This is a genomic window from Tissierella simiarum, assembly GCF_018917865.1.
In the GTDB taxonomy this organism is placed as follows: Bacteria; Bacillota; Clostridia; order Tissierellales; family Tissierellaceae; genus Tissierella_C; species Tissierella_C simiarum.
Map to the genome: position 1 here is coordinate 230687 of NZ_JAHLPM010000003.1, position 57671 is coordinate 288357.

At 29.0% G+C, this 57671-nt stretch carries 61 protein-coding genes, 1 other RNA gene, 1 pseudogene and 1 riboswitch (2 of these 64 running past the window's edge); of the genes and pseudogenes, 48 read left to right on the top strand and 15 right to left on the bottom strand.

The genetic code is table 11. The features are described 5' to 3' along the window. The 3 genes from KQI42_RS05285 to KQI42_RS05295 all read left to right on the top strand — a co-directional run. A protein-coding gene (locus KQI42_RS05285) for a sensor histidine kinase (RefSeq protein WP_216517478.1) crosses the window boundary here: on the top strand, nucleotides 1–891 show its 3' portion. 756 nt of this gene lie to the left of the window's left edge; the window shows 891 of its 1647 coding nt (coding positions 757–1647); its start codon lies off the left edge, out of view; the stop codon is at nucleotides 889–891. Then, a complete protein-coding gene (locus KQI42_RS05290; RefSeq protein WP_216517480.1) occupies nucleotides 888–1655 on the top strand; it encodes a LytR/AlgR family response regulator transcription factor in 768 nt (255 codons plus the stop codon). Before KQI42_RS05285 ends, KQI42_RS05290 begins: the two co-directional genes overlap by 4 nt. 123 nt (nucleotides 1656–1778) lie before the next feature. Then, complete coding sequence (locus KQI42_RS05295) at nucleotides 1779–3194, top strand: carbon starvation CstA family protein (RefSeq protein ID WP_216517482.1); 1416 nt, start codon at nucleotides 1779–1781, stop codon at nucleotides 3192–3194. A 35-nt stretch (nucleotides 3195–3229) separates the two neighbouring features. Here KQI42_RS05295 and KQI42_RS05300 read toward each other — a convergent pair whose 3' ends face one another. Beyond that, nucleotides 3230–3793, bottom strand: coding sequence for a glycerol-3-phosphate responsive antiterminator (locus KQI42_RS05300; protein WP_216517484.1), 564 nt, complete (start codon nucleotides 3791–3793; stop codon nucleotides 3230–3232). Nucleotides 3794–3956: 163 nt separating this feature from the next. Here KQI42_RS05300 and KQI42_RS05305 point away from each other — a divergent pair, with 163 nt between their 5' ends. Continuing rightward, complete coding sequence (locus KQI42_RS05305) at nucleotides 3957–4298, top strand: DUF6054 family protein (RefSeq protein ID WP_216517486.1); 342 nt, start codon at nucleotides 3957–3959, stop codon at nucleotides 4296–4298. A 98-nt stretch (nucleotides 4299–4396) separates the two neighbouring features. Further along, complete coding sequence (locus KQI42_RS05310; RefSeq protein ID WP_216517488.1) at nucleotides 4397–5005, top strand: histidine phosphatase family protein; 609 nt, start codon at nucleotides 4397–4399, stop codon at nucleotides 5003–5005. On the opposite strand, the gene KQI42_RS05315 is transcribed toward KQI42_RS05310, so the two are convergent. Further along, nucleotides 4993–5241 carry a GIY-YIG nuclease family protein gene (locus tag KQI42_RS05315; RefSeq protein ID WP_216517490.1) on the bottom strand — a complete coding sequence of 83 codons (249 nt, stop codon included), beginning with the start codon at nucleotides 5239–5241 and terminating at the stop codon, nucleotides 4993–4995. The genes KQI42_RS05310 and KQI42_RS05315 overlap by 13 nt on opposite strands. A 62-nt stretch (nucleotides 5242–5303) precedes the next feature. Here KQI42_RS05315 and KQI42_RS05320 point away from each other — a divergent pair, with 62 nt between their 5' ends. Beyond that, on the top strand, nucleotides 5304–5519 hold the full coding sequence (locus KQI42_RS05320; RefSeq protein WP_216517492.1) for a DUF6199 family natural product biosynthesis protein: 216 nt from the start codon (nucleotides 5304–5306) through the stop codon (nucleotides 5517–5519). Nucleotides 5520–5534: 15 nt separating this feature from the next. Further along, nucleotides 5535–6083 (top strand): GNAT family N-acetyltransferase, encoded by a 549-nt coding sequence (locus tag KQI42_RS05325; RefSeq protein WP_216517494.1) that lies wholly within the window; start codon nucleotides 5535–5537, stop codon nucleotides 6081–6083. An 8-nt stretch (nucleotides 6084–6091) separates the two neighbouring features. Here the strand turns inward: KQI42_RS05325 and KQI42_RS05330 are convergent, their stop codons facing one another. Continuing rightward, nucleotides 6092–6709, bottom strand: coding sequence for a regulatory protein RecX (locus KQI42_RS05330; RefSeq protein WP_216517496.1), 618 nt, complete (start codon nucleotides 6707–6709; stop codon nucleotides 6092–6094). 343 nt (nucleotides 6710–7052) lie between these two features. Between KQI42_RS05330 and KQI42_RS05335 the strand changes: the two genes are divergently transcribed. The 7 genes from KQI42_RS05335 (at nucleotide 7053) to lpdA (ending at nucleotide 15360) form a co-directional block, all read left to right on the top strand. Further along, a complete protein-coding gene (locus KQI42_RS05335) occupies nucleotides 7053–9029 on the top strand; it encodes a sigma-54-dependent Fis family transcriptional regulator (RefSeq protein ID WP_216517498.1) in 1977 nt (658 codons plus the stop codon). Nucleotides 9030–9248: 219 nt separating this feature from the next. Beyond that, a complete protein-coding gene (locus KQI42_RS05340) occupies nucleotides 9249–9608 on the top strand; it encodes a Lin0512 family protein (RefSeq protein WP_216517501.1) in 360 nt (119 codons plus the stop codon). An 18-nt stretch (nucleotides 9609–9626) separates the two neighbouring features. Continuing rightward, the gene (pdhA, locus tag KQI42_RS05345) at nucleotides 9627–10613 is read left to right on the top strand and encodes a pyruvate dehydrogenase (acetyl-transferring) E1 component subunit alpha (protein WP_343231647.1); all 987 of its coding nucleotides are present in this window, start codon (nucleotides 9627–9629) and stop codon (nucleotides 10611–10613) included. Next, a complete protein-coding gene (locus KQI42_RS05350; protein WP_216517503.1) occupies nucleotides 10610–11578 on the top strand; it encodes an alpha-ketoacid dehydrogenase subunit beta in 969 nt (322 codons plus the stop codon). The genes pdhA and KQI42_RS05350 overlap by 4 nt, the downstream gene beginning before the upstream one ends. A 44-nt stretch (nucleotides 11579–11622) precedes the next feature. Further along, on the top strand, nucleotides 11623–12606 hold the full coding sequence (locus KQI42_RS05355; protein ID WP_216517505.1) for an ATP-NAD kinase family protein: 984 nt from the start codon (nucleotides 11623–11625) through the stop codon (nucleotides 12604–12606). Nucleotides 12607–12627: 21 nt separating this feature from the next. After that, a complete protein-coding gene (locus KQI42_RS05360; protein ID WP_216517507.1) occupies nucleotides 12628–13953 on the top strand; it encodes a dihydrolipoamide acetyltransferase family protein in 1326 nt (441 codons plus the stop codon). A gap of 12 nt (nucleotides 13954–13965) precedes the next feature. Continuing rightward, entirely contained in the window at nucleotides 13966–15360 is a 1395-nt protein-coding gene (gene lpdA, locus KQI42_RS05365) for a dihydrolipoyl dehydrogenase (protein ID WP_216517509.1), read from the top strand. Between the two features lie 141 nt (nucleotides 15361–15501). On the opposite strand, the gene KQI42_RS05370 is transcribed toward lpdA, so the two are convergent. Together KQI42_RS05370 and KQI42_RS05375 are read right to left on the bottom strand one after the other, a co-directional pair. After that, on the bottom strand, nucleotides 15502–16479 hold the full coding sequence (locus KQI42_RS05370) for an alpha/beta hydrolase (protein ID WP_216517511.1): 978 nt from the start codon (nucleotides 16477–16479) through the stop codon (nucleotides 15502–15504). A gap of 15 nt (nucleotides 16480–16494) precedes the next feature. Beyond that, nucleotides 16495–17502, bottom strand: a complete 1008-nt coding sequence (locus tag KQI42_RS05375; protein ID WP_216517513.1) for an alpha/beta fold hydrolase — start codon at nucleotides 17500–17502, stop codon at nucleotides 16495–16497. 276 nt (nucleotides 17503–17778) lie between these two features. Further along, nucleotides 17779–17953, top strand: a riboswitch (cobalamin riboswitch). A gap of 176 nt (nucleotides 17954–18129) precedes the next feature. On the opposite strand from KQI42_RS05375, the gene KQI42_RS05380 reads away from it, so the two are divergent. The 13 genes from KQI42_RS05380 to cbiD are packed head-to-tail and all read left to right on the top strand — an operon-like array spanning nucleotide 18130 to nucleotide 29315. After that, nucleotides 18130–18861 (top strand): energy-coupling factor ABC transporter permease, encoded by a 732-nt coding sequence (locus KQI42_RS05380; protein WP_216517515.1) that lies wholly within the window; start codon nucleotides 18130–18132, stop codon nucleotides 18859–18861. After that, nucleotides 18845–19138 carry an energy-coupling factor ABC transporter substrate-binding protein gene (locus tag KQI42_RS05385; protein WP_216517518.1) on the top strand — a complete coding sequence of 98 codons (294 nt, stop codon included), beginning with the start codon at nucleotides 18845–18847 and terminating at the stop codon, nucleotides 19136–19138. Before KQI42_RS05380 ends, KQI42_RS05385 begins: the two co-directional genes overlap by 17 nt. Before the next feature lie 19 nt (nucleotides 19139–19157). Beyond that, on the top strand, nucleotides 19158–19805 hold the full coding sequence (gene cbiQ / locus KQI42_RS05390) for a cobalt ECF transporter T component CbiQ (RefSeq protein ID WP_281420315.1): 648 nt from the start codon (nucleotides 19158–19160) through the stop codon (nucleotides 19803–19805). Then, complete coding sequence (locus KQI42_RS05395; protein ID WP_216517522.1) at nucleotides 19806–20600, top strand: energy-coupling factor ABC transporter ATP-binding protein; 795 nt, start codon at nucleotides 19806–19808, stop codon at nucleotides 20598–20600. Between the two features lie 19 nt (nucleotides 20601–20619). Beyond that, the gene (locus KQI42_RS05400; RefSeq protein ID WP_216517524.1) at nucleotides 20620–21399 is read left to right on the top strand and encodes a sirohydrochlorin cobaltochelatase; all 780 of its coding nucleotides are present in this window, start codon (nucleotides 20620–20622) and stop codon (nucleotides 21397–21399) included. A 12-nt stretch (nucleotides 21400–21411) separates the two neighbouring features. Then, nucleotides 21412–22425 (top strand): ABC transporter substrate-binding protein, encoded by a 1014-nt coding sequence (locus KQI42_RS05405; protein ID WP_216517526.1) that lies wholly within the window; start codon nucleotides 21412–21414, stop codon nucleotides 22423–22425. Between the two features lie 10 nt (nucleotides 22426–22435). Next, nucleotides 22436–23440, top strand: a complete 1005-nt coding sequence (locus tag KQI42_RS05410; RefSeq protein WP_216517528.1) for a FecCD family ABC transporter permease — start codon at nucleotides 22436–22438, stop codon at nucleotides 23438–23440. A gap of 21 nt (nucleotides 23441–23461) precedes the next feature. Continuing rightward, nucleotides 23462–24304, top strand: a complete 843-nt coding sequence (locus KQI42_RS05415) for a cobyric acid synthase (protein ID WP_216517530.1) — start codon at nucleotides 23462–23464, stop codon at nucleotides 24302–24304. Then, nucleotides 24297–25235 (top strand): adenosylcobinamide-phosphate synthase CbiB, encoded by a 939-nt coding sequence (gene cbiB, locus KQI42_RS05420; RefSeq protein WP_216517532.1) that lies wholly within the window; start codon nucleotides 24297–24299, stop codon nucleotides 25233–25235. Before KQI42_RS05415 ends, cbiB begins: the two co-directional genes overlap by 8 nt. 15 nt (nucleotides 25236–25250) lie before the next feature. Next, nucleotides 25251–26300, top strand: a complete 1050-nt coding sequence (locus KQI42_RS05425) for a pyridoxal phosphate-dependent aminotransferase (RefSeq protein ID WP_216517534.1) — start codon at nucleotides 25251–25253, stop codon at nucleotides 26298–26300. Nucleotide 26301: 1 nt separating this feature from the next. Next, complete coding sequence (locus KQI42_RS05430) at nucleotides 26302–27615, top strand: cobyrinic acid a,c-diamide synthase CobB (RefSeq protein WP_216517536.1); 1314 nt, start codon at nucleotides 26302–26304, stop codon at nucleotides 27613–27615. Between the two features lie 6 nt (nucleotides 27616–27621). After that, nucleotides 27622–28242: a precorrin-8X methylmutase gene (locus KQI42_RS05435; RefSeq protein WP_216517538.1), complete on the top strand. Its 621-nt coding sequence runs from the start codon at nucleotides 27622–27624 to the stop codon at nucleotides 28240–28242. Continuing rightward, nucleotides 28239–29315 carry a cobalt-precorrin-5B (C(1))-methyltransferase CbiD gene (gene cbiD, locus KQI42_RS05440; RefSeq protein ID WP_216517540.1) on the top strand — a complete coding sequence of 359 codons (1077 nt, stop codon included), beginning with the start codon at nucleotides 28239–28241 and terminating at the stop codon, nucleotides 29313–29315. Before KQI42_RS05435 ends, cbiD begins: the two co-directional genes overlap by 4 nt. On the opposite strand, the gene KQI42_RS21245 is transcribed toward cbiD, so the two are convergent. Beyond that, a complete protein-coding gene (locus KQI42_RS21245; RefSeq protein ID WP_281420309.1) occupies nucleotides 29302–29430 on the bottom strand; it encodes a hypothetical protein in 129 nt (42 codons plus the stop codon). The two genes, cbiD and KQI42_RS21245, sit on opposite strands and share 14 nt — an antisense overlap. Here KQI42_RS21245 and cbiE point away from each other — a divergent pair. The 8 genes and pseudogenes from cbiE to KQI42_RS05480 all read left to right on the top strand — a co-directional run. Beyond that, nucleotides 29372–29911, top strand: a pseudogene (cbiE, locus tag KQI42_RS05445) (precorrin-6y C5,15-methyltransferase (decarboxylating) subunit CbiE); the annotation flags it as partial. The gene KQI42_RS21245 and the pseudogene cbiE overlap by 59 nt on opposite strands. Further along, complete coding sequence (gene cbiT / locus KQI42_RS05450) at nucleotides 29892–30440, top strand: precorrin-6Y C5,15-methyltransferase (decarboxylating) subunit CbiT (RefSeq protein WP_216517543.1); 549 nt, start codon at nucleotides 29892–29894, stop codon at nucleotides 30438–30440. The pseudogene cbiE and the gene cbiT, both read left to right, overlap by 20 nt. Continuing rightward, entirely contained in the window at nucleotides 30437–31099 is a 663-nt protein-coding gene (gene cobI, locus KQI42_RS05455) for a precorrin-2 C(20)-methyltransferase (RefSeq protein ID WP_216517545.1), read from the top strand. Before cbiT ends, cobI begins: the two co-directional genes overlap by 4 nt. Continuing rightward, entirely contained in the window at nucleotides 31092–31847 is a 756-nt protein-coding gene (gene cobM / locus KQI42_RS05460; RefSeq protein WP_216517547.1) for a precorrin-4 C(11)-methyltransferase, read from the top strand. The genes cobI and cobM overlap by 8 nt, the downstream gene beginning before the upstream one ends. Then, nucleotides 31844–32869 (top strand): cobalt-precorrin 5A hydrolase, encoded by a 1026-nt coding sequence (gene cbiG, locus KQI42_RS05465; protein ID WP_216517549.1) that lies wholly within the window; start codon nucleotides 31844–31846, stop codon nucleotides 32867–32869. The genes cobM and cbiG overlap by 4 nt, the downstream gene beginning before the upstream one ends. Beyond that, complete coding sequence (gene cobJ / locus KQI42_RS05470; RefSeq protein WP_216517552.1) at nucleotides 32862–33584, top strand: precorrin-3B C(17)-methyltransferase; 723 nt, start codon at nucleotides 32862–32864, stop codon at nucleotides 33582–33584. The genes cbiG and cobJ overlap by 8 nt, the downstream gene beginning before the upstream one ends. Then, nucleotides 33581–34312, top strand: coding sequence for a precorrin-6A reductase (gene cobK / locus KQI42_RS05475; RefSeq protein ID WP_216517554.1), 732 nt, complete (start codon nucleotides 33581–33583; stop codon nucleotides 34310–34312). The genes cobJ and cobK overlap by 4 nt, the downstream gene beginning before the upstream one ends. Before the next feature lie 15 nt (nucleotides 34313–34327). Beyond that, nucleotides 34328–34579 carry a cysteine-rich small domain-containing protein gene (locus tag KQI42_RS05480; RefSeq protein WP_216517556.1) on the top strand — a complete coding sequence of 84 codons (252 nt, stop codon included), beginning with the start codon at nucleotides 34328–34330 and terminating at the stop codon, nucleotides 34577–34579. Nucleotides 34580–34591: 12 nt separating this feature from the next. On the opposite strand, the gene KQI42_RS05485 is transcribed toward KQI42_RS05480, so the two are convergent. Beyond that, complete coding sequence (locus KQI42_RS05485) at nucleotides 34592–34987, bottom strand: PspC domain-containing protein (protein WP_216517558.1); 396 nt, start codon at nucleotides 34985–34987, stop codon at nucleotides 34592–34594. Between the two features lie 141 nt (nucleotides 34988–35128). Here KQI42_RS05485 and KQI42_RS05490 point away from each other — a divergent pair, with 141 nt between their 5' ends. From KQI42_RS05490 to pepF, 4 genes are all read left to right on the top strand, one after another. Further along, a complete protein-coding gene (locus KQI42_RS05490; RefSeq protein WP_216517560.1) occupies nucleotides 35129–35560 on the top strand; it encodes an FHA domain-containing protein in 432 nt (143 codons plus the stop codon). Between the two features lie 9 nt (nucleotides 35561–35569). Beyond that, nucleotides 35570–36817 carry an FtsW/RodA/SpoVE family cell cycle protein gene (locus KQI42_RS05495; RefSeq protein WP_216517562.1) on the top strand — a complete coding sequence of 416 codons (1248 nt, stop codon included), beginning with the start codon at nucleotides 35570–35572 and terminating at the stop codon, nucleotides 36815–36817. Further along, entirely contained in the window at nucleotides 36801–38207 is a 1407-nt protein-coding gene (locus KQI42_RS05500) for a peptidoglycan D,D-transpeptidase FtsI family protein (RefSeq protein WP_216517564.1), read from the top strand. The genes KQI42_RS05495 and KQI42_RS05500 overlap by 17 nt, the downstream gene beginning before the upstream one ends. A 347-nt stretch (nucleotides 38208–38554) precedes the next feature. Beyond that, nucleotides 38555–40345 carry an oligoendopeptidase F gene (gene pepF / locus KQI42_RS05505; protein ID WP_216517566.1) on the top strand — a complete coding sequence of 597 codons (1791 nt, stop codon included), beginning with the start codon at nucleotides 38555–38557 and terminating at the stop codon, nucleotides 40343–40345. A gap of 65 nt (nucleotides 40346–40410) precedes the next feature. Here the strand turns inward: pepF and KQI42_RS05510 are convergent, their stop codons facing one another. The 3 genes from KQI42_RS05510 to KQI42_RS05520 form a co-directional block, all read right to left on the bottom strand. Next, a complete protein-coding gene (locus tag KQI42_RS05510; RefSeq protein WP_216517568.1) occupies nucleotides 40411–42066 on the bottom strand; it encodes an ABC transporter transmembrane domain-containing protein in 1656 nt (551 codons plus the stop codon). Nucleotides 42067–42153: 87 nt separating this feature from the next. Then, entirely contained in the window at nucleotides 42154–43455 is a 1302-nt protein-coding gene (locus KQI42_RS05515) for a radical SAM/SPASM domain-containing protein (protein WP_216517570.1), read from the bottom strand. Nucleotides 43456–43530: 75 nt separating this feature from the next. Beyond that, a complete protein-coding gene (locus KQI42_RS05520) occupies nucleotides 43531–43731 on the bottom strand; it encodes a hypothetical protein (RefSeq protein WP_216517572.1) in 201 nt (66 codons plus the stop codon). A gap of 324 nt (nucleotides 43732–44055) precedes the next feature. On the opposite strand from KQI42_RS05520, the gene KQI42_RS21250 reads away from it, so the two are divergent. Together KQI42_RS21250 and KQI42_RS05530 are read left to right on the top strand one after the other, a co-directional pair. Next, the gene (locus tag KQI42_RS21250; RefSeq protein WP_216517574.1) at nucleotides 44056–45615 is read left to right on the top strand and encodes a S41 family peptidase; all 1560 of its coding nucleotides are present in this window, start codon (nucleotides 44056–44058) and stop codon (nucleotides 45613–45615) included. Nucleotides 45616–45678: 63 nt separating this feature from the next. Beyond that, entirely contained in the window at nucleotides 45679–46995 is a 1317-nt protein-coding gene (locus KQI42_RS05530) for a tetratricopeptide repeat protein (protein ID WP_343231650.1), read from the top strand. Nucleotides 46996–47048: 53 nt separating this feature from the next. Here KQI42_RS05530 and KQI42_RS05535 read toward each other — a convergent pair whose 3' ends face one another. Next, nucleotides 47049–47861, bottom strand: coding sequence for an NAD(+)/NADH kinase (locus tag KQI42_RS05535; protein ID WP_216517578.1), 813 nt, complete (start codon nucleotides 47859–47861; stop codon nucleotides 47049–47051). Between the two features lie 103 nt (nucleotides 47862–47964). On the opposite strand from KQI42_RS05535, the gene KQI42_RS05540 reads away from it, so the two are divergent. After that, nucleotides 47965–48867, top strand: coding sequence for an RluA family pseudouridine synthase (locus KQI42_RS05540; protein WP_216517580.1), 903 nt, complete (start codon nucleotides 47965–47967; stop codon nucleotides 48865–48867). 20 nt (nucleotides 48868–48887) lie between these two features. Here the strand turns inward: KQI42_RS05540 and KQI42_RS05545 are convergent, their stop codons facing one another. Further along, on the bottom strand, nucleotides 48888–49499 hold the full coding sequence (locus KQI42_RS05545; RefSeq protein ID WP_216517582.1) for a hypothetical protein: 612 nt from the start codon (nucleotides 49497–49499) through the stop codon (nucleotides 48888–48890). A 134-nt stretch (nucleotides 49500–49633) separates the two neighbouring features. Between KQI42_RS05545 and KQI42_RS05550 the strand changes: the two genes are divergently transcribed. The 4 genes from KQI42_RS05550 (at nucleotide 49634) to KQI42_RS05565 (ending at nucleotide 52499) form a co-directional block, all read left to right on the top strand. Next, nucleotides 49634–49918: a hypothetical protein gene (locus KQI42_RS05550; protein WP_216517584.1), complete on the top strand. Its 285-nt coding sequence runs from the start codon at nucleotides 49634–49636 to the stop codon at nucleotides 49916–49918. Nucleotides 49919–50157: 239 nt separating this feature from the next. Then, nucleotides 50158–51915, top strand: a complete 1758-nt coding sequence (locus KQI42_RS05555) for an ATP-dependent metallopeptidase FtsH/Yme1/Tma family protein (RefSeq protein ID WP_216517586.1) — start codon at nucleotides 50158–50160, stop codon at nucleotides 51913–51915. Between the two features lie 78 nt (nucleotides 51916–51993). Beyond that, nucleotides 51994–52170: non-coding RNA, 6S RNA (ssrS, locus tag KQI42_RS05560), on the top strand. Nucleotides 52171–52256: 86 nt separating this feature from the next. After that, nucleotides 52257–52499 carry a hypothetical protein gene (locus KQI42_RS05565; RefSeq protein WP_216517588.1) on the top strand — a complete coding sequence of 81 codons (243 nt, stop codon included), beginning with the start codon at nucleotides 52257–52259 and terminating at the stop codon, nucleotides 52497–52499. On the opposite strand, the gene KQI42_RS05570 is transcribed toward KQI42_RS05565, so the two are convergent. From KQI42_RS05570 to KQI42_RS05580, 3 genes are all read right to left on the bottom strand, one after another. Next, nucleotides 52496–53296: a histidinol-phosphatase HisJ family protein gene (locus tag KQI42_RS05570; protein ID WP_216517590.1), complete on the bottom strand. Its 801-nt coding sequence runs from the start codon at nucleotides 53294–53296 to the stop codon at nucleotides 52496–52498. The two genes, KQI42_RS05565 and KQI42_RS05570, sit on opposite strands and share 4 nt — an antisense overlap. A 68-nt stretch (nucleotides 53297–53364) precedes the next feature. Next, nucleotides 53365–55383: an ABC transporter ATP-binding protein gene (locus tag KQI42_RS05575; protein ID WP_216517592.1), complete on the bottom strand. Its 2019-nt coding sequence runs from the start codon at nucleotides 55381–55383 to the stop codon at nucleotides 53365–53367. Nucleotides 55384–55398: 15 nt separating this feature from the next. Then, nucleotides 55399–57150 carry an ABC transporter ATP-binding protein gene (locus KQI42_RS05580; RefSeq protein WP_216517594.1) on the bottom strand — a complete coding sequence of 584 codons (1752 nt, stop codon included), beginning with the start codon at nucleotides 57148–57150 and terminating at the stop codon, nucleotides 55399–55401. Nucleotides 57151–57365: 215 nt separating this feature from the next. Here KQI42_RS05580 and KQI42_RS05585 point away from each other — a divergent pair, with 215 nt between their 5' ends. Both KQI42_RS05585 and KQI42_RS05590 read left to right on the top strand, forming a co-directional pair. Further along, nucleotides 57366–57554 (top strand): hypothetical protein, encoded by a 189-nt coding sequence (locus tag KQI42_RS05585; RefSeq protein ID WP_216517595.1) that lies wholly within the window; start codon nucleotides 57366–57368, stop codon nucleotides 57552–57554. A 114-nt stretch (nucleotides 57555–57668) separates the two neighbouring features. Beyond that, on the top strand, nucleotides 57669–57671 hold the 5' portion of the coding sequence (locus KQI42_RS05590; protein ID WP_216517597.1) for a YtxH domain-containing protein. 405 nt of this gene lie beyond the right edge of the window; only the first 3 of its 408 coding nucleotides appear in the window; it begins with the start codon at nucleotides 57669–57671; its stop codon lies off the right edge, out of view.

Sequence of the window (57671 nt, forward strand, 5' to 3'; positions counted from 1 at the left end):
ACTAAAGATGTATTGAAAAAAGGTAAATATAAGATAGCTAATACTAAAGAAGAAATTAACTGTGAAAATAATAATTGTAAATTAGAATCTGCTATAATAGTACCTTTAAAGGAAAAAAATAAGATTATTGGATGCTTGAAGCTTTATAAGGATGGTGAAAATTCTATTACTAAAGTTGATGTGGAGTTGGCTTTAGGATTAGCCTTATTATTTTCTACTCAAATTGAACTTAGCAAATTAGACTATCAATCTGAGTTATTGGCTAAAGCAGAATTAAAGGCATTACAAGCACAAATTAATCCTCATTTTTTATTTAATGCCATTAATACCATTGTTTCTTTAATAAGGACTCAGCCAGATAATGCAAGAAGGTTATTAATTCACCTAGGCAATTATTTTAGAAAAAACTTACAACAAAATACTGAAGAGGTTAATATCCATAAAGAAATAGAGCATATAAATTCTTATGTAGAAATAGAGAAAGCAAGATTTGGTGATAATCTTAGGATAATTTATGATATACCAGAGGATGTAGACTGCTTGTTGCCTCCACTTTTATTACAACCTATAGTAGAAAATGCAATAAAACATGGTGTATTGGAAAAAATTGAAGGTGGCACTGTAGAAATATTAGCTATTGATAGTGATAATGAAACAAAGATAATGGTAAAAGATGACGGTGTAGGAATGAGCAAAGAATTAATAGAATCCTTATTGTTAGGTAAAATAGAATCAGATAGTATTGGATTAATTAATGTTAACAATCGTTTAAAGAATAAATATGGGGAAAAATACGGATTGGATATTGAAAGTGAAAAGGACAAAGGAACTACAGTTACGATTAGGATTCCTAAGAAAACAAAGAGGGGTCAGAGGAGGAACGTTGCATGATTAAATGTGTAGTTGTAGATGATGAGGTCCCTGCTAGGGAGGAACTTAAATTTCTATTGGAAGAAATAAAAGATATTAATGTAATTGGAGAAGCAAGTCATGGTTTAGAAGCATTAGAGTTAAATAGAAAGACAAAGCCAGATATAGTTTTTTTAGACATACAAATGCCTAAGATGAGTGGAATAGAAGTAGCTAAAAATATGATAGAAGGGGAAGAATCACCTTTAATCATATTTGTTACTGCTTTTGAAGAATATGCAATAAAAGCCTTTGAAGTTAATGCAATTGATTATATATTGAAACCTATATCAAAGGAAAGATTAGAAAAGAGTGTTATTAAGGCAAAAAATAGATTGAAAAATAAGAAAACTGATTATAATTTGAAGTTAGAAAAACTTATTGAAGGATTAAGTATGAAGCCAACAAAACCTATAAATAGAATATCTGTTTACCATAATGGCCGTTTAATTCCCTTGGATTCTACAGAAATAATATATGCTACATTAGAAGATAAGATTACTGTTATATATAGTGAAAGAGGAAAGTTTGAAACAAATTGTACCTTAAATGAATTAGAAAAGAAAGTTGACTCACCTTCATTTTTTAGAAGTCATAAAAGCTATTTAATCAATCTAGATTTAATTGAAGTTATAGAGCCCTGGTTTAATTCAACTTTTGTTATAAAATTAAAAGGATCTTCAGAAAAAATTCCTGTTAGCCGAGGGCAATCTAGAGAATTCAGAAATATAATGAATATAGACTAACGCAGTTCATCCTTAATTTTTGCACTTTATACTGAAATTAATACAGTTAAGTAAAAAAACCTTCTTTAAAATTTTTCACATAATATAATTATATTGATGAAAAACTTTAAGGGGGGTTTTAAAATGCTATTATTTATTTTAGGTATTGTCATATTAGTAGTAGGGTATTTTGTCTATGGAAAAATCGTAGATAAATTATTTGGCGTAGATGAATCAATGGAAACACCAGCTACAAGATTAGAAGATGGTATAGACTTTGTGCCGATGAGTTGGCCAAGAATTTTCTTAATTCAATTATTAAATATTGCTGGATTGGGACCAATATATGGAGCTATTCAAGGAGCTTTGTTTGGACCTGCAGCTTTTCTATGGATTGCACTAGGTAGTGTTTTTGCTGGAGGAGTCCATGATTATTTTTCAGGTATGTTATCCTTAAGACATGATGGAAAAAGCATATCAGAAATTACTGGAATTTACTTAGGTGAAGGTGCTAGAAAAGTAATGAGAGTATTTTCAGTTATATTACTTATTTTAGTAGGAACAGTATTTATGACTGGACCAGCAGACTTAATGGCTAGCATTAAATTGTTTGGACTTGGAAATGCAAACGTTTGGCTAGCAATTGTATTGGCATATTATTTTTTAGCAACTATTTTACCAGTGGACAAGGTTATTGGAAAAATATATCCACTATTTGGAATAGCTTTACTTACAATGGCCTTAGGAATTGGTAGTGTTATACTTATTAAAGGGTATCAATTACCAGCGTTTACAATGAAAAGTTTACATCCAGCAGGATTACCTTTATGGGCTTTCTTGTTTACAACTATAGCTTGTGGTGCAATTAGTGGATTCCATGCAACTCAATCACCAATGATGGCAAGATGTATGACTAATGAAAAGTATGGTAGAAGAATATTCTATGGATCTATGATAGCAGAAGGTATTATTGCTATGATTTGGGCAGCTGCTGGTATGGTATTTTATAATGGAATTCCAGGACTTTCAGAAGCTTTAGGAAATGGTGGACCAGGAGCAGTTGTAAATACTATTTCCAATACTTTGTTAGGACCTATTGGCGGACTATTAGCAATGTTAGGAGTTATTGCTTGTCCTATAACGTCAGGAGATACAGCTTTTAGAAGTGCAAGACTTACTATAGCAGATGCTATTGATTATGATCAAGAACCTATTAAGAAAAGATTGGCTTTAGCTTTACCTTTATTCCTTATTGGATTTGGTTTAACCAGAATTGATTTCAATATTATTTGGAGATACTTTGCATGGGCAAATCAAACTTTAGCAATGATAGTTCTATGGACAGCGGGAGCTTATTTAGCTAAGAATAAAAAAGTACACTGGTTAGCAACTTTACCAGCTACATTTATGACAGCAGTAAGCTGTACTTATATACTACAAGCTCCAGAAGGATTCCGATTATCTACATCTATTGCCTATCCAGTAGGAGTAATAGTAGCAGTTGCCGCTTTAGCTTGGTTCATAGTTAAATCAAGTCAAAAATCAGTTGAAAGAGCCTAATATATAAATATCCCTAGACCATTGGTCTAGGGATATTACATATACCATACATCTTCATTACTAGTAGATATGGCAACTGCTCCAGCATTTAAGCTTTGCATAACATCTTCTTTATCCATGATGAGTCCACCAGTTATTACAGGTATGTTGGTTTCTAAATGAATCTTTTTAACAATTTTAGGCATAATACCAGGTAATATTTCAACAGCATGAGGGCGAGTAGATTTTAAAGAATTTATCCCCCTATCTAAAGAAAGAGAATCTAAAAGAAAGAATCTTTGTATAGTAAAAGCCCCAAGGTCCTTACTAAGTTTGACTAAATTACTCTTAGTAGTTATTATTCCATCAGGATACATATTTTTTATAATATATTCTAATCCCCAAGTATCTTTGGAAAAACCATCTATTAAATCAATATGTACATATAGGCCTTTATCTTTAGCCCTAACTCTACTAGAGATCTCTTTTAAATTAAATATATTACCCGTTAATAAGAATATATTTTCACAAGGAGACTCTAAAGCCATATCCAACTTATCTAAGTCATTAACAGCTGCAATAATAGGATTAACTTCAATCTTATCAAAAAAATAACCCATAATATCACCCCAAAGGTATTAAAATAGTTGTATTATAATAATTATATATTACTTTAATGTGAATTGTAAAGGAAGGAACTAAATAAGAATATTATTTGATATAATCAGGTATAAGAAATAATAGTAGTTATTAAAGATAAAATCAACTAAAAGGGGGAAGACCATGGATAGCAGTAGAATATGGGTTAAGGGAAAAAATGTGGGGAGAAATGTGGATAGAATCATAGATCGTATAAATAGTGATATGGATAGTTATAGAGTAGATGTATCATCTGAAACGGTAGTACTTTTTAGTGAGAAATATTATTTTCGAAACAATTCAAATCTTTTATCATGTATTATTCTGAATATGGAAAGTGAGGAAGTATGTAGAATAGACATTGTTTCTGGTGGTGGAGGAAGTGGTATTGCCGGTTCTGATTGGGGAGCTGAAAGTAGTAGAATTAAAGATATCGAAGAGATTATAAAAAAGTTTAGTTTAACTTATGGATGGGAAGTAATATAATAGGAATTAGAATAATAAAAAATAATGGTTCTTACAAAAGAAAAGTATAAAAACACTAAGGAACGATAAGGATAAATAATGATTTGGAGGAATATTTGATGAACATCTATTTAACAAGACATGGACAAACTGAATGGAATACTCAAGGAAGGTTACAAGGATGGCAGAATTCTCCTTTAACTGAAAAAGGTAGAAAAGATGCAAAATTATTAGGAGAAAGATTATCCAAGATTCCATTAGATATTATATATTCAAGCTCTAGTCAAAGAGCCTTAGATACTGCTAAAATAATAAAGGGCAATAGAAATATAGAAACAATCATAGATGATAATTTAAGAGAGATAAATATGGGACCATGGGAAGGGAGAATATTAGAAGAAATCGAAAAAGAAAATCCTGTTGAATATTTTAACTATTGGAATGCACCTCATTTATATGTTCCATTAAAAGGTGGAGAATATTTTGAAGACGTTCAGAAGAGAAGTGTAGCAGTTATAGATAAAATAATAAAAGAAGGAAAGTATAAAAATGTTTTAGTTGTAACCCATGGTATTACTTTAAAAAACATATTAAATTATTATGATAATAAAGCTATGGAAAATCTATGGGATACACCATTTATTCAAGGTACAAGTTTAAGTAAAATAGAAGTAAGGGATGAAGGAATACATGTTCCATTTTTTGGGGACACTTCTCATTTAGAATAATTTTTAATTAACTCTAATTTTTCTTTTCTTGTTAACTTTTTTATGGCATATTCTCGTTTTTGAGCATCTATTTTGTTATCAAAGGTTTCAAAATATACTAATTTAACGGGTAATCTAGCCCTCGTATATTTTGAAGCCTTACCTAGATTATGTGTTTCTAGTCTCTTTTCTAAGTCTACAGTCCAACCAGTGTATAAAGTATTATCATTGCAGAGCATCATATATACATAGCACATATAAATCACCTATATCTATAATAACATAAAAATATATTAATTATATAAGGGAGTGTGTTTATATGACAAGTTTTTTAATCTTCTTAATTATATTAGTTGGTGGACTAATCATATCGGTTATCAACATGATAAATCCTTATTTGTTTTGGAAGAAGATAGGGTTCTGGAAGGATGCTGAAAAGCCATCAAATTTGGCTTTTACTTTGCTTAGATTAGGTGGTATAATAACCACAATAATAGTGATATATTTAATGGTTAGACTATTTTCAGGAAGATAATAAGGAGGGGGTTATTTGGGGATATTAATAGGAGACAGAATAATATTAAGAGAATATAGAGAAGATGATTTGCCCTATATGAGAAAGTGGGTTAATGATCCAAATATTATTAAGAATCTCAGTAATATATTTTTATATCCACATACATTAAATGAAACAGAAAATTTTTTAAATGCCATATTGGAAGGCACAAGCAATATTAAAGGATTTGTTATTGCCCATAAGGATACAGAAGAATATATTGGTCAAATAGATTTAGTAAAAGTTGATTGGATTAATAGAATTGGAACTTTAGGAATAGTAATCGGTAATCAAGAAAAATTAGGTAAAGGATATGGAACAGAAGCTATAAAACTCTTACAAGATTTTGCTTTTAATAGATTAAACCTTCACAAGCTAGAATTAGAGGTCAGAGATTATAACGAGAGAGCCATAAGATGCTATAAAAAGTGTGGTTTTAAAGAAGAGGGAAGAATTAGAGAAAATCATTTTATAAATGGGAAATATACAGATACACTATGTATGGGAATTTTGAAAAGAGAATATGAAACGTTAAAAGACTAGACTTAAGTTTAGTCTTTTAATATCTCCTTTAATACCTTAGATATAATATCATAGGAATATCCTTTTCTTTGAAGGAATCCTCCAAGTTTTCTATAAATACTATTTTTATCTTGTCCTTTATAAGATGGAAATTTTTTCATAGCCAATTCTAAAGCTCTTTCGTATTCTTCATCTTTATCTATTTCTAATACTTCTTCAATAATATCTTGAGAAATTCCTTTAGAAATTAAATCATATTTTATTCTATTAGGTCCATACTTATTTAGATTTATCTTATCCTTTATAAAACTTTCAGCAAAAGCTTTATCATTTAAATATCCTTGTTTTATAGAATAATCTATAGCTTGGCTTATGTATTCTTCTTCAAAACCTTTTTGTCTAAGTCTTTCAAATATTTCTTTTTTAGACCTTTGTCTATAAGATAAAAGAGAGAGGGCGTAGTTAATAACTCTATTTAATTCTTCTCCTTTAATTACGTTCTCTATAAAGTTTTCATCTACTTCCATGTCTAAACTTAAACCATATTTATATCTTATTTCTTCAGAGATACCAAAAGCAAACTTATTATCTATAAAAATATTTACTCTATCTTTATTTTTCTGAGGTTCTATATTAGTTATTTTCATTGTGACTCCTTTTATTATATTTATTTATGAAATTTAATGTAAGTTAAGAATTGTTTTAAATTTAAATCAGATAGTTTATATTCATATTATATTTTATCATAAAAGATAGGTTTTTTAATGTAAAGTTAAAATTTATACTACGTAAAAGAAGTGGAATAAAAATGGTTTTAATAAAAATATATTGTGTATTAAAAAAGATTTTACTATATAAAGATAAACAAAAAAATTATATAAAGAACATTTGTTATAGATTAGGAAATTATAGACTATCTTGACGAACAAAAAAAAGAATGAGAAAATGAAATTGAAATTGGAGAATACTAGATTGGGGAGGAAAAGATTTATGAGTGCTAGCCTAGAATCAAAATTGAAATCTTGGAATAAATTTGTTTATGAAGGAATTTTGGATTCATCAGTATCACATGATGTAGAAGAATCATGGAAAAGATGTAGAAAGTTGAATGTTAATCATTTAGAAGGTACTGGAAAGCAAATTCGACCCCAGCTATTAGAAGAAATCATGGAAAAAAACAAGGTACTTTTAGAAATTGCTAGACCTATAATGAAGAATTTACTTAATATTGTTTTAGAATCTCATTTTACTTTGGTTCTTACAGATCGAGATGGTCATATTTTAGAAGCAATAGGAGATGATGTGGTAAGAGATAGAGCTAACAATATTCGCTTTATTCCAGGTTCTATATGGACAGAAGAGGCAGTAGGCACGAATGCCATAGGAACTTGTCTTGCTGTAGATAAGCCTATACAAATCGTTGGTGCAGAACATTATTGCGTTTCTCATCATCTATGGACTTGTTCAGCTGCTGCTATACATGATGTAGATGGAGAGATAATAGGATGTATAAACATGTCTGGAAATTGTAATGAAGAGCATTCTCATACTCTTGGAATTGTAGTAGCTGCTGCCTTTAGTATAGAAAAACAAATTGAATTACTTCACTCTTATGAACTTGTAGAATCTATGTTTGAAAGTATATCTGATGGAATTATTGTTGTAGATAGAGATTTCAATATAAAAAAAATGAATCAAGGAGCACTTTCTATACTAGGAATCAATAAAGAAGAGGCTGAATGGTTAGATTTTCATAGTCTTTTTCAAGAATTAAATTTAGATACAATGGAAGAATACACTAAGAAGAAAAAAGGAGTTTATTTTACCGATTTTAATCTATATTTTCAAAATAGAAGGATACCCTGCTCTGCTAACATAGTTCCAATTATCTTGAATAATGAAATAACAGGGTTTTCTCTTGTGTTTAAAGAGATAAAATATTTACATAAAACGGTTAATAAAGTTACTGGAAATGTAGCAACTTATACTTTTGATAGTATTTTCACTAAAGATAAAAAAATGCTAGAACTAATAAAATTTGGGAAAAGAATGGCAAACTATAAAGGATGTATCTTAATTGAAGGTAAAAGTGGAACCGGGAAAGAATTGTTTGCTCATGCTATCCATAATCAAAGTAAAAGGTCAAAGGAACCTTTCGTTGCAGTTAATTGTGCTTCTTTACCTAGAGACTTAATTGAGAGTGAATTATTTGGATATGAAAAAGGGACATTTACAGGAGCACTAAAAGAAGGGAAACCAGGTAAATTTGAGTTGGCTAATGGAGGTACCATATTTTTAGACGAGATTGGAGAGCTACCTTTAGAACTTCAAGCTAAATTGCTTCGTGTTGTAGAAAATTTAAAAGTTATGCGAATTGGAGGTAACTACGAAAAACCTTTAGATATTAGAATTATCGCTGCTACAAATAGAAATTTACAAGAAGAAGTTCAGAAAAAGAATTTTAGAGAAGATTTATATTTTAGATTAAATGTATTTAAAATACACATTCCTCCTTTAAGGGAACGACCTGATGATATATTAATGTGTGCTGAAGCATTTTTAAATCGTTTAAATCAAGAACATCCTCAACACAGAAAAAGATATAGTGAAGAATTTATTCAAAAATTAAAAACTTATAATTGGCCAGGAAATGTAAGAGAGTTACAAAATTCTATAGAAAGAGCATACTATTTATCAGACGAGGAGATAATTAAACCTAAATATCTTTTGAATTTAAATGAGAATTTGGCTATAGAAGAAATAGATAAAGAGATAGATAGTGTAGAAATGGTTTCTATAGATAGTGCCATAAAACATAATATAGAATTAATGTTAAAAAGCTGTAATGGAAATGTATCAGAAGCAGCATTAAGATTGAATATGAGCAGAGCATCTTTATATCGAAGAATAAAAAAACATGATATTGAATTAGATTATATTAGAAAAAGTATCATAAAGATACAGTAATGTATCACAAATGAAACTGAGTCTCAAATATGATACAAATTATCTCAATTTTGAGAAAAATTTTAGAAAGGAAGTCCTTTAAAAATAGAGGATTTCCTTTTTTTATATTATATAGCATATAAATATCTGCAAAAATACAGCATAGGAATCTTTATTATTTTTAAATCTATTTTGGCATAAACTTTGCTTTAATATTAGGAAAAAGGGGGTGAATCATTTGTGAAGCGATTTATAATTGAATTTGGTATTGGAGTAGATTTTCATGGACAAGATGTAAATCGTGCCGCTGAAAAAGCTATACAAGAAGCTATTTCTAGAAGCTGTTTATGTGGATTAAAAGAAATATTAAATATTGAAAACCTCGATGATAATGTGGAAATTAAAGCTACTATAGCAGTTTCAAATCCTGAAAAAATAGATATTGAAAGAATGAAAAGGTGTTTTCCTATAGGTAGAAAACAAATTAACCCAGTAAAAGGTGGATTAAAGGTATCAGGTTTATTTATATCAGAATTCGGAGATCAAGATGATAGTATTGAAGTAGCGCTTGTATGTGTAGAAGTAGGCGTTTTCAATTAATTAGAGGGAGGAGATAGTGTGAGTTTAGATAAAGGAAAAATTATTGAAATGTATAAAACCATGAAGCGAATTAGGGAATTTGAAGTGAAGGCTCAAAATCTTTTCGCAGAAGGAAGTATACCAGGGTTTGTTCATCTATATATAGGAGAAGAAGCAGTAGCAACAGGAGTGTGTGCAAATTTGAATGAAGATGACTATATTACTAGTACACATAGGGGACACGGGCATATTATTGCAAAAGGTGGAGACTTAAGATATATGATGGCAGAGCTTTACGGTAAATCAACAGGATACTGTAAAGGAAAAGGAGGTTCAATGCATATTGCTGATGCTACAAAGGGAATTTTAGGGGCAAATGGAATTGTAGGAGCAGGACATAATATTGCCACAGGGGCAGGCTTAAGTGCCAAATATAAAGGAACACAGCAAGTATGCATTTGCTTCTTCGGGGATGCTTCAACTAATCAAGGGACATTTCATGAATCTCTAAATCTTGCTAGTATTTGGAAATTACCTATAATATTTGTTTGTGAAAATAATTTATATGGTATATCAATGAGCCAAAGTAGACATCAAGCAATTAAAGACATTTCTGATAGAGCAGTTGCTTATAATATGCCGGGCATTGCAGTGGATGGTAATGATGTTTTCGCTGTTTATGAAGCAGCTGAAGAAGCAATAAAAAGAGCTAGAAATGGTCAAGGTCCTACATTAATAGAATGTAAAACTTATAGACATAGAGGACATTTTGAAGGAGATGCAGGTGCATATAAACCTACAGAAGAACAGAAAGAGTGGTTAGAAAAAGATCCTATTCCAAGAATTGAAAAATTTATGATAGAAAATAAAATTGTGATAGAAAAAGAATTAGAGGATCTTCGTAATGAAGTTAAAGGCCAAATAGAAGAAGCTATTGAATTTGCAAACAATAGTCCATATCCAGAGTTAGAAACTGCAGTGAATGATATATATTCAGATATAGTAGAGGAGGTTAGGGTAAGATGAAAAAAATGACCTATGCAGAAGCTATTCGTGAGGGCATGAGAATAAAAATGCAACAAGATAAAAAAGTATATATATTAGGTGAGGATGTAGGTGCATTTGGAGGATGTTTTGGAGTAACATCAGGTTTGTTTGAAGAATTTGGAGAAGATAGAGTAAGAGATACACCTATTTCAGAAGGTGTAATCATTGGATGTGCCGTAGGGTCAGCTGCCACTGGATTAAGACCTATTGCAGAATTAATGTTTGTTGATTTTTTAACTGTTGGGATGGATCAATTAGTTAATCAAGCAGCCAAGATGAGGTATATGTTTGGCGGCAAGATTAATATGCCAATGGTAGTAAGGTTACCTGCTGGAGCAGGAGTTCAGGCGGCAGCTCAACATTCTCAATCTTTGGAAGCATGGCTTACTCACATTCCAGGACTTAAAGTAGTATATCCCTCTACTCCACAAGATGCATTAGGTTTAATGTTGACCTCTATAGAAGATGATAATCCTGTTATGTATATGGAACACAAAGCATTATATGCAATGGAAGGAGAAATAGAAGAGGTTAAGCCAATTCCTCTTGGAGTTGCAGATGTTAAAAGAGAAGGGAAGGATATTACTATAGTTGCAACAGGAAAAATGGTTCATGAGACCTTAGCTGCATCAGAAATGCTTATTAAAGAAGGGATTGATGTAGAGGTAGTTGATCCAAGAACATTATTTCCATTAGATAAAAAGACTATTTTTGAATCTGTTAAAAAGACGCATAAGGTTGTTATTGTAACAGAAGAGCATAAAAGAGGAGGGTATGGAGGAGAAATCTCAGCTATAATTTCAGAAGAGATTTTTGATGAATTGGATGCTCCGGTAGTAAGAATTGGAGCACTCGATACTCCAATTCCATTTAGTCCAGTATTAGAGGATTATGTTATACCCAACTATATTGATATTGTTAAAGCTGTTAAAAGCCTAGTATAAAATAAAGGATCTAAAGTAATTGTTCATAAAAGGAGGAACAGTCGTTGATTGGCATAATTGCTAATCCTGCTTCTGGCAAAGATATTAGGAGGTTAGTATCTTATGCTACAGTAGTGGATAATAACGAAAAGGTTAATATTGTAAAAAGAATTGTTTTAGCAGCACAAGGTTGCGGTGTATCCTCGATTTTTATAATGCCTGATACTTATCAGATAGGATATAAAGTAATTGAAGATTTAACTTTAGAGAAACGTTTAAGTGCAAAAGTCGATATTTTGGATATGGAAATGAAAGGCTCTCATCACGATACCACTTATGCTGCAAAACTTATGAAAGAAATGAATATTAAATGTGTATTAGTATTAGGTGGAGATGGTACTAGTAGAGCGGTAGCAAAAACTATTCAAGAAATACCTATAATTGCCATATCTACAGGCACTAATAACGTATATCCTATTATGATGGAAGGCACTATAGCAGGTATGGCAGCAGCTGCCGTTTGTTTTGGATATGGAGAAAAAAATATAAAAAGAGATAAAAGAATAGAGATATATAAAGACAAAGAACTGTTAGATATTGCACTTGTAGATGCTGTTATTTCTAAGAATTTATTTGTGGGAGCAAAAGCTATCTGGAATGTTGAAAATATTTTGAAAGTTATTACAATTAAATCTCATCCGGCGAGCATAGGTTTTTCTGCTTTGGTAGGATGTAAACAGATTGTTTCCGAGGATGAAGATTATGGTTTATATGTAGATTTAAATAATAAATATAGTCAATTAATTGCACCTTTAGGTGCTGGAATTATTGAAAGAATTCATATGTCAGAGCCAAAAATATTGAGATTAAATGAAGAATATGTCTACTTGGCAGATACTAATGGAGTTATCGCATTGGACGGAGAGCGAGAAATTGAATTTAAGCAAGGTGAAAAGCTTACATTCAAAATAACTCGAAAAGGACCTGTAAGAGTGAAGGTTAGTGAAGTTCTTGAAAATGCACAAAAATCAGGTTTTTTTATTAGGTAAAAAAAGATTGGGGGCTAAGATATGGCAAATGTTGTTGTTATGCCTAAATTAGGGCTTACGATGAAAAAAGGAAAGATTATAAAATGGTTTAAGAAGGAAGGAGAAAGAATTGAAGCCGGAGAAAGACTATTTGAAGTGGCAACAGATAAATTAACCAATGAAGTGGAAGCAAAAGAAGGCGGTATAGTTAGAAAGCTTTTAGCTGATTCAGGAGATACAGTTCCATGCTTAGAGCCTGTGGCTATTATTGGAGAATTAGAAGAAGACATTACAGAATTAATTTCAACTACAATTAGTAATGCTAGTTCTATATCAGAACCAAATCAAAAAGATAAAGTAGAAGCAACTAATAAAAATAAGGAAGTTGAAAATAAAAAAGAAAAAAATACTGGAAGAATTATTGCTTCACCAGTAGCTAAGAAATTAGCCTTAGAAAAAGAAGTAGATCTATCCTATATTAATGGAACAGGACCTAATGGTCGTATAACTCTTAAAGATGTAGAAAAATATATAGAAAATGAAAAATGTATAGAAGGAAAAGCTTCTCCAATGGCAGTGAAAACAGCAGAAAGATTAAATGTAGATTTAACAAAAATAAATATGGATAGAAGAATTATGAAACAAGATGTAATCGATTTTAGCAAAGATAGAGCTTTGGAAGAAGCAATAAACCCTATGGAACAAAGAGTATCCATGAGCCAAATGAGAAAAGTAATTGCAGAAAGAATGACAGAAAGCTGGCATGTTTCTCCGGCAGTAACATATGATATGTCGGTAGATGTTACAAAACTAAAAGAAATAAAAGATAATTTAAAGGATGTAGAAAAGATAACATATACAGACCTATTAGTAAAGATTGTTTCAAAGGTATTACTTGAATTTCCACTACTAAATGCATCAATTGATGGAGAAGAAATGGTTCTTAGAAATTATGTGAATATGGGGGTAGCAGTAGCCATAGAAAATGGGCTTTTAGTACCTGTAGTGAAATATGCTCATACTAAAGGTTTAAGGAGCGTTTCGGAAGAAATTAAAGAATTATCATATAAAGCAAAGACTAATCAGCTTTCTACAGATGAACTAGTTGGAGGTACATTTACTATTACCAATTTAGGTATGTTTGGAGTAGAATCTTTTTCACCTATTATAAATCAACCAGAAGTAGCGATTTTAGGAGTAAATGCAATTACAGAAAAGCCTATTTTGGAAAATGGTAATTTAATAAATAAACCTTTTATTAAACTTTCTTTAACTGCAGATCACAGAATTGCAGATGGTGCTGTAGCGGCTCAATTCCTTTATAGAGTAAAACAATATATTGAAAAACCAGACATGTTATTGCTATAGGAGGAAAAAAATATGAAAGTAGTTGTAATTGGAGGAGGCCCTGGTGGCTATGTAAGTGCTATTAGATTAGCACAACTTGGAGCAGAGGTAGTATTAATAGAAAAGAATAAAATAGGAGGAACTTGTTTGAATGTGGGATGTATTCCTACAAAAGTATTACTCCATACAGCAGAAATTTTTAGGACTATGAAAAAAGAAGGAGAAGAGCTGGGAGTTAAAGCAGAAAATCTGAAATTAGATTGGCAAACATTGCAAGATAGAAAAATTAATATTGTAAATCAATTAGTTGAAGGAATAGAAACTTTAATTAAATCTAACATGATTAAAAAAATTATTGGAACAGGAAAATTTATTGGAAAAAACAAGATTCAGGTAACATCTCCTGATGGGAGAATAGAAACAATAGTATTTGATAAAGCAGTAATAGCTACAGGATCTAGACCTAAGAAAGTGCCAATACCAAGAATTAATGAACATGGTGTAATAACTAGTACTGAAGCTCTCCAGTTAGAAAGTATTCCCAAAAGCATCTGTATTATAGGTGGTGGAGTTATAGGATGTGAATTTGCTAGTATTTATAGAGCATTCGGAGTCGATGTAACAATTGTAGAAGCTCTTCCAGATTTAATCGGTACAATGGATATAGATATAGTCAATGTATTAAAGGAGCAATTCACTGAAGATGAAATAAGTATTCATGTAAATACTAAGGTAGAGGCCATTAAAGCAAGTGAAGATGGATTAATTATACAAGTAAGTACACCTAATGGTAAAGAAGAGATTCAGTCAGAGAAAGTTCTATTATCAATTGGAAGAACTCCAATTGTTGAAGATATTGGATTAGAAGAAATAGGAGTAAAGATAGAGAAAGGTGCTATTACAGTAGATAGAAGAACTATGCAGACTAGTGTAGAAAATATATATGCTGTTGGAGATTGTAATGGAGGAATCTTATTAGCTCATGTAGCTAGTTCAGAAGGAGTATTGGCGGCAGAGAGTATTATGGGTAAAAAACCTAGTGTAAACTTTAAAGCAATACCATCTGGAGTTTATACAAAACCAGAACTAGCAAGCGTAGGATTAAATGAATTAGAGGCTAAAACAAAAGGGTATCAAGTAAAAGTAGGAGTATTTCCTCTATATGCAAATGGAAAATCGCTTATTATGGGTGAAGAAAAAGGGGTCGTAAAATTTGTTGTGGATAGTCAGACTGATGAGATTTTAGGTATGCATATGGCTGGTCCAAGAGCAACAGATTTAATTGTAGAGGGAGCATTGGCATTAAGATTAGAAGCTACCATTGATGAAATAATATCTACCATACATGGCCATCCTACCATAGGAGAAGCTTTACATGAGGCTGCTCATGCAGTTCATAGTACAGCAATTCATTTACCAAAATATTAGCAATAAAGAAACATTAGAAGAAGTTTTAATAGTTTAAATAAATAGTATTATAGGTTTTAAAACCTGCTATAAAAGGAATTTAAAGCCTATAGTACTATGTTTTTCGAGAACAAATAAAACAATTAAGATAGACTTTTAAAATTATGTGATTTTTCTAATAAATCTAACTGTTTTATCCAATATATTTACTGTACTATAATCCTTTAGTCTAGTATCAAAAGAATGGTCTCCTTTTTTGTGAACTAAGAAAGTATGTTTAATATTATATTCATCTAATTTTTTTATAAGCTTTACAGAAGATTGAAAAGGTACAGTATTATCTAATTTTCCATGAACTATTAAACAGGGAACCATCTTATTGCTAACCCAATTAATAGGTGAATAATAATCATATATCTCTTTTGATTCTGTTGGAGTACCTTTTAAGGTCTTCTTAGTTGCAAATTTAGCAAATAAGGATTTATTGTCTGATGTAAATATATCTTTTAAATCTGAAGGTGCATAGTAAGCTACTACTCCTTTAATTCCTTTCATTTTTTCCTTGTTGTTAGAGAATGAGTTATAGGTAGAATAAAGCAAGGATAAATGACCTCCAGCAGATAATCCCATTAAAACTATATTATTCGTATCTATATTTAATTTTTTGCTTTTGTTTTTTAGATAAGTTAATCCATCACTATAATCTGACAATATATCATCCATAGTATTTTTATATCCATATCTATAATCAATACTGGCTACGACAAAACCCTTAGCAGCTAAATATCTGCACCAAGATACATTATTAGGTTGATTTCTAAAACCGGAAATCCATCCGCCACCATGACAAAAATATACTAAAGGATAGGATTTCTTGAATTTATCTGGATACCAAAGATCTAATTTTAAATTCTTTTTAGGAGTCTTTTTAAAGGTATATGTTTTATGATTAAGAGTTTTAGGCGTATGAATTGGAACTTTAGAAGTTAAAGTTATCCATCCATAGACTAAAAGTGACATAATAAAATAATAAAACCCAAGGGTTGCATCTTCTAAAGTCAACCCAATAAATATTAAAAAAAGATATATTTTATTTACAATAAAAGAAGATTTTTTAAATTTTTTTTTCAATTTATCCATATCATACCGCCAAATTTATTTTTGTAAAGGATTTTCAATTTTTTCTATACTTAGTAAAGCTTTTTTAGCTTCTTTATCATTTATATTCAATTTATGAAGAATATATTTAGCTAATAGATACCCAAAGGGAAGCCAATTTACATGTGTTATAGGTAGAATTCTTCTTTTGGAACCTTCCATTTCTTCGTATAGTACCTTTCTTGATTGAATTGGCAAAGTAGAATCGAAGAAAGCATCTATAAAAGTAACTTTATTCATAGATAGCAAATGGGCATAAGAAATAGGGTCTATTTTAAATAGTGGATGTATATCTTCACTTAATATAATCTCTTTAAAGGTCATATTTTTAACTTTTGAGAATTGTTCTTCATAGATTGAATAAAGTAAATCCTTATTATCTAAATTATAATCTGGTTTAAATCCAGCATTGAACATTTTTCTTACAAAAGCTGTTGCTGGAGACTCATGAAGGATTTTAGGAATATGACCTCCTGTTGTCATAAAAAGAGTATGAGTAATTCTTAAATCTATAACTGAAACTATGGTACTAATCATTCCACCGAGACAGTAACCCATTAGTACATTGTTTTCTTTCCATAGACCTTTTTGTTCCAGCATGTCTATAGTTGATATGGTATCAATAACTCCATGCTCCCAAAACTGGAACATAACTTTCATATTAGGATAAAGATAAGATCTGCCGCTAACAGAATGATTTTCTACTCTTGTATAATTTCCAGGTAATATTAAGATACTGGTATTTACTCCAGCAGAAGCTAAATGAGGTCCAAGCCAAAGGAGAAACTTAATATTTCTACTGCCTAAACCATGAAGTATAAGGGTTGATGCTTTAACTTCTTTTTTGGGGTGAAAATTATATAACTCAACTTTTCCAGTACCTGGAGCAAAATTTTCATAAAGTGTATCAAATCGCATATAGCTGCATCTATAATTTTTGCCTTTAAATATATATCCAGCTACAGAATCAATATTTTTCTTTTTACAGTCAAAATTTATGTTCATTAAAATCCCTTTCTTTAATTTTATAATAATAGTCTTATTATAGCATAAACATATTTAATAGTATCTATTAATAAATTTAGCATTAAATAAAAATGAATAATTTATGTATAATTATATTTATTATAATACATGTAAATATACAAATTTTACATTAAATAATTTTTATAGGAGTTTTTTAATTAAGAATATCTAAAGGAGAATACTTGTTCTAATGTTGGAAATGATTTATTTAAATGTTGATTGGTAAAAATATATATGATAATATTAAAGTAACAATTTAATACGAAAACAATAGGTTCTAAAAGATTAATAGGGAAATCGGTGAGATGCCGATACAGCCCCCGCTACTGTAAATGAGTACGAAATCACAAATCCACTGGATATAATCTGGGAAGGAGTGAGATTAGGATGATTCATAAGTCAGGAGACCTGCCTATGTGTTTTAAAGTGACCTTCGGTGGGAAGGGATAGCTTGTTATTTATACCAGATATATATTATAGGTATTAATATGACTTCGTATCCCTAACCTTGTGGTTAGGGATTTTATTTTCCTACCTAAACTAAGGTCGCCTAATATATAAAAATAAAGGATCTAGTCCTTTAAAATATATATGTGAGGTGATTTTATGAAAAAGAGAAAAGTTTTATTTGGAGTAATAATGTTAACATTAGTTGTTACTCCACAAATAGCTCAAGCTATGCATATTATGGAAGGATTTCTCCCGTTAAAATGGGCAGTTACTTGGGCTATTTTAAGTCTACCCTTTCTATTTATAGGATTTAAGAGGGTTGGGAAACTAGCCAAAGAAGACCAAAATAAAAAGGTACTTCTTGGTTTAGCAGGAGGATTTGTTTTTGTTTTATCTGCCTTAAAGATTCCTTCTGTAACAGGTAGCTGTTCTCATCCTACAGGAGTTGGCTTAGGAGCAATATTATTTGGACCAACAACTATGACAGTTTTAGGTACTATAGTTTTATTGTTTCAAGCCTTGCTTTTAGCCCATGGAGGAATTACAACTCTAGGAGCAAATATATTCTCTATGGCAATAGTAGGTCCTTTAATATCCTACGGAATATACAAGGGTATGAAGAAGAAAAATATGAATACTACCTTATCTGTATTTTTAGCAGCTTGTTTAGGGGATTTAGCTACTTATATTATTACAGCAATTCAATTATCATTAGCTTTTCCAGATCCTATTGGAGGCATAGGTGCATCTTTAGTAAAATTCTTAACAGTTTTTGCAGTGACACAAATTCCTTTAGCAATAGTAGAAGGCATTATAACTAGTATTATATTTAATTTATTATTAGAGTATAACAAAGAAGGAGTGATTGATATTGAAACAATTAGGTAAGAAAAATCTGCTTTTACTGTTGTTAGCAATTGCAATTATTATAACTCCTTTAATAATAAAAAGAGATTCTGAATTTGAAGGGGCTGACGGACAAGCAGAAGGGGTAATTGAAGAAATTAGTCCAGATTATGAACCTTGGTTTGAAAGTATATGGGAACCACCAAGTGGAGAAATAGAAAGCTTATTATTTTCTCTACAGGTTGCTATAGGAGCAGGAGCAATAGGATATATTTTTGGTGGCTTAAAGGAGAAAAGAAAGATTGCTGCTAATAGATAAATATGCATATACAAATAATTTGAGAAATTATAATCCAATGGCAAAGGTGTTATTTGCCATTGGAGGTATCTTTTTATCTTTGATTTTTAATAGTGTCTATATTGATATTTCAATTATTGTTGTTATGACCCTTTTAATTATAGCGGTGGCTAAAATACCTATTAAAAGTTATTTTAAACTATTATTAGTCCCTTTAGGATTCTTGTTAATTAGTATAATAACAATAATTATAACTTTTTCAAAAGACAGTATATATATTTATAGTTTTACCTTGTTTAATAAGACTTTTGGCATAACTTCATCATCTTTGAAACAAGGTTTAAAATTAACTACTAGAGTAGTATCTTCTATATCTTCAACTTACTTTTTAATATTAACAACACCACTGAATGACTTAATAAGAGTGTTTAATAAGCTTAAAATGCCAGATCTATTAATAGAATTAATTATTTTAACTTATAGGGCAATTTTTATATTTTTAGAGGAATGGAGAAATATTTATGTGGCACAAGATATGAAATTTGGCTATGACGGTTTAAAAAATAGTTATAATTCCATTGGCTTATTGGTAAGAAATTTATTTATTAGAATCTTTATAAGGTATAAAGATATGATTACAACCTTAGATTGTAAGCTTTATGAAGGAAAATTTAAATTAGGTGATTAAATGATAAAAATAGAAAACCTATATTATGAATATGAAGATGGAACTAAAGCTTTAAACAATATAAATATTGATACAAGTAAAGGAAAAGTAGTGGGAATTATAGGAGCCAATGGTTCAGGAAAATCAACTTTATTTTTAAATATGATTGGGATACTTAAACCCAAAAGTGGGTTGATAAAATATGAGGATATGCCTATAAAATATACTAAATCATATATGAAAGAGTATAGAAAGCGAGTTAACATTGTATTTCAAAATCCTGAAAATCAAATTTTCTATTCAAATGTATATGATGATGTAGCTTTCTCTCTTCGCAATATAGGATTAAGTGAAGAACTTGTAAGAAAAAAGGTAAATGAAGCTCTAAATCAAGTAGATGGGTTAGAGTTGATAAATAAACCTGTTCATTTTTTAAGTTATGGACAGAAAAAGAGAGTAGCTTTTGCAGGAGTATTAGTTATGGATTGTAATGTTCTTCTTTTAGATGAACCTACCAGCGGATTAGATCCTTATATGACAAAAGAAGTAAAAAAAATAATAAACACAATTAGTTCTGAAAAAAACATTGTTATATCTAGTCATGATATGGATTTAATTTATGACATTTGTGATTACGTCTATATTTTAAGTAAAGGAAGTTTGATTGGAGAAGGAAAACCAGAGAAGATCTTCTTAGAAGCTGAGATAATTGAAAAAGCTTCCTTAGAGAAACCATGGCTTATAAAAATACATGAAAAACTAGGAACTCCACTATTTAAAAGTGAAAAGGAATTTTTGGAATTTAATATGAAATAAAGATTGGAAAGGAGAACTTATGGATAAAGGGATTATAGTTGTCAGCTTTGGCACCACATATGAAAACACTAGAAAATTATGTATTGAATCTATAGAAAATAGGATCAAAGAAGCTTATAGTGATTACAAAGTTCTAAGAGCTTTTACTTCTAGTATGGTAATCAATATTTTAAAAAACAGGGACAACCTATCAGTGTTTAATCCAGAAGAAGCATTAGAAGAAATGAAAAGAGAAAATATAAAGGAAGTATATATTCAACCTCTACATATTATAGCAGGACATGAATATGAAAAACTACTAAATCAAGTAGAAGAATTTAAAGATAGAAATAGAGATTTCATTATAAAAGTTGGAAAACCTTTACTTTATGATGAAGATGATTATGTGAAGGTTATTTATAGTCTGGAAAATGAAATACCGCATAAGGAAGAAGGAGTAGCGTTTATGGGGCATGGGACAGATCATTTAGTTGATAGTTCCTATAAGAAATTAGAAAAAGGTTTCAGAGATAAAGGATATAAAAATATTTTTATTGGAACTGTAGAAGGGGAAAGAGGTTTAGCATATATAATAGATGAAGTGAAAAATAAAGGCTTAAGAAAAATTAAGCTTTATCCTTTTATGCTGGTGGCTGGAGATCATGTAATAAATGATATGGCTTCAGATGATGAAGATTCTTGGAAAAGTCAATTAGAAAAGGAAGGGTTTGGTGTTACAGTTATTGTTAAAGGTCTTGGACAAAACGAAAGTATACAAAATATATATTTAGATCATTTAAAAGGTATTATTGATAGTTAAGGAGGAAAATAAATGAAGAAAAAAGTTCTAGCTTTATTTTTAATTGTATTAATGATTTTACCAATGGTTTCAGCTTGTAATAATAAACCTGTTAATAATGCTGAAGAAATAGTAGAAGAAAGTGGAGAGGATAAAGAGATAGTTGAAGAGTATGGAGTTAAAATAGATGAAGATACTGTAAGTTTTATTGATGGCAGAGATCAAGAGGTTATTTTAAATAAAAAGCCAGAACGAGTAGTATGTTTATTTAATTCTTATCTAGATATTTGGTATAACTCTGGAGGAACTGTAGTAGGTAGATTAGAAGAGTCTCAAGAAAAATTAGTAGAAGGAGCTAAAGATGCTGAGGTAGTAGGAAAATTAGGCTCAGAAAGTTTAGAAAAGATTTTGGCTTTACAACCAGATTTGGTTATTTTAAACTCTAATATGAAGGGACATTTAGCTTTAATAGAGGCTTTAGAACAGAACAATATTGGGATTATTGCTTTAGACTATTTTTATAAAGATGACTATTTCAAGTTTGTTAGATTATTCACTGCTTTAAATGAAAGAGAAGACTTATATGAAAAAAATGCCATTGAAGTCAGAGATGAAATTGAAGATATTATAAAAAATGTTCCTAAAGATAAGGAACATAAAGTATTACTTATGATGGCCAGTGCAAAGAATATTACTGTAAGAGGTTCTGATTCTACTGTAGGTGAAATGTTAAAAGATTTAAATACTATAAATATTTCTAATGTACATGATAAGAATATTGATTCTCAAGCCTTCAGTTTGGAAAAAATAATAGAAGAAGATCCAGATTATATATTTGTTCAAACAACAGGCAGTGACATGGATAAAGTGTTTGAAAAACTAAAGAAGGATATAGAAAATAATCCTGCTTGGTCTTCTTTAAAAGCTGTTAAAGAAGAAAAATATATATACTTGCCTAAAGATTTATATATGTATAAACCTAATGAAAGATATCCAGAAGCATATTTAGGATTAGCTAAAATATTATATCCAGAAGTATTCAATTAGGTGATTTTTTATGATTAATGGTAAAGATGGAAAAATTGCAAATAAAAATGGAATACTAATTTTATTGCTAGCACTTTTTATTATTAGCTTTTTTATTAGTATAGGAAATGGAGCGGTTAAAATTACACCTAGTGAAATTATTAAGTCGCTCCTTAAAGAAAAGGGATCAATTAATTATCAAGTAATTTGGAATGTAAGGCTGCCTAGAACAATAGTAGCGGCCTTAGTTGGTATTAGCTTATCCTTATCCGGAACTATCCTCCAAGGAGTAATGAGAAACCCCTTGGCAAGTCCTAGTATTATTGGAGTTTCCTCTGGTGGAGGATTAATGGCTTTGGTAATACTTATTTTATTCCCTCAATATTATTATTTAGTACCTATGGGAGCTTTTGTAGGAGCTCTCCTAGCTACACTTTTTATTTATGCATTGGCATGGAAAGATGGCATAATGCCTATGAGGCTGGTATTAGCTGGAGTAGCAGTATCATCTTTGTTAAATGCTGGAATCAATGGATTAATGACCTTCTTTCCAGATAAAGTAGCAGGAGTTATAGGATTTATGGTAGGAGGTCTATCGGCTATAACATGGATTCAAGTTAAAACCATTTTACCCTATACTATTATAGGAGCAATTTTTACTTTATTATTACCAGGAAAGCTAAACATCTTAATGCTAGGAGATGAAGTAGCTACAGGTTTAGGACTTTCCGTTGAAAAAACTAGATTTTTATTTATAATATTATCTTCTCTTTTAGCTGGAAGTGCTGTAAGTGTAATAGGTCTACTAGGATTTGTAGGATTAATAGTTCCTCATATTACTCGTATAATTATAGGTTCAGATTATAAATATTTATTTCCAGGAGTAATTTTATCAGGAGGATCTCTTTTAATGCTTTGCGATACTTTAAGTAGAGTTTTGTTTGCACCAACGGAGATTCCTGTTGGTATTATTATGTCAGCTTTAGGGGCTCCATTTTTTCTTTACTTACTTAGGAACAAAAAAAATATGCAATAAATTAACTATGGAGGTGTGATTATGACAGCAATAATGGTACAGGGAACTACATCATCAGCAGGAAAAAGTCTTATGTGTTCTGCTTTATGTAAAATATTTAATGAAGACGGTTTAAAGGTATATCCTTTTAAATCTCAAAATATGTCGTCAAAATCTCATGTAACAGAAGAGGGATATGAAATAAGTGTAGCTCAAGCTTTACAAGCAACAGCAGCTGGATTAAAGCCCAATCCAAATATGAATCCTATACTTTTAAAGCCGACAACAGATAGAAAATCTCAAGTTTTTATTAAAGGCAGTAAGTATAAGGATATGGATGCAGTAGAGTATTTTCAATTTAAAACTAGTTTAAGACCTATGATTGTAGAAACCTTTAAAGAGATAGAAAAAAGTTTTGATGTAGTAGTTATTGAAGGTGCTGGAAGTCCAGCAGAAATTAACTTAAAGGAAAATGATATAGTAAATATGGGAATGGCAGAAATAGCTGATGCACCTGTGTTATTAATAGCTGACATAGATAGAGGAGGAGTCTTTGCTTCTCTTTATGGGACAGTAATGTTATTAGAAGAAGATGAAAGAAAAAGAGTTAAAGGGCTTATTATAAATAAGTTCCGTGGAGATAAAACTTTACTAGAACCTGGATTAAAGATGATAGAGGAGTTATTAAACATTCCTGTAGTTGGAACCATACCATATTTAAGTTTGAACCTTGAAGAAGAAGATTCTTTAGTAGATAGAAAGAATAATGAAGATTTATCTAATGTTAATGTAGAAGATGAACTTGAAAGACTGGCAAAAGCAGTAAGAGAAAATATGGACATGGATTATGTATATTCTCTAATACAAAGGAGTACCTATGAATAGTTTAATTGTAGCGGCTGTTTTAGACCTTTTAATTGGTGATCCTTACTATTTTCCTCATCCAGTTAAATTAATGGGAAGAATAATAGGTATAGAAGAAAGAATAGCTAGGAAATTAACTAGATCTAAAGGTGGATTAAAGTTAGCAGGTTTTATTATTGTAATCTTAAATGTTTTCCTAGCTTATTTTATTCCATATACAATACTAAAAGTTTTATTGCCTTATAAAATAGCTTACAACTTATTAAACATTTATTTGATGTATACTTGTATAGCAGCTAGGTGTTTAGATGTAGAAGCTATGAAGGTATATAATGGAATAGAAGAAGGATTAGAGGAAGGTAGAAAGAGACTTTCCTATATAGTTGGCAGAGATACTACTAATTTAACTTTTGAAGAGATAATTAGAGCAGATGTAGAAACCGTAGCTGAAAATACTAGCGATGGAGTAATAGCACCTTTGTTTTATATGATGCTATTAGGTGCACCAGGAGGACTGGCTTATAAAATGACTAATACTATGGATTCTATGTTAGGCTATAAAAATGAAAAGTATATAGATTATGGATACTTTCCAGCTAAAACAGACGACTTGTTTAATTTTCTTCCTGCTAGATTAACAGGAATTCTAATGATACTATCTTCAGCTTTTAAATTCGATATTAAAAAAGGATTTCAGATGATGGTAAGAGATAGAAAAAACCATAAAAGTCCAAACTGTGCTTATCCAGAAGGGGCTGTAGCAGGTCTTCTAAATATTCAGTTAGGTGGAAATAACTATTATTTTGGCAAGATGGTAGAAAAACCAACTATTGGAGATAAAACTATTTCTATAGATAAATCCCATATTAGAGATACTGTAGAAATTATGTATAGATCCGAATTTTTATTTTTATTTTTATACACTTTAATAAAGATATTCTACAACTCATAGAGAAGAGGTGTGACAATGGAACATGGAGGAGATTTAATTTCATATAAAAACGAATATGAAGGAAAGCTTATAGATTATAGCAGTAATATTAATCCTTTAGGACCACCTGAAGGATTATATGAAGAGTTGATAAAAGAATTTAATGGCTTAACTAGTTATCCTGATATTAAATATAGAGAACTAAAAGATAGTGTAAAGGACTATTTAAAATGTGGTGTAGAAAATGTAGTACTGGGAAATGGTGCTGTAGAAATAATAGACAATTTTACATCTCTGTTTAATAGGATAATTGTTCATATGCCTTCTTTTCTAGAATATGAAAAAAGAGGAAGGATTAATAAAAAGGAAATTATAAAATTGGATTATAATAATGATTTCATGATAGACTTAAACAATTTAGAAAAAGTAATCTCTCTCGGAGATTTAGTTATATTAGGAAATCCTAATAATCCTACAGGTCTTAGGATAGAAAAGGACGTATTGTTAAATGTTTACGAAATAGTTAAGGCAAAAGGTGGTTTTTTATTATTGGATGAAGCGTTTTATGAATTTAGTCCAAGAGATTATGATAGTATTCAACTTTTTGAATCTTACTCCTATGAAAATGTAGGTATAATAAGAGCAGCAACAAAGTTTTTTGCATTACCAGGCATAAGGCTTGGATATGGATGTACAGGAGAATCTATAGTTAAGGAATATGAAAGAGTACAATTACCATGGAGCATCAATTCATTAGCAGAAACTGCAGGAAAATATATATTTAAGGATTTAAACTATATAAATAAGAGTAAGGATTATATTCATAAAGAAAGAGAGTATTTATTAAGGGAATTAAATTTAATCAAGGGAATTAAACCTTATGATACTCACAGTAATTATATACTTATAGAGTTACTAAATTGGGAAGAAGAATTTATATTTAAATTCTTTTTAAAAAGAGGATATGTTTTAAGAAAATGCTCTAGTTTTGAAAAGTTAGGAGAAAATCATATTAGAATAGCTATAAAAGATAGAGAAAATAACGAAAGATTACTTAGCATTTTTAAGGAATTGGAGGAGATATAAAATGAAACTCCTAGCCATAACAGGACCAAATAGTGGTAGTGGAAAGACTCTTTTAACGTTAGGTATTATTAGAAGTTTAAAAAATAGAGGATTAGACGTATCTGCCTTTAAAACTGGACCAGATTATATAGATACTAAATATTTAAGTATAGCTTTAGGGAAAAGGGCTGGAAATTTAGACTTTCATCTAATGGGAAAAGAAGGTGTCTTTAACAGTATTGGTATGAATAAAAGTGAAATAGGGATAATTGAAGGAGCCATGGGATACTTTGATGGAATATCTAATACTTTTGAAAACTCTACCTATGATATAGTAAATACTTTAAAAACTAATTCTATTTTAGTTTATACACCTAAAGGAGAAATGTTTTCAGCCATTCCCCAAATTAAGGGAATGGTAGACTTTCCTAATTCAAATATAAAAGGTATAATTTTTAATAAAGTAAGTAAAGAATATTATTTAATGTTAAAGGAACAAGTAGAAAAATATATAGATATAGAAGTCTTAGGATATTTAGAGTTTAATAAAGATTTTGAAATTCAAAGTAGACATTTAGGCTTATTGCAAAGCCACGAGTTGAGTAATATTGAAGAAATTATTAATATGGTAGCAAATAAGATTGAAGAAACTATAGATTTAGATAGCTTGTTAAAGTTAGCCAAAGACGTAGAAATAAAGTCTTATAACTATCCAATGAAGAAGAATATAAAAATTGCTATAGCTTATGATGATGCCTTTTCCTTTTATTATGGAGAAAACTTGAATTTATTTGAAAATATTTGTCATGTAGATTATTTTTCCCCTTTAAAGGATGAATATTTGCCAGAATGTAATCTTGTTTATTTAGGCGGAGGATATCCAGAACTTTATAAAGAAGAGTTATCTAAAAACCAAAAGCTTATTAAATCCATTAAAAATTATGGAGAAGACGGAGGTTTTATTCTTGCAGAAGGTGGAGGATTAATGTACTTAACAGAACATATAGATGGTTCTTCTATGGTGGAACTTATAAAAGGCTATACTTCTATGGAAAACAAAAATAAAAGATTTGGATATGTAAATATGAGGTTAGAGGAAGATATCATACTTGGCAAAAGAGGAGATTTATTAACAGGCAATGAATTTCATAAATCTCAAGTAAAAACTAATCTAAAGGAAGTAATTAATATAAATAAACCTAAGAGGGATAAGTTTTGGTCTTGCGGTTATCAATATAAAAATACACTAGCCATGTATCAGCATATTAACTTTTTAGGCAATATGGATAGTTTTGAATTTCTTTTAAATAAGATAGAACAAAAGAAGAGAAGGTGAATTGAAATGTATATTAAAAAACCAATGGATATTGAGAATAAAAGTATGGATATAATTGACGAACATATAAAAGACACCAACTTTACAGACGAAGAAATCATTGTAGTTAAAAGAATGATACATACTACTGGAGACTTTGACTATAAAACCATAATATCTTTTAAAGAAGATTTTATTTCTCATAGTAAAGAAGCTATATTGTCTTCTGGCGTAATATTTACGGATACTAAAATGGCTTACTATGGTATAAACAAAAATGCTCTATATAAATCTAATTGTGAATTAAAATATTTTATTGATGATGAAGATGTTGCCATAAAAGCTAAAGAAAAAGGTGTTACTAGGTCTTACTGTGCAGTAGAAAAAGCTGTTAATGAAGGAATAGATATGTTTGTAATAGGCAATGCTCCAACAGCTCTCTTTAGATTATTAGAATTGGTTAAAGAAGGTAGGGTTAAGCCAAAGTTCATTGTGGGAGTGCCAGTAGGCTTTGTAGGAGCAGCTGAATCTAAGGAATATTTAAGGGAGTTTGAAATACCATCCATATCTACAATAGGAAATAAAGGTGGAAGCAATGTGGCAGCCTCTATTATTAATGCTCTTTTATATATGGTGGTTGGAAGATGATGGATCCTCTTTATATTATTAAAGAAGGTAAAAGTTTAAGATGTGGTTATACTACTGGTAGTTGTGGAGCAGGAGCAGCTAAAGCAGCAGCCATAATGTTAGAAAAAAAAGAAATTATTAATTATGTAGAAATAGATACACCTGCAGGAATAAGGCTTAAACTAGAAGTAAGCAATCAAAAATTAGAAGATGAATATGCTAGTTGTTCCATAATAAAGGATGGTGGCGATGATCCAGATGTTACAGATGGAATGGAGATTTTTGCAAAGGTGTTTAAAAGAAAAGATGGACAAGTCATCATAGATGGAGGAACGGGAATAGGTAGAATAAAAAGAAAAGGATTGTTTGGGGAAATTGGAGATGCTGCTATAAATCCTGTTCCTAGACAAATGATTGAAAAAGAAGTTAAAGAAGTTTCAAATGATGGTTATGATGTACTTATATATGCCCCTAAGGGAGAAGAAATAAGTAAAAAAACCTATAATAAAAATATTGGAGTTGAAGGTGGAATATCTATAATAGGGACTAAAGGCATAGTGTATCCCATGTCTGATGATGCTTTATTAAAGACCATATATATGGAAGTTGATATAGTAGAAGAAAAGTATGGTAAGGATAATATTATTCTTGTTCCAGGAAATTATGGAGAAAAAATGGTGGAAGAGCTAAATATGGCTGGTGGAAAAGTGAAAGTTTCTAATTTTATAGGAGATAGTTTGTTATATATTTATAATAAAGGCTTTAAATATATTACCCTTATAGGACATATAGGTAAATTCTCAAAATTATCTTTAGGCGTATTTAATACTCATAGTAGAGTTTGTGATGGCAGGATGGAAGCTTTTATATATTATTTAGCTCTTAGAGGAGCTTCAATGGAGATTATCCATAAAATAATGAATACTATAACTGCAGAAGAAGCTTTAAATATATGTATAGAAAACGGTTATAAAGAAATTGTAAGAGATATGGAGAAAGGATGCGAAGATAGAATAAGAAAATACCTAAAAGATGAAAATTTTCCTGTTAGAGTAATAATTTATTCTATGGAAAGGGGGATTAACATGGGGTAGTTGTAGCAGGCGTAGGACCAGGGAATCCAAAGTATTTAACTGTAGATGTAAAAGAAAGAATAGAAGAAGCTGAAAATATTCTAGCCTTTGGAAGAGTTGGAAATTTATTAATCAATTTTAATAAAAAATATCTAGAAGTCAAAACAGTAGAAGAAGTAAAAGGCTATGTTGATAAACATAAAAATTTACTTATTTTAGCTTCTGGAGATCCTTGTTTCTATGGTATAGTAGAATATTTAAAGAAAAATAATATTATTATTGATGAGATATTACCAGGCATATCATCTTTTCAATATCTAATGGCTAAATTAGGTAGAAGTTGGCAAGAATCAAAGTTTTTATCCTTACATGGAAGAACAGAAGGTTTAGAGAAAGTTAAAAAATCTCCTTTAACTATAATTCTTACAGATAAAATAAATACTCCTAACAGAATATCAAAGGAGCTTAAAGCTTTAGGAGTAAGAGGAAGAATTATCACTGGTTTTAACCTATCCTATGATAATGAGAAAATTATAGAAAAGAATATTGGTGAGGAAATAGAAGATATATCTTCTTTAGGGGTGGTGATTGTAGAACATGAAATGGATAAAAGATAAGGAATTTATTCGAGGCAATGTACCTATGACTAAATTCAATATAAGGGTCTTAACTTTAGCTTATTTAAATATTAGTTTAGGAGATCGACTACTAGATATTGGCGCTGGAACTGGCTCTGTTTCCATAGAAGGAGCCTTACAAGGAGCTAGGGTTTGGGCAATAGAAAAAGAAGAAGAAGGTATAGAGTTAATAGATAAGAACTGTAAAAAATTTAATGCAGAAATCAACCTAATTAAAGGAGTAGCTCCTAAGGATTTACCTGATTTAAAGTTCAGTAAATGTTTCATAGGTGGAAGTGGCGGGAGAATGGAAGAAATATTTAAATATTTGAATGCTAATTTAGAAATGGATGGTATAGTTTGTGGCAATTTTATTACTATAAAAAATTTAAACCAATTTATAAATTTATTAAAGGAATATAAGTATAAAGATATAGAAGTGGAATTAATCCAATCATCATCTATGGATGATATTGGATTAATGAAAGGCAGTAACCCGATATTTATTGGTAAAGGAGTGAAGATATGAAAAAATTATATGGAATAGGAACAGGACCTGGAGACAAAGAATTAGTGACTATAAAAGCTGTTAAGGTTATGGAAGATGCAGATATTATATTTGCTCCTAACAATAAAGGGACCAATATGGCTTTAGATATAGTGAAAGAGTACATTGCCAATAAGAAGGTTATTTTGTTAAATTTACCTATGGGACAAGTTACTAAAGAAGATTATATTAAAAATGCTAAAATTATGGAAGAAAATATTTTAGAAGATAAGTATGGAGTATTTTTAACTTTGGGAGACCCTTTAATATATAGTACCTTTATTTACTTAATGGAAGAAATAGAAGAAATGGGTGTACAAACAGAGATTGTACCAGGTATACCATCCTTCATAGCTGCAGCAGCTAGTAGTAAGACTCCTTTAACTTTAAAGGGAGAAAAGCTATTAATTATAGATGAATTTAAAGAGAATTCATTGAAAAATATAGATACTTTTTGTTTGTTGAAAACTTGGAAAGATAAAGAAAAGTTACTTAAAGAAATAGATGAAGAAGGTTTTACCTATAAATATATAAAAAGAGCGACTTTAGAAGAAGAGAAGATTTTAATAGATGAAGAAGAAATATTAAAAGATAAAGATTATATATCCTTAATAATTGGAAGGAGGAATCCTCGTGATTAGCTTTGTTGGTGCAGGTCCAGGAGATGTAGATTTAATAACTATTAAAGGTAGAAGACTTTTAGAAGAAGGAGATATTATTATATATGCAGGTAGTCTAGTGTCTAAAGATCATTTAAATTTCTGTAAAAAAGAAGCTAAGTTTTATAACAGTGCTTCTATGACTTTAGAAGAAGTTATAAGTGTTATGGAGGAAGGCTTTAAGAATAGTTTAAAAGTCATTAGACTTCATACAGGAGATCCTACTATTTATGGAGCTATAAGAGAACAAATGGACTTATTGGATGAAAAGAATATTCCTTTTGAAGTAATACCGGGTGTTAGTTCCTTTACAGCTGCTTGTTCTAGTATAAAAAGGGAATTTACTTTACCTAATGTTAGTCAAACCGTTATACTGACTAGAATTGAAGGAAGAACAAGTGTACCTGAAAAAGAGGATTTGGAAAAGCTAGCATCTTATAAAGCTTCTATGGCATTATTTTTATCTATTAACAATATTGGTAAAGTAGTAGAAAAGTTAAAAAAAGGTTATGAGAGAGAAGACGTACCTGTTGCTGTAGTCTACAAAGCAACTTGGGAAGACGAAAAGATAATAATGGGGACTTTAAAGGACATTGAAGAAAAAGTAAAAGAAGCGGGTATAAATAAAATGGCTCAAATCCTTATAGGAGATTTTATTGAAGGAGATTATGAAAGATCAAAGCTTTATGATCCTTCCTTTACCCATGAATATAGGAGAAGCTCCAAATGAAAATAGCTTGTCTATCTTTTACTGATAATGGGTTTATAATAGGAGAGTCAATAACTTCAAAGCTAACAGAAAAATTTTACTCTAACTATATAGTAGAACATTTTGTGAATAAAGAAATTGAAGGCGGAATAAAAGCTTATCTTCCAAAACTTGTTAGAGAATATGACGGATTGGTTTTTATTTCTGCTACGGGCATAGCTGTAAGGATGATAGCTCCTTTTGTAAAGGACAAAAAAAAGGACCCAGCAGTAGTAGTGGTAGATGATTTAGGAAGATATTCTATAAGTTTATTATCAGGTCATATTGGTGGCGCCAATGTCTTAGCAAAGGATATTAGCTTAGCTATAGATGCAGTAGCTATAATTACCACTGGTTCTGATGCTAGAGGTCTAGAGGCTATTGATTATTTTAGTATGACTAAGGGGTACCATATAGAATCTATGGAAATGGCTAAAACTTTAACAGCTATGATGGTAAACAACAGAAAGGTAGGTTTTTATTCTGAAGACTTGCCAGTTATAAGTTATAAAAATTTGACTGTATATAATCATATACCCTGTAATAATGATGAAATAGAAGGCCTTATAATAGTATCTTCTAAGAAAACCATTGATACTAAAATACCTTATATTCTTTTAAGACCAAAAAACATAAATATAGGCATAGGTTGTAGGCGAGGAGTAGAAGGTAAAAAGATTATAGATGGTATATATGATGTTTTAAATATTTTAGATCTTTCTTCTCATGGAATAAAAGCAATTGGAACTATTGATATAAAAAAAGATGAAAAAGGGATAAAAGAGGCAGCAGAACATTTTAATTGTCCTATTAAAATTTTTACCAAAGAAGAAATAAATAAAGTGGAAGATAATTTAACAAGAAGTGAATTTGTTAAAGGAAAGGTTGGCGTTTATTCTGTATCTGAGCCTTGTGCAAAGCTTTTAGGAGGAAAGCTTTTAGCAGCTAAAAAAGTTTATGAAGGAATAACTATTTCGATAACAAAGGAGGAGACCCATGGCTAAACTGTATGTAATAGGTATTGGACCAGGTGGAGTAGAACACATGACTTTAAAGGCTATTGAAACTATAAAGAGTTGTGATGTTATAGTAGGATATACACCTTATATAGATTATGTAAAGGATTTTATTGGGGATAAGGAAGTATTTAAAACGGGTATGAGAGGTGAATTAGAAAGGTGTAAGAAAGCTATTGAGTTTACTATAGAAGGAAAAAATACAGCTATAATTAGTACTGGAGATTCAGGACTATATGGAATGGCAGGACCTATTTTAGAGCTAAGACAAGATGTTGATGTTGAAATAATTCCTGGCATTACAGCAGCTTTTTCTGCTGCCAGTGAGCTAGGATCTCCTATTATGCATGATTATGCTTCAATTAGCTTAAGTGATTTATTAACACCTTGGGAAGTTATAGAAAAAAGATTAGAAAAAAGTGCAGAAGCTGATTTTGTAATAACTTTATATAATCCAAAGAGTAAAGGAAGAGCTGATCATTTAGAAAAAGCTATAAATATCATATTAAAACATAAATCTCCTTCGACACCTGTAGGTATTATAAAGAACTCAGGTAGACCAAATACGGAAAAGTGGATAACTACGTTGGATAATATATGTTATGAAAAAGTTGATATGATGAGTATTGTAATCATAGGAAACAAGAGTACTTATATAAAGAATAATGAAATCATAACACCTAGAGGGTATTTGATAAAATGATTTGGATTATTGGTGGAACAAAGGAAGCAAGACTTCTTATAAAAGAAATAAAAGGATTAAATAATTATATAGTTACAGCAGCTACAGAAAGTAGTAAAGAGTTTTTGGACTCGTCTAATGTATATATTGGCAGGTTAAGTTATGATGAAATGGTATCCTTTACAGAACAAAATCATATAAAATTAATTGTAGATTTATCTCATCCTTATGCCAAGGTTGTAACTGATAATGCTAAAAGAGTTGCAAAGGATAAAGGAATAGATTATGTTAGATATGTTAGAAAAAAAAGCTTATTAGACAGTAAAGCCATATGTCTTAATAGCTATGAAGAATCCTATGATTATTTAAAGAATATAAAAGGTACTGTATTTTTTACAACTGGTTCTAAGAACATAGATGAATTTGAAAAAGTAAGAGGAAATAACAGATTTATTTATAGAATATTACCTGCCCTAGAGAGCATTGAAGAATGTAAAAAGAATGAAGTATCCATAAAAGATATTGTTGCAATATTAGGCCCTTTTTCTAAAGTGTTTAATAAAATCATGTTTTCTGAATATAATGCTGACTACGTAGTTATGAAAGATAGTGGTAAAGAAGGTGGAACTCTAAATAAAATACAAGCTTGTAATGAATTAAATATTATCCCTATTATAATTGGAAGAGATGAAGAAAAGGGCATAGACAACCTAGAAGAAATTGTCTCATTAATAGAGAATTATAAATAATAAGGAGGATTTAATATGGAAAATTCCTATAAGTTTTATAGAAACACGGCTTGCCAATACTTTCCTTGCCATAAAACTTCTAAAGAAGAAGAGTTTAATTGTATGTTCTGTTATTGTCCGTTGTACTTATTAGAAGACTGTGGTGGAAATAATACCATTAATCATGGCGTAAAGGATTGTACTAATTGTTTAATACCCCATAGTCTAAAAGGTTATGATTATATAAATAATAGGTTAATCGAAGAAAATAGGAAAAAGTCTTGTTAATTCAAGACTTTTTTATCTTTCTCTCTGATTATATAAAATATATAGGCCTAAAAGTATAAGTAGAACAGGCCAATATTTTCCTAAATTCATAAGTCTAATGGTAAACCAAGGAAAAATTCTTTTAGCTAAAAGAAAAGCACCAAGGGCAATCATTCCAATTCCAATAAATATAGGAGTATTTTCTCTCATTTTATTATCTCCATAATCTTCATGATAAATGACTCCATCATCTTCTGGTATAACTAGGCTGCAAATAAGGTAAGCTAAAAATCCAGTACCAAAAGATGCCATAGTTAGTACTATCCATACAATACGAATTACTGTAGGATCAATATTAAAATATTCTCCTATACCACCACAAACTCCTGATAAGATTCTATTTTTTCTAGAACGTAGTATCTTATTCATATTTTCACCCCCAAAATACATATATACATTAATATTATCAGATTTTAGCATATAATTAAATAGTGTTGGTTTAAATTTATTCACAATGGTTAAAGTTTGTGATAACATAATTAAATATAGGATTAATTTGGAGGTAAATTTATGTACAATATATTATCTTTACTATTTAAATATATTTTTATTATAATAATATATTTATTTATATTTAGTATTATTAGATTGATTTATTTGGATATAAGAGGGATGGGGGCTGTAAGCTTAGATGATGGTAGTTATTTAAAGTTAATTAATAGGAAGGATTCTTTGCCCTTTAAAATAAAAGAACACTATCCTATAGAAGATACTATAACATTAGGAAGACATGGTGATAATGATATTATGATAAAGGATCCTTATGTATCAAAAAACCATTTACAAATAGTAGAAGATGAAGGAGAATATTATTTAGAAGATTTAAATAGTGCTAATGGAACCTATTTAAATGGAGAGAAGGTATTAGATGTAGTTAAATTAAAAAATGGTGATAGAATAAGGGTTGGACAAATTGAGTTTTTATTTGTAAGTAGAGAGTAGGGATATTTTATGTTAAGAAAAACTACAAGTGCAAAAGTTCCTAGGAATCTATTGTTTTTATTTGAAATATTGGCTTTGCTACTTTTATTTGTATATCAAAAAGATGAATTAGATAAATTTACTTTTATTACAGGTATTGGTCTTATTCTAGTAATATATATTTCAAATTTTATCTTACTCAAGGTTTCCACAGGAGATAATTATATATTCCTGATAGTCACTATGTTGATTTCTATTGGAATCATTATGATATATAGAATTGATCCTGGCTTAGGATTACGCCAGTTAATATGGATATCTTTGAGTATTTTAATTTTCTTTTTAACCTATTTTATTTTGAAAAAAATAAAAGGTTGGGAAAATTGGATTAAATTATATGCTATTGGATCTTATACTTTATTTCTATTAACCTTTATTTTAGGTAGTAGAACAAAAGGGGCTATAAATTGGATTAGAATTGGTAGGTTTGGATTTCAACCTGCTGAAATAATTAAACTTCTTCTTATATTTTTAATAAGTGCATACTATACAAATTTTGAGAAGTTTAAGGAAAAAAAGTATTCTTCTTATTATTTAATGTTAGTAGTTTATTCTTTTATAGGCTTGCTATTCTTACAAAAGGATTTAGGAACAGCATTAATTTTTTATTTAATATTTATTGCTCTTCAATATATATATGAAGAAGATAGAAAACTGATTTTATATAATATAGTTCTTTTTTCTATGGGTGGAATTTTAGGATATTTCATGTTTAATCATGTAAAGATTAGATTTGAAACTTGGATAGATCCATGGAAATATATTGATAGACAAGGTTACCAAATTACCCAGTCTTTATTTGCTATTGCAGAGGGAGGTTTTTTTGGATCAGGATTGGGGCTAGGCTATCCAGATTTTATACCAGAAGTTCATACAGACTTTATATTTTCTGCTATCTGTGAGGAAATGGGAATCTTTACTGGTATAGGTATTATTATGTTGTTTTTAATCTTAGTTTATAGAGGATTTAAAATAGCTATGAATCAAGAAAATCAATTTTTTAAAATTGCAGCTTTAGGTATTAGCATACTCTTTGGTATTCAATCTTTTATTATATTTGGCGGGGTATTAAAGATGATACCATTGACAGGAATAACTATACCTTTTGTAAGCTATGGTGGTACTTCTATGTTATCTAGCTTTATTGCCCTTGGTATCCTCCAAGTAGCCTCAGAAGAATTGGATATGGAGGAGATAAAAGATGAATCAACAGAGTAAACGAATGATTGTTGTTTTAGTATCTATTTGTCTTATGTTTGTAAGTTTAATAGTATATATAAGTTATTTTCAGATATTTAAAGCAGAGAAAATTAAAAATAATAGTTACAATAAAAGATTGTGGATAAATGAAGAGAGCATATTGCGGGGATCTATTATAGATAGAAATGGTAAGATTTTAGCTTATAGCGAAAAACAAGACAATCTATATAAAAGGCATTACAATTACGGATCTCTTTATAGTCATATAATTGGATATAGTTATAGGGAATATGGTAAAACAGGATTAGAGCTACAGTATAATAATGCTTTATTAAATATTAATGAAAATGCAGCAATAAATGAAATAAAAAATATTGTAGCACCAAGTTCTGAGGGGAATACTCTAAAACTAACTATTGATCACGGGCTTCAAGAAAAAGCGAGAGCTTTGCTTAAAGGAAAAAAAGGATCTATTGTAGCTATGAATCCTAAAACTGGAGAAGTTTATGCTATGGTAAGTATGCCAGATTTCGACGTTACAAACTTAAAGGAAAACTGGAAACAAATAGTGGAAGATACTAATAGTCCTTTATTAAATAGAGCGACCCAAGGATTATATACTCCAGGATCAGTATTTAAGGTTATAACTACTATGGCTGCTTTGGAAACTTCTAACCTAAATACAAAACATGAATGTACTGGTAGTACTAAAATTGATGGATATGTATTTAAAGATTATAGTGGAAAAGCCCATGGAACTTTAAACCTGGAAGATGCATTGGTTAAATCTTGTAATACCTATTTTACAGAGAAATCTTTGGATATAGGGAAAGATAAGATAGGTTCTATGGCAGATAAGTTTATGATAAATAGCAAAATACCTTTTGATTTACCAACTAAAAGCTCTACTTTTCCTTATAAAGAAAATTTAGGAAAAACAGATATTGCCGCTGCAAGTATAGGTCAAGGCAAAGTATTGGTAACTCCTTTAAATATGGCTATGATAGCTTCTGGCATTGCTAGCGGTGGAGAAATAGTAAAACCCATTTTAGTAAAGGAAATTATCTCTCCTGGAGGTAAAGTTGTTAAAACCAACACTACTCAGACTTTATCACAAGGAACCGATATTTTTACTGCAAATGAAACTAAGAATATGATGGTAGAGGTAGTAAAGAGGGGAACAGGGACTGGTGCAAAAATAAATAACATGAGAGTAGCTGGAAAAACAGGAACAGCAGAAAATCCTTCTGGTAAGTCTCATGCTTGGTTTATTGGTTTTGCTCCAGCAGATGATCCTAAGATTGCTGTTGCTGTAGTACTAGAGGAAGAAGGTTCTACAGGAGGTAAATCTGCAGCACCTATAGCTAGGGATATTATGCTTTATGGAATAAACAATTTTAAAGACTAATAAATATTTTATAGAAATTAATAAAGAAAATATTAATTTTAAAATACTAGGATTGAAGCTCCTAGTATTTTTATATATGTTATATATTTAATATGGATAGATTATTAGATTAATTCATATAAGTTAATAAAATTTATATTAGATAAAAAAACTATTATTTAGGTTAACTTTGATTGCCGTTTCTATTTTACTTTATATTAAAAATTTATTCATATTTATTTATAAATGTGATAGAATACTTATAAATACTACATATCAATACTTTTATAGATTATCTATAATTATTTTGAGATAAATTTTTTTATATAATAAATAATATTAAATATTAATTATAGGGGGAATGACAAATGGAACTAAAAGAAAGAAAAGATATTCCAAAAGAGTATATATGGGATTTAGAATCTTTATATAGTAATTTGGAAGCTTGGGAAAAAGATTATGAAAAGGCTGTAAGTTTAGCTAATGATTTTTTAAAACATAAGGATAAAGTGACAGCCAGTAGTGAAAATTTGTTTAATACTTTGAAGGATAGAGATGAATTATATAGAGTTGTTTCTAACCTTTATACTTATTCTAGAATGAAATTAGATGAAGATACTAGAATTAGCGATTCGCAAGCATTAGAAGATAAGGGACTTAATCTTTATGTTCAAGTAGAGGAAAAGACTTCTTTCTTAGTACCAGAGATTTTAACTTTAGACTCTAACACCTTAGAAAAATACTATACAGAAAAAGAAGAACTTAAACTATATAAGCAATATCTTGATGATTTATTAAGACAAAAAGATCACGTGCTATCTGCAAGAGAAGAATCTATTCTTGCACAAATGGGTGAAATAGCTAGTGCACCACATCAAATTTTCTCAATGTTAAGTAATGCTGATATGAAATTTCCAGTTATAAAGAATGAAGAAGATAAAGATGTTGAGATAACACATGGGAATTTCATACCTTTAATGGAAAGTAAAGATAGAAATGTAAGAAAGACGGCATTTGAAGAGTTATATAATACTTATTATGGATTTAAGAATACTTTTGCATCTTCTCTAAGTGGTGATTTAAAGAAAAATATTTTTATGTCTAAAATCAGAAACTATAATTCTAGCATAGAAGCTTCTTTAGATGAAAACAATGTGCCTGTATCTGTTTATGATAATTTAATTAAATCTGTTCATGATAATCTAGATAGCATGCATAAATATATGGAAATAAGAAAAAGAGCTTTAGGAGTAGAAGAACTTCATATGTATGATTTATATACTCCTATAGTAAAAGATGCTGACTTTAAAATACCTTATGAAGAAGGTGTAGAAATAATTAAAAAGGCATTATCTCCTCTTAAAGAAGAATATTTATCTGCTATGGAAGAAGGATTTAATTCTCGATGGGTAGACGTCTATGAAAATAGAGGAAAAAGAAGCGGAGCTTATTCTAGTGGAACTTTTGATTCCAAGCCTTTTATACTATTAAATTATCATGATACTTTAGACAGTGTATTTACTACAGCTCATGAAATGGGACACTCTATGCATAGTTATTTCTCTTCTAAGAATCAACCTTATGTATATAGTGGATACAGTATATTTGTAGCAGAAGTAGCTTCTACAGCCAATGAAGCTTTGCTAATGGATTACATGCTTAAAAATGTAAAAGATAAAAATGAAAAGTTATACTTATTAAATCATTATTTAGAACAATTTAGAACTACAGTATTTAGACAAACTATGTTTGCAGAATTCGAGAAAACTATAAATGAACATATTGAAAATGGTGGTGCATTAACTGCCGATTATTTATGTGATACTTATAAAAAATTAAACGAACTATATTATGGACCTAATATAGTAGTAGATGATGAAATAGCTATTGAATGGGCTAGAATACCTCATTTTTATTATAACTACTATGTATTCCAATATGCTACTGGATTTTCAGCTGCAATTGCTTTATCTCAACAAATATTAAAAGAGGGAGATAAAGCAGTAGAGAGATACTTAGGCTTCTTAAAGAGTGGAAGCTCTGATTATCCAATAAATGTTTTAAAGAAAGCTGGAGTAGATATGACCACAGAAGAACCAGTAGATAATGCCCTTACATTGTTTAGACAACTTGTAGATGAAATGGATAAGTTGATATAGGTGAGCTAAAAGGTTGCATTGAGATTGTTTTTTAATGCAACCTTTTATATTATATATATTTACATTTACTTAACAAAAGATGGGCTATTAGAATTAAAACTGTAACTAGTATCAATGATTTCATCTGCTATGTTCAATATATTTTGATTATGGGTTATAATAATTATTATTTTATCTTTTTTAATTTTTTGTAAAATATTTATTAAATTGTCAATGCTATTAGTATCTAACGCTGATGTTGGTTCATCTAAAATTATAACATCCGGGTCTTTTAAGAAAGTTTTTATTAATGAAAATTTTAGTTTTTCTCCTCCTGATATGTTATTTGAAGATTCATATATATTTGTATTTATTCCATTTTTAAAGTTATCAATGTTCATATTAAAAATATTTAAAAACATATCTATATCTCTATAATCATAGGTATTTAAACCATATGTAATATTGTTTAGTATTGTATCACTCATTAATTTTGGTTCTTGCTCACTTACTCCTATGATCTTTTTCCTAGTATCATATAGATCAAGGTCTTTTATTTCTATATCATTGTAGTATATTTTTCCTTTGTAATACTCAATTAAAATTCCTAATATAAGCTTAGCTAATGTGCTTTTACCAGTACCGTTTTTACCTATTATAGAATATATTTTTCCTTTATTAAACTCATAACTAAAATTTTCAATAATAGTACTAGAATTATTATATGAAAAGCTGACATTATAAAGTTCTATAGTATTAATACTTTCTAATTTACGGGAACCATTAATTTCTTTTGGATTATTCAATATTTCTATGATTCGATTGTATGATACCAAAGCATCTTGGTATGATTTTCCAAAGTTTAAAAAGAAACTTATACAATTCATAATCATATTAAAATAACTACTCATAATAGTAAATTGTCCAATGCTTAGTTTTTTATTTATTATCTGCGTGCCTCCAAAGAAAAATAATATGACTTGAGAAGCAATTCGCATCATAGAATCTGTGCTTGAGAACAGATATGAAATTTTACTATACTTTAATACTGATGGAAAGAACTCAAGAAAACTATTTCTAAACTGCTGACTTGAATCATCAAATGCAGCATTTAATTTAATTAAGTCAATATTATATAATTGTTCGTCCATTTGAGAAAAAAAGCTACTTTGGCTCTCCTTATATTCATAACCATAGTCATATAGAGGTCTTTCAAATAGTTTATATATAAATAGGTATACTGGTATCAAGATCAACAGCAAAAGGGTTAGATATATATTAATTTTAGAAAAAACACAAAATATAACAATTAATGTTAAAGAATTGATTATTATATTAGGAAAACTATTGATTACAAAAGAAGTAATTGTGTTACAATCTGAGTTTATTCTTTGATTTAAGTAAGTAGAATCTTTATCATTAAAATAGAGTATTGGCATTTTTTTTACGTGATCTAGAATATGAGCATTTAAATCAAACATTGCATTTGTTTGAGCTTTAATATAAAAATAGTTACTAAGTATAGAAGTGATGATGCTAATGATTCCTATAGCAAGTAATTCTATGCTAAATATACCTACAGTTTTCATACTATTGAATTTAAGTAAGAGATCTATATAAGTACCTGTTATGTAAGGTAAAAGTATAGACATTGTCCATGAAACTATATTGCTTAATAAAAATAGAAATATAAAAAATTTATATTTAATTATATGTTTTTTAGCAAATTTGAATATTTTCATAATCAGATTACTCCTTGTAAGTATTTATGAGCATAAACAATTTCTTGATAATAATGTGGAATTAATATAATATAAGTTTTTTATATTTTATATACTTGTACTTTCCTGGTATTCTAAATAGTCTTCTAGAGTTTGTTTTAGATTATATTTAAATGGCGAACAACGATCTTTTTTTTCTATACGATTTAAAGGACAACCTCCCATACAAATTGGTAATATATCACAATCTGAGCATTGATTATCAATAGTTGGATCATATGTTGTATAGACGTATTTATTTTTTATATAATCTAGTTGTTTAATTTGATCAACAGTTGATAATAGATTTCCAATAGACAAATCTTCTATACCGACATCATGCCAACACTTATAAATATTTCCATCAGATGCTATAACCATAGCATTTAAATAGTCAGCTCCACAAAAATTTTCTTTTAATTGAGGATACTCTGGTGGAACTTGTGCTGATCTATAATGTGAATCGTTAATATGTGTAAATTCCTCAATGTTAAAGCATGATTCTGAATCATAATTTTCACTAGGCAGTCTAATAATAGCAAAATAATTCCTTATTTTATTTCTCAAACCTTCTTTAACCAAAACGTCATTTAATTTACTTACTGATAAATAATTTTCTTTATTAACATTTGTTCTAATGACAGTATGATTTTCTAATAAATCAGCAGAAGTTTTTAGGTTCTCTAATATTTGTTCAAAAGTCCCTTTTCCATTATGTAATATTCTTGTTTTATTATGAATTTCACTAGGACCATCTAAGGTTATTTGTATAGCTGTTACATTTAGTTCATTGATTAATTTATTACATGTGGCTCTATCTAATAGATATCCATTTGTCACTATAGATGCATCGTATTTTATATTGTTGCTTTTGCATATTTCAATGAAATGAGTACTGAGATTTTCTATTACATCGAATGCCAGTAAAGGTTCTCCTCCATACCACGTTACCGAAAAATGGTTAATAAAGTTTTTATAGACATTTAACATTTCGATGATTTTATCTTGTAGCTCTGCTGTCATTTTGCCAGGTTTATCACCCTGTTCATAACAATAAGGACAAGCAAAGTTACATTTTAATGTTGGAGTTATAGTTAGGCTTAAAGTATTTCCATTATATCTTCTCTTAAGCAACCTTTCACGTAATATTTCGGTTTCATCTAAGTCCTCATTAATTAAAAATCCTCCTAATATAAAATCCTCTAATTCCTTTGCAGCTAACACATCTTTTTTTGTTTCTACATATTCCAAGTATTTTTCATAAAGATCACTATTTATTTTTGCTAGGGCATTTGTTCTAGCATTGTAACATACCATAATATCTGGTTTGCTTTTATGTTGAAAAAATAAATTATATCTTGATTCTTTCACTTTTAAAACAACCTCCTTCAAAATAAATACTTTTTTAATAAAACCAGCTACGATACTAAAACTCTTTGTTAAATATTATTTAGTAGATAATGGTGGATACATACGAGGTGGGCATGGAAAATCTCCGACACATCTCAATGTCGGGCAATCTGCACCACATAATGTTGAGCAATCTCCACATACTTTATTACAATCTAACTGTGGACAGTCCTGACCAATACAAAAATTAGGAGTTATATTATCATTTGGTGAATAAGGCATAACTACAAAATCCATATAATTTCCCCCTTTATTATTTTTATTCGTTATTAAGATTATTAAAATTCAATAACTATTTACTATCGAGCTGGTTTTATATATCTTTATTAATTCTCTAATTTAAAGCCAATACCTCTTTAATATAAAAAAACAATAATATACTAATAAACAATCTAAATAAATTAACAAGTTCAAATAATTATTGGATAATGACAATAAATTTTATTAATTTATATAATAAAAAATAATTATCTGGGAATATTGAAATTTTATTATAAAAAATTCGTAGAAATAATATGTTGGAAATGATATTATATAAAGTAAAGATATGGTAATAAAGATGTGAAGGAGGGAATTGAAATTAAAAGAATAATAAAAATCTTATTATTAGTTATTTGCATTATATCTATAACTTTTTTATTAAAGGAGAGAAATAGATTTACATTAGCTTTTTTAAAGAACAAAGAAAAAGATTTTTCTTATTTGGTAGATGGACTGGAAATACATAGAAAGTATGAAATACTTAATAAAAATATATCAGAAGAAGAAATGAAAGGCTTTTTATATCATTATACAGACTTTGAAGATGAACTTTCGTTAGGGAAATCTTTATTTCTATCAAATTATCCCCCTACTAACATTGTTTTAGATGAAGCATTAGAAGATATAGAATATCTATTTAGTATTTTTAAATATGGCTATGCTGGATATGAATACTTTGGAGGAGATAACCTTTTCTATCAAGCTAAGAATAAAATTATTTATGAGATATCGTATAAGTTCAAGAATACTAATAGTATAAGTGTGGATGAATTTAATGAAATCTTATGTGATAATTTGGGTTTTATTCAGGATGGACATTTATCCATTGGTTCCTATCAGCTAAGTAAAAATTATAATTATTATAGCAATGAATATTATAATTTTTTAAAAGATGAAAAAGGATATTATTTTATAGAAAGTGGAGAGAGGGAATATCTTAGACAGGTTAATAATAAGCTACCAGAGGAATATATAAAAAAATCCTTAGACGAGGAAGGAAATATAGTATACAGCTTAGGCCTGATTTCTGATACTGAAAAATTTTCAACAGAGGTTAAAGTTGAATTAGAGTCTGAAAATATAGTTTCAGAAAAATACATAACTTTATCAAGATATGAACCAGCTGATGTATCCTACAATAAGGTATATGATACATATGATATAGAAAATATACATGTAATTAAGTGTACAGGATTTTTTAATAACTCTGAATATGATAAGGATATGGAATATTTTATTAAAGATGCAAAGTCATTGAGAGAAAAAGATATTATTATATTAGACTTACGCGGTAATGGTGGAGGAGAAGTATTATATATTTCTAGATGGTATAATAATTTTACTCAAGGACAGTTAAATATAGCTCATAAGTTCTATTATCTATTAACAAACACAGTTAGTAATTCAAGTCAAAATGATGAGTCTGAAGTTAGTAGTAATGTTAGTGATGAAAATACAACTTTTTTTAATAAAATTAAAGAAAATAAAGATACAATTTTGCCAGGATGGAGTTATATGAGATTTGGTGAATATAAATTAATAGAAAATAATATTCCAATTTTTGTATTGCTTGATAAAAGAACTGCATCTGCAGCTGAATTATTTCTACATTCTTTAAGGCAGCTAAATAATGTAGTCTATATTGGTACTAATAGCCAAGGAATGAATACAACTGGAAACTCTCTTGTTTATTATCTTCCAAATTCAAATTTGAAATTGTTTATTCCAGAGATAATAATTATGCATTTAGAAGGTGAAAAGATGGAAGAGGGGATAGGCTTTTATCCTGATTTGTGGGTTAAACCTAAAGATTCCATGGAGAGAATCATAAAATATATAAATAATACAAAGGAAAAATGATTTTATAACGTACAAATTTATACTGCTACTTTTAATGGCTAAAAGGAGGTAAGTAGATTGTATGTGTACAGAAGAGTTGGATTACTGAGAAAAACAAAAAAAATTAGTATGAAAGAGCTAGCAAAAGGAATTGTGTCTTATTCTCATTTATCAAACTTTGAATGTGGACGGTATAATTTATCAGAAGATATTATGGTATCTTTATCAAATAAATTACAAGTTCCGCAGGAATATTTAATTAACTATGATGAATTTGATTATGAGTTTAACCAAAAGTTAATTAAATTTGAGAAAGATATACGAGAAAAATTACTTAGTGAAGCTAAGTATACTATGGATATTATAATTAAAGATTACCCATTCATTAACTCAATTTTACAAGAAATACAATTTTTAATTCTTAAATGTTATTTTTATATAAATATAGAAAAAAATGAATCCGCTATGAAGATATTTAATGATTTCATAAATTTTATGCTAATAGATGAAAATGACATCTACAGATTTTCTCAAAATATAGTTGAAATATATTTTTATTTAAAAGGAAAATTAAATTATTATAATAAAGATTATATTGATAGTTACTATAATTATACTATACAACTTTTATATATTACGAATAATATATCAAAAGCTAATACTTTTTATGAAATCGCAATTACATTATGTTGTATAGGAGAATTGAATAATTCAGTTTATTATGCTGAGAAAGCTCTTAATATATACTTAAAAGAGCTTAAGTGGGAAGATTTGAGTTTAACATATAATTTAATAGGTTTTATATATTATAAAAACAACGAGATAATTTTAGCACAAGGTTATTATAATAAAAGCTTAAAAATTGCAAAGAAATTCGGATTAAAGAATATTCAGGCAGAAATATATTATAATCTAGCATTAATACATAAATTACACAAAAATTATGATGAAGCTTTAAAATCTTTGTATAAAAGCTTAGAAATAAGCAACAAATCTAATACTATATTAAAGAAAATATATTTTTGTATTATACAAGTTTATATTGAAAGTAATGTGATAGATAAAGCTGAGATTAAATTGAAACAAGTATATAAATTACAAATAGATGAGAGAGATGACTATATTTTAAAATTGCTAGAAGCAGAAATTTTTTTATTAAAGTATGATTATATATATCACGAAAAATATATAGAAGAATCTTTGAAATTTTTCTATAGAAATAATGATTGGGAAATAGTAAAAAAAATTTGCTTAAAATTATCAGAATATTATGCTAATAGCCGAAAATATAAAAAAGCTTGTAATTATTATAAAATTTTATGTAACCTAGAAAATATTAAAAATAATGATATACTTAAAAAGCAAGCTGAAATTAAGCAGAGTCTAAATTTATACAAATAAATAAATTTTTATAAAATAAATCCCACTATATAAAAAATATAGTGGGATTTATTTTATAAAAACTTACTCTTTAAATTATTCCAATACATATCTTTATCAAAATTTAACTTAGATATAGTCTTATCTGCCATTTTCAAATTGATATTAGTTATATTGTCATATCTATATTCCATACCGTCATTAATGATTAGAATTGAATTTTCATATCTATATTCTGGTTTAATTGATATAGTAATATCTCCTGGAATAATAGCACTGTTTGGTAAAGAGCGATATGCCTTAGAGCTAATAGGAGAAAGGGGAGTGATCTGCAAAGTTTTTAAAGATGGATAAACAATACTTCCTCCACTAGAAAAGTTATAAGCAGTACTACCAACAGGAGTTGAAATAATTATTCCATCACCACTAAACCTCTCTAAATGATTTCCATCTATAAATATTTCTAAGTGAACAACTTTTGATTGAATTCCCTTGATTACAATTTCATTAACACCAGTTAGATTGAAACAATTGGATCTAGTACATATTTCAGCACTAACTAGAAAAATCTCCTCCACCGTGTAATCTTTGTCGATATATTTGCCAATAAAATCATCTATGTTTTCTGGTAGAATTTCTTGAAAAAAACCTAGATGTCCTGTATTTATTCCCACAAAAGGAATATTGGTAAACTTATATCGATGAACAGCTCTTAAAAAAGCACCATCTCCACCTACACAAATATTTAATTCAGCGTTGTTATTGTAGCTATCTGGAATTATAAATCCTCTATCCCTTAATTTTTTACCTAAGAGCCTAGAGGTTTTTTTAGATTCAACATTATTATTTGAAATAATATTAATTATTTTCTCTTTCTTACCCACCAAATGATTCCCCTCCAAACAGTTTAAACTTTAAAATACGTATAAATTTGGTATAATAAACTTTAGTTATATTATACAATAAAAGGATATAAATTTGGAGGGAAATATGGATTTGTTTAAAGAAAGTGAAGATGTAGTAATTTTTAGAGTAAACAAGGAAGATTTAAACTTAGAAGAATTTTTATTTAACATGGATGTATCTGGTAGGCTATTTAGAAAACTATACAAAGAAAAAAATATATTTGTAAATGGAAAGTTTAGAAGAAAAGGATTAACATTGAATGCTGGAGATTTAGTGTCCATTTGTATGGGCAAAGAGCAAGAAAATATAACACCAGATCCAATACCCATAAATATTATATATGAGGATTTTGATCTTTTAATATTAAATAAACAATCTAATATTGTAGTTCATCCAACTAAGAGTCATCAGCACAATACTTTATCTAATGGAATAAGTTATTATTTTAAGGAAAAAGGAATCGATAAAAAGATTAGATTTGTTAATAGATTAGATATGGATACTACTGGAATATTAATTGTAGCAAAAAATCCTTTCTCTCATCAGCAAATGGCTCTTCAATTTGAAGCTAATGAGGTGGAAAAAAGATATTTAGCGATAGTATCAGGAGTTGTAGAAAAGGATGAAGACTTAATAGATTTACCCATAGGTAGAGAGGAAGATAAGAGTATTAGAAAAGTAGTAACAGAAGAAGGTCAGAAAGCTTTAACCAAATATAAGGTTATAGAAAGATATAGAAATGCAACCTTGGTAGATGTTCAAATTTTTACAGGTAGAAGTCATCAAATTAGAGTACACCTTCATCACATAGGGCATCCTATAATAGGAGACACCTTATATAATGAAGAAAGCCCATATATAAAAAGGCAAGCCCTTCATTCCCATTACTTGAACGTAAGACATCCTAGAACAAAGGAAGAGATAGAATTTAAAGCACCTTTGCCAAAAGACATGGAGGAATTAATAGGTATTTTGAGTAAAGAATAAGTAAAGAGATATCTCTTTACTTATTCTTCTTTAGACTTATCTTTTTTTGGAGTATCTAGAATTTTCATTATCTCTATCATCTTAGACATTTCTTTTAATTTTTCCTTTTCTTTAGGATTCTTACCATCCATAAGAGGTTCTATAAGATTAATTAATTGACTTGTATCTTTTAAGGATTCTTGACTAGACATAACAGTATTTAATAAATTAAACATTTTTTTATACTTATCTACATTTAGTATTAAATCCATAGCCATTCCCATGTTTTTAACTTCTTCTTTAGGAAATTCTTGTTGTATAATACTTACTATACGATTTAATCTTTCCTTATTGTTATTTACTGGAATTGATTGAGTGATATATTCCACCTCATTTAATTTCATGAAGTCCACTACTTCATATAATTTTAGAATTTTTTCAGTAAACATAATAGATTTATTAAGAACAGGTCTATATGCATCAGGAAAATAAGGACCGATTTTCTTAACAACATTTACTTTTTCGCTAGTATATTTTATATCTACTTCAAAATTTTCTATTAAATCACTTAATATATGTAAGCTAGATGAACTGCTGCCTTTTCTTCTATTTATCATTAGTAAAAGTATCATAATCAATAATTTACTATCCACTTTTAATCCTCCTAAAATTAAATAGATATATTAACTATAATATGCAGTAATTTAAAAATGTTTCCATTTTTCATTTAGTAATATATTCGAGTAAACCTTCATAAATTAAATTAAAAGATAAAGGAGGTATAGTTATGAAAGAAAATGATATAAAAAAGATTATGGAGGAAATAGGAAATTTTAGACCCACTGAAAAACAGACAGAAATCATTGAAGACATGGCTAGTAATTATATGGATAAGTCAGAAGATGAGGTGTTTTTTGAAGTAATAAAGATGAATGATAAAATGAAAGAAGAAATGAGTCAAGAAGAATATGAAGAAATGTTTGAAAAGCTAAATAGAATAAGACCATTATTAAATGAAGAACAGTCTATAAAGTTAAATAGAATATTGGATATTCTAGATAAGAATAAATAATATAAATTTAAAATTTAGATATTAAGATTAAAGTTTACTTTAAGTAAAAAATCAATAGAAGGCTAGTGGTTATGAAAGCTTATCATTCTTTATTTAAGCTGAAATTTGCATTAGCCACTATTGATTTTTTGTTAATAAATTTCATTATTTTAACATCTATACAATATGTAGGAAATGGACATGAGATTTATTAGATGTTATAATTTAATAAGTATTATGTAAACAGAGGGGAGAATACTATGGAAATTGATAATAAAGTAAAATTTATTTTAGTATTAATCGTTTCAGTAGCCTTATTTTCTAGTTTATATTTGTATATAAATAAGAACAGCCAATATGAGGATATGCCGTATACATTGTTTATAAAACATATGGAAAAAGGATTAGTAGAAGAAGTAGAATTGACTAACAGTCCTAAGATAAAAATAAAACTAAAGAACGGAACTGGAGGAATTACGGACAATCCTAGAAGTGAGAACTTTAAGGAAGAATTATTATTGTATAATGTTAAGGTAATCGAAAAAGATAGTAATTTAACTTTTGGGCAAGGATTATCTTTTATATTGCTTATTTCAGGTGTAGGATTTATGGTTTACTATTTAAATAAAAATATGTCTAAACAGGCAGAAAAAGAAATGGCAACTATGTCAAGAATTGATGTAGATAATTCTTCATCTGAAAAAATAACTTTTGATGATGTAGCAGGGAATGAAGAAGCAAAGGAATCTTTAAGAGATATGGTAGACTTTATTAAGAATCCGGAGATATATAATAAATATGGAGCAAGATTACCTAGGGGAGTATTGCTTTACGGACCTCCTGGTACAGGGAAAACCCTTTTGGCTAAAGCTATGGCAGGTGAGGCAGATGTACCTTTTTATGCTGTTTCAGGATCGGATTTTGTACAAGTTTATGCAGGATTGGGAGCTAGTCGTATAAGGGAATTGTTTAAGAAAGCAAAAGAAGCAGGAAAAAGTGTTATATTTATTGATGAAATTGATTCTTTAGGTAAGAAGAGAAAAGGAGTAAACAATCCTTCAAGTAGTGAAGAAGGAGATAGAACTCTTAATGCCTTGCTAACAGAGATGTCTGGATTTAAAGAAAATGAAGGTATAATAGTAGTGGCTGCTACAAATAGAGCAGATATACTAGATGAAGCATTACTTAGACCAGGTAGATTTGATAGACAAATAGAAGTGGCTTTACCAGATATTAATGCTAGATATAAGATCCTAAAACTGCATAGTGGTAATAAACCTGTATCTAAAAATGTAGACTTTAAGAAGATAGCATTAGAAACTGTATATTTTAGTGGGGCAAAACTAGAAAATTTAATGAATGAATCTGCTATGATGGCAGCTAAAGATAAAGCTCCTGAAATTACTATGGATCATATAAATAAAGCATATTATACAGTTTTAGTAGGAGAAGAAAAAAAGGATAGAAGTAGTATTGATCAAAAGGACAAAGAGGTTACAGCTTATCATGAGGCAGGACATGCTCTAGTTGCTAAAAAAGTTGCTAAAGATAATAGAGTTACTAAAGTAAGTATTATTCCAAGTACAAAAGGTATGGGTGGCTTTAGCTTGAATATTCCACCGGACAAAATGTATCAAACAAAGAAAGACATTTTATCAAATATAATGATTGCTTTAGGTGGGAGAGCAGCGGAAGAAATAATATTTGGAAAAGATAGTATAACTACTGGAGCTTCATCTGATTTAGAAAAAGCAACAGATATGGCTTTATCTATGATAGGAATGTATGGAATGGATGAGGTTGTAGGATTACTAAATTACCAAGTCCTATTAAATAAAGAATTAAAACACGATGATTCTTTACTTGTTAGAACAAAGGAAACTCTGGAAAAACTATATTTTGAAACTTTAAATCTTTTAAAGAAACATAAATTAGAATTAGATTGTTTAGCAAGTAAATTATTAGAAAAAGAAGTTTTAAATGAAGATGAGATCAATAAAATACTTTGTGAAAATTAAAAAATTTCAAACTATATTTAAAAAAGCATAACATACCCTTGAAGTATAAAGTAAAAAGATGTATAATAAATATAGATAAAGTTTCTGCGGTGTACGTTAACTCAGGTAATTCAACCGACATAACAGACACGGGAGTCTGAGTTTAGTATGGTATAGCAAGCCTTCTTAGAAAGGAAGCTAAAAATTACTAACAGGATGCCCACCTTTATACAGGCGGGTGTGAATTAAATGGGAAGACGGCATTGCGGGAGTGTAAAAATCCCTTAGAGTAACCTAAGGGATTTTTTTGTATATTTTTTTAATATAAATGAGATAATAACATATTATAAGGAGGTTCTGTAATGAAAGAGATTTGTCCTTTATGTAATGGTTTATATGAAATTGATTTTCAATGTACTAATTGTGATACTAAAATGATAGATAATGGACCTATTGTGAATTATTTAGATAACTATAGTCCCTATTTGGTAGATGAAATATCAAAAAAAACAGATGGGGCACCAAAAGACAAGTGTGTTCACTTATTTCAGTGCCCCTTTTGTAATGAAAACAAAAGTTTTATAATCGAAAGAAAAAACTTCTAACCAATATTAATTGGGAATTTTTTTCGTTCTTTAAAGATGTGAAGATATTTAAATCCTAATTCTCTTAATAATTTTTCTGCTGCTTTATATTCATAGCCAACAAATTCGGGAGAATGTGCATCTGATCCAATAGTTATTATTTCCCCTCCTAATTCTTTATACAGTTTTAATATCTGCATTTTTGGGTGGAAATAGCCAAGTCCATATTTCATTCCTGCTGTATTAACTTCGATACCTTTACCATTTTCTATAATAAGTTTTAAAATACTTTCTATTACATAATAATAATCATCATATTTAGGTATAGATAAATAATTTTCAAAATACCTATCTATGTAGTCAATATGACCTAAAATATCATAATCTTTATAATTTTTTATGCAGTGATACATATGATCATAATACATTTTTAGTGCTTCAATAGGCTCTAATCCCTTAGTAAAATTATCGCAGAAAATATCTTCACCATTAACGGAATGAATAGACATTAACACATAGTCAAAGGGATTTTCTTTGATAAATTTTTCATATCTTTCTCCCAAGTGAGGCTGCATACCTATTTCAACACCACAAAGTATTTCAATATCTTTCATATATTTATATTTTACTTGTTTTGCTTTTCTAAAATAGTCATCTGTCCTAAATACTATATCTAATTTTTGAGTAGTGGATTCAAAGTCAACATGATCTGTAAAACATATACTTTTCATATTTTTATCTATTGCTGATAGTACCATTTTTTCCATAGAAGATTTCGAGTCTATAGAATAATCACTGTGAACATGAAAATCATACATTTTTTTTAACACTCCTAATTTATTATTGTTTAAATTATTTTACTCTAAAAAAGAGAAATAGTAAAGTATCAGCTAAAGAAAGCCTCTTTATATTGCAGCTTATATAAATCATAATAAATTCCTTCGTTTTCCAATAGCTCCTGATGATTACCCATTTCTTTAATAACACCTTTATTTAAAACTATAATCTTATCTGCATGTTGAATAGTAGACAATCTATGTGCAACGGCTATTGTAGTTCTTCCTTTAATTAGTTTTCCTAGTGCATCTTGAATGAGCAGTTCTGTTTCTGTGTCGATATTTGAAGTAGCTTCATCAAGGATTAATATTTTAGGATCAAAAGCTAAAGTCCGTGCAAAGGATAATAATTGTCTCTCTCCAGAAGATAAGGTTGATCCTCTTTCCATTACTGGCTCTTTATATTGTAGAGGCAATTTACTTATAAAATGATGGGCATTTACGTATTTAGCTACCTCTATTATTTTTTCTTCATCTATATCTCTATTATTTAACCTAATATTTTCCTCAATAGTACCTGTAAATAGGAAAACATCCTGAAGAACTACCCCTACATTTTTTCTTAATTCATATTTATCATAATCTTTAATATTAACACCATCTATGAGGATTTCTCCTCTTTGTATATCATAGAATCTAGTTATTAAATTGATTATAGAAGTTTTACCCGCCCCTGTAGCACCAACAAAGGCAACTGCTTCTCCTGGATTTATAGTGAAGCTTACATCTTTCAATACCCAATTTTCATCTTCATAGGCAAACCAGACATTTTTAAACTCAATTTTTCCATTGAAACCCGTTATAGGAATTGGATTTTCAATATTTTCAATTTTACTATTATCGTCTAATATCATAAACAATCTTTCACTGGAAGCCATAGCAGATTGCAGGATATTATATTTTTCTGTCAGATCCAATATAGGTTCAAAAAATCTTTGGAGATAATCTATAAAGGCATAGAGAACTCCAAATTCAATATAGCTAGAAACTACTTGACCTCCTCCATAATAGATTAAAATCGCTATTCCTAGAGAGCGAATAACTTCAATGGAAGGTCTAAATATTGCATAGATAGAAATTTCTTTTTTTGCTGTTTTTAGATAATCCTTATTTATTTCGTCAAACTGTTGTGAAATCTTTTCTTCTTTTTTAAATATCTGTATAGTTTTCATTCCAGTAATATTTTCATTTAAAGTAGAGTTTATTCTAGCCAATTGAATTCGTCCTAATCTATAAACAGATCTTATTTGTTTTCTGAAAACTATTGAAGCTAGTATTATTAAAGGAATTAAGGTAAAGGATATTAAGGCTAATTTTAAATTCATTTTAATCATTACTACCATTATTCCTACAAGAATAAAAATATCTTTAAACAAATTTACTAGTACACCAGTATACATTTCATTTAAGGTTTCTGTATCATTGGTAACTCTTGTAACCAATCTACCTACAGGATTTTTATCAAAATAGGCTATAGATAAACTTTGAATATGTGAAAAAATTTCTTGCCTTATATTAAATACAATTTTTTGGCCAGTATAATTTAATATTATAACCTGTAAATAGTTAAATAGAAAAGCAAGGATAATGGCACCTATAAATATAATAGATATTTTATTTATACCATTTATGTCTATTTGCCTAAAATTTTGATAACTTTCTTTATCTAGAATGACCCTATTATTAATAGTATCATTCTGGTAATCTGTTAAGTAATAAATACCATTATCTTCAACTATGTTTTTAAGGGGATAATCACTTAAATTTACTTGAGTTTCTTTAGGTATGGAATCAATTCTAACGTATTTTTTATCTTGAAATATAGTTCCGTTATAAGGAGCAGTTAACTCCATTTCATACATTGGTTTTCTATACCCATTTATATAGTCGTCAATAGTAATTTTAAGTAAATAAGGTCTAAGTAACTCTAATCCGGTTACTATAACCATTAGAACTATAGCTAAAAGAAGATAAGTCCAGTAAGGTTTAGCATACTTTAAAAGTCTTTTCATAAGCTTTGAATCATAAGCTTTTCCCATTATTTCATCTTCATGGAAGTCTTTACTCATTTTAGATCCCCCTTTTTACTGTCTGTTTAACTTCTCTTCAAGAAGCTGTTTTTCATATAAATCTTTATATAAGCCTTCTAATGTTAAGAGTTCTTCATGGTTGCCTCTTTCAATTATTTTTCCATCTTCTAAAAGTATAATCTCATCAGCAGCTTTTACTGTAGATATTCTATGACTAATTATTATTGTAGTTTTATTATCCATTATCTTTTCTAGATTTTTCAGGATTTTTTCTTCCGTTTCTGTATCCACACTAGAAAGGCTATCATCTAATATAATAATTGGTGGCTCTTTGATTATTGCTCTAGCTATAGAGGTTCTTTGTTTCTGACCCCCAGAAAGAGTAACACCTCTTTCGCCTAAAACCGTTTCAAAACCATTTGGAAAAGCTATTATATTGTCATAGACTTCTGCCAATTGAGCTGCATTGAAGACTTTTTCTGAAGCAACTTTGTTATCAAAGGCAAATCCAATGTTATCTTCTATAGTAGTTGAAAACAAGAAATTATCTTGAGGAACATATCCCACATTCTCCCTTAAGGATTTAAGAGTAACATTTTTAATATTATTATTATCAAGGTAGATATTTCCTTCTTCTATGTCATAAAGTCTTAGTAAAAGGTTTACTATAGAAGTTTTGCCGCTTCCAGTTTTACCTACTATAGCTAGGCTTTTGCCTCCTTCTATAGTGAAGTTAATATTTTTTAAAGCATAATTGGTTGCATTAGGATATTTAAAACTAACATTTTTAAATTCTATTTTTCCTTTTACTCTGTTTAATGATATAGCATTGGAATTATCTACGATATCAGGTTTTTCATCTAATATAGAATTTATCCTCTCCATAGAAGCAGCACCTCTTTGAAGTATATTAATTACCCAGCCAACTGCCATCATAGGCCATATTAATAATCCTAGATAGGAATTAAAGGCAATAAAATCTCCTAAAGAAATTTCATTTAATATGACTTGTTTACCTCCATACCAAATTACTAACAAGAAACTGATGGAAGATATAAATTGGATAAAAGGATGAAAGGTACCAGATATTTTAACTAGATTCAAATTCTTTTTTAAATTATCCTTATTAACTTGAGTAAAGTTTTCCTTAACTAAATCTTCTTGAACAAAGGATTTGATGACTCTTATACCAGCAAAATTTTCTTGGGTTGTATCTGTTAGGTCTGAAAAAGCTTCTTGAACGATTCTGAAACGCTTATGTATAATTTTTCCAAATCTACTAACTACTATTATTATGAAAGGCAATGTAAATAGTGCAATGACTGTTAACCTTAAATTGGTAGTTTTAATCATCATAATTAAGGAAAGGATTATTAAAAAGATAGAATCTACAATCATAATAGTACCTTGACCTATAGCCATTCTTACTGCATTGACATCGTTAGTAGCATGGGCCATTAAATCTCCTGTTTTATGAGTGTTAAAATAATTAGGAGATAAAGTTAAAAGGTGATTGAAGAATTTATCTCTTAAATAATATTCTAAAATTCTGGAAGTACCTAAAATATAGATTCGCCAAAAATATCTGCCAACGGCTATAATAACACCTGTAAGAATGATTAATAGACTATACTTTATTATTCCATTAATAGTTAACATATTCTTCTCAAAAGCATTTGTTAGGCTTCTTAGTATTTGAGGTACAATAAGCTGAATAGAATCAATTATTAAAAGCCAGAATACTCCTAGCATATAACTCCATTTATGTTCTGAGAAAAAGTCTTTTAGAGTGATAAAAGCTCTCATATTTATAAAATCCCCCTTTCGAATATTTCGATACTCAAAATATTTCTTCTAATAAATATTATAAAGGATATTTTATTATTTTAAAGTATTAAATATTTATTTTTTAGTAATCTAAAGTTTTATAGTGAATAAATACCTTTTTTTTAGGAAGTATATATTATAAGTAATTAAATTCATTATTGAAGTCAAATAGTAGTAGAAGGAGAGAAAGCCATATGGAATTAACGACCAAAGAATTAGTGAAAAAAATGATTTTAGATTCTCAGGAAATGGTTAGAGATTATGAAACACATTCTAAAAAGGTAGATAATATGGAAGTAGCAGAGCTCTTTAAGACTTTTGCTGAACAATGTGGTTATCAAGCTAGTAAGCTACAAACAATTTTAAACAAAATAGACAAATAAGGAACATTAAATTTTAATGTTCCTTATTTTTTATTAAAAGTGATTATTTAAATCTATTTGGGGTAATAAAAGTCTAGTGATACAATTAGAAATACTATTAAAGGAGAGAGTTATATG

Bases quoted from the DNA above. Each gene is read 5' to 3' on its own strand.
- KQI42_RS05585 (WP_216517595.1), top strand. From the start codon at position 57,366: ATGGAATTAACGACCAAAGAATTAGTGAAAAAAATGATTTTAGATTCT.
- cobI (WP_216517545.1), top strand. From the start codon at position 30,437: ATGAAAAAATTATATGGAATAGGAACAGGACCTGGAGACAAAGAATTA.
- KQI42_RS05320 (WP_216517492.1), top strand. From the start codon at position 5,304: ATGACAAGTTTTTTAATCTTCTTAATTATATTAGTTGGTGGACTAATC.
- KQI42_RS05480 (WP_216517556.1), top strand. From the start codon at position 34,328: ATGGAAAATTCCTATAAGTTTTATAGAAACACGGCTTGCCAATACTTT.
- KQI42_RS05380 (WP_216517515.1), top strand. From the start codon at position 18,130: ATGAAAAAGAGAAAAGTTTTATTTGGAGTAATAATGTTAACATTAGTT.
- KQI42_RS05300 (WP_216517484.1), bottom strand. From the start codon at position 3,793: ATGGGTTATTTTTTTGATAAGATTGAAGTTAATCCTATTATTGCAGCT.
- lpdA (WP_216517509.1), top strand. From the start codon at position 13,966: ATGAAAGTAGTTGTAATTGGAGGAGGCCCTGGTGGCTATGTAAGTGCT.
- KQI42_RS05510 (WP_216517568.1), bottom strand. From the start codon at position 42,066: ATGAAAATATTCAAATTTGCTAAAAAACATATAATTAAATATAAATTT.
- KQI42_RS05405 (WP_216517526.1), top strand. From the start codon at position 21,412: ATGAAGAAAAAAGTTCTAGCTTTATTTTTAATTGTATTAATGATTTTA.
- cbiD (WP_216517540.1), top strand. From the start codon at position 28,239: ATGATGGATCCTCTTTATATTATTAAAGAAGGTAAAAGTTTAAGATGT.
- KQI42_RS05430 (WP_216517536.1), top strand. From the start codon at position 26,302: ATGAAACTCCTAGCCATAACAGGACCAAATAGTGGTAGTGGAAAGACT.
- KQI42_RS05315 (WP_216517490.1), bottom strand. From the start codon at position 5,241: ATGTGCTATGTATATATGATGCTCTGCAATGATAATACTTTATACACT.
- KQI42_RS05290 (WP_216517480.1), top strand. From the start codon at position 888: ATGATTAAATGTGTAGTTGTAGATGATGAGGTCCCTGCTAGGGAGGAA.
- KQI42_RS05495 (WP_216517562.1), top strand. From the start codon at position 35,570: ATGTTAAGAAAAACTACAAGTGCAAAAGTTCCTAGGAATCTATTGTTT.
- KQI42_RS05500 (WP_216517564.1), top strand. From the start codon at position 36,801: ATGAATCAACAGAGTAAACGAATGATTGTTGTTTTAGTATCTATTTGT.
- KQI42_RS05410 (WP_216517528.1), top strand. From the start codon at position 22,436: ATGATTAATGGTAAAGATGGAAAAATTGCAAATAAAAATGGAATACTA.
- KQI42_RS05295 (WP_216517482.1), top strand. From the start codon at position 1,779: ATGCTATTATTTATTTTAGGTATTGTCATATTAGTAGTAGGGTATTTT.
- KQI42_RS05565 (WP_216517588.1), top strand. From the start codon at position 52,257: ATGAAAGAGATTTGTCCTTTATGTAATGGTTTATATGAAATTGATTTT.
- cbiT (WP_216517543.1), top strand. From the start codon at position 29,892: ATGAAATGGATAAAAGATAAGGAATTTATTCGAGGCAATGTACCTATG.
- KQI42_RS05350 (WP_216517503.1), top strand. From the start codon at position 10,610: ATGAAAAAAATGACCTATGCAGAAGCTATTCGTGAGGGCATGAGAATA.
- KQI42_RS05540 (WP_216517580.1), top strand. From the start codon at position 47,965: ATGGATTTGTTTAAAGAAAGTGAAGATGTAGTAATTTTTAGAGTAAAC.
- KQI42_RS05395 (WP_216517522.1), top strand. From the start codon at position 19,806: ATGATAAAAATAGAAAACCTATATTATGAATATGAAGATGGAACTAAA.
- KQI42_RS05435 (WP_216517538.1), top strand. From the start codon at position 27,622: ATGTATATTAAAAAACCAATGGATATTGAGAATAAAAGTATGGATATA.
- cobK (WP_216517554.1), top strand. From the start codon at position 33,581: ATGATTTGGATTATTGGTGGAACAAAGGAAGCAAGACTTCTTATAAAA.
- KQI42_RS05305 (WP_216517486.1), top strand. From the start codon at position 3,957: ATGGATAGCAGTAGAATATGGGTTAAGGGAAAAAATGTGGGGAGAAAT.
- cobJ (WP_216517552.1), top strand. From the start codon at position 32,862: ATGGCTAAACTGTATGTAATAGGTATTGGACCAGGTGGAGTAGAACAC.
- KQI42_RS05580 (WP_216517594.1), bottom strand. From the start codon at position 57,150: ATGAGAGCTTTTATCACTCTAAAAGACTTTTTCTCAGAACATAAATGG.
- cbiB (WP_216517532.1), top strand. From the start codon at position 24,297: ATGAATAGTTTAATTGTAGCGGCTGTTTTAGACCTTTTAATTGGTGAT.
- KQI42_RS05360 (WP_216517507.1), top strand. From the start codon at position 12,628: ATGGCAAATGTTGTTGTTATGCCTAAATTAGGGCTTACGATGAAAAAA.
- KQI42_RS05490 (WP_216517560.1), top strand. From the start codon at position 35,129: ATGTACAATATATTATCTTTACTATTTAAATATATTTTTATTATAATA.
- KQI42_RS05485 (WP_216517558.1), bottom strand. From the start codon at position 34,987: ATGAATAAGATACTACGTTCTAGAAAAAATAGAATCTTATCAGGAGTT.
- KQI42_RS05415 (WP_216517530.1), top strand. From the start codon at position 23,462: ATGACAGCAATAATGGTACAGGGAACTACATCATCAGCAGGAAAAAGT.
- KQI42_RS05310 (WP_216517488.1), top strand. From the start codon at position 4,397: ATGAACATCTATTTAACAAGACATGGACAAACTGAATGGAATACTCAA.
- KQI42_RS05520 (WP_216517572.1), bottom strand. From the start codon at position 43,731: ATGGATTTTGTAGTTATGCCTTATTCACCAAATGATAATATAACTCCT.
- pepF (WP_216517566.1), top strand. From the start codon at position 38,555: ATGGAACTAAAAGAAAGAAAAGATATTCCAAAAGAGTATATATGGGAT.
- KQI42_RS05335 (WP_216517498.1), top strand. From the start codon at position 7,053: ATGAGTGCTAGCCTAGAATCAAAATTGAAATCTTGGAATAAATTTGTT.
- KQI42_RS05570 (WP_216517590.1), bottom strand. From the start codon at position 53,296: ATGTATGATTTTCATGTTCACAGTGATTATTCTATAGACTCGAAATCT.
- KQI42_RS05555 (WP_216517586.1), top strand. From the start codon at position 50,158: ATGGAAATTGATAATAAAGTAAAATTTATTTTAGTATTAATCGTTTCA.
- KQI42_RS05575 (WP_216517592.1), bottom strand. From the start codon at position 55,383: ATGAGTAAAGACTTCCATGAAGATGAAATAATGGGAAAAGCTTATGAT.
- KQI42_RS05370 (WP_216517511.1), bottom strand. From the start codon at position 16,479: ATGGATAAATTGAAAAAAAAATTTAAAAAATCTTCTTTTATTGTAAAT.
- KQI42_RS05400 (WP_216517524.1), top strand. From the start codon at position 20,620: ATGGATAAAGGGATTATAGTTGTCAGCTTTGGCACCACATATGAAAAC.
- KQI42_RS05425 (WP_216517534.1), top strand. From the start codon at position 25,251: ATGGAACATGGAGGAGATTTAATTTCATATAAAAACGAATATGAAGGA.
- KQI42_RS05375 (WP_216517513.1), bottom strand. From the start codon at position 17,502: ATGAACATAAATTTTGACTGTAAAAAGAAAAATATTGATTCTGTAGCT.
- KQI42_RS05330 (WP_216517496.1), bottom strand. From the start codon at position 6,709: ATGAAAATAACTAATATAGAACCTCAGAAAAATAAAGATAGAGTAAAT.
- KQI42_RS05550 (WP_216517584.1), top strand. From the start codon at position 49,634: ATGAAAGAAAATGATATAAAAAAGATTATGGAGGAAATAGGAAATTTT.
- cbiG (WP_216517549.1), top strand. From the start codon at position 31,844: ATGAAAATAGCTTGTCTATCTTTTACTGATAATGGGTTTATAATAGGA.